The organism is Streptomyces sp. NPDC054834 (genome assembly GCF_053611185.1).
Window position 1 is genome coordinate 12,052 of the sequence record NZ_JBSGZV010000043.1, and the last position, 56,316, is coordinate 68,367.

The 56,316-nt window shown below is 71.5% G+C and carries 53 protein-coding genes, 5 tRNA genes, 1 other RNA gene and 1 pseudogene (1 of these 60 only partly in view); 32 read left to right on the forward strand and 28 right to left on the reverse strand.

Annotated elements, in window-relative coordinates:
* Positions 1-494 precede the first annotated feature (494 nt).
* Positions 495-686 (forward strand): DUF6274 family protein, encoded by a 192-nt coding sequence (locus ACWGJM_RS38015; protein WP_453416323.1) that lies wholly within the window; start codon positions 495-497, stop codon positions 684-686.
* Positions 687-1,095: 409 nt separating this feature from the next.
* Here the strand turns inward: ACWGJM_RS38015 and bldC are convergent, their stop codons facing one another.
* On the reverse strand, positions 1,096-1,302 hold the full coding sequence (bldC, locus tag ACWGJM_RS38020) for a developmental transcriptional regulator BldC (RefSeq protein ID WP_003949541.1): 207 nt from the start codon (positions 1,300-1,302) through the stop codon (positions 1,096-1,098).
* A 540-nt stretch (positions 1,303-1,842) separates the two neighbouring features.
* On the reverse strand, positions 1,843-2,703 hold the full coding sequence (locus ACWGJM_RS38025) for a hypothetical protein (protein WP_453416324.1): 861 nt from the start codon (positions 2,701-2,703) through the stop codon (positions 1,843-1,845).
* A 288-nt stretch (positions 2,704-2,991) separates the two neighbouring features.
* On the opposite strand from ACWGJM_RS38025, the gene ACWGJM_RS38030 reads away from it, so the two are divergent.
* Both ACWGJM_RS38030 and ACWGJM_RS38035 read left to right on the forward strand, forming a co-directional pair.
* Entirely contained in the window at positions 2,992-4,092 is a 1,101-nt protein-coding gene (locus ACWGJM_RS38030; protein ID WP_453416325.1) for a Leu/Phe/Val dehydrogenase, read from the forward strand.
* 273 nt (positions 4,093-4,365) lie between these two features.
* A complete protein-coding gene (locus tag ACWGJM_RS38035) occupies positions 4,366-4,617 on the forward strand; it encodes a DUF3073 domain-containing protein (protein WP_453416326.1) in 252 nt (83 codons plus the stop codon).
* A gap of 81 nt (positions 4,618-4,698) precedes the next feature.
* Here ACWGJM_RS38035 and purM read toward each other — a convergent pair whose 3' ends face one another.
* The 5 genes from purM to ACWGJM_RS38060 form a co-directional block, all read right to left on the reverse strand.
* On the reverse strand, positions 4,699-5,781 hold the full coding sequence (gene purM / locus ACWGJM_RS38040; protein ID WP_453416327.1) for a phosphoribosylformylglycinamidine cyclo-ligase: 1,083 nt from the start codon (positions 5,779-5,781) through the stop codon (positions 4,699-4,701).
* 33 nt (positions 5,782-5,814) lie between these two features.
* Positions 5,815-7,344, reverse strand: a complete 1,530-nt coding sequence (gene purF / locus ACWGJM_RS38045) for an amidophosphoribosyltransferase (RefSeq protein WP_453416328.1) — start codon at positions 7,342-7,344, stop codon at positions 5,815-5,817.
* A 201-nt stretch (positions 7,345-7,545) separates the two neighbouring features.
* Entirely contained in the window at positions 7,546-8,004 is a 459-nt protein-coding gene (locus tag ACWGJM_RS38050) for an META domain-containing protein (protein WP_453416329.1), read from the reverse strand.
* A gap of 198 nt (positions 8,005-8,202) precedes the next feature.
* Entirely contained in the window at positions 8,203-9,018 is an 816-nt protein-coding gene (locus ACWGJM_RS38055; RefSeq protein WP_453416330.1) for a sterol carrier family protein, read from the reverse strand.
* A gap of 10 nt (positions 9,019-9,028) precedes the next feature.
* Positions 9,029-9,670, reverse strand: a complete 642-nt coding sequence (locus ACWGJM_RS38060; protein ID WP_453416331.1) for a TetR/AcrR family transcriptional regulator — start codon at positions 9,668-9,670, stop codon at positions 9,029-9,031.
* A gap of 96 nt (positions 9,671-9,766) precedes the next feature.
* Here ACWGJM_RS38060 and ACWGJM_RS38065 point away from each other — a divergent pair, with 96 nt between their 5' ends.
* Positions 9,767-11,248, forward strand: coding sequence for an MFS transporter (locus ACWGJM_RS38065; protein ID WP_453416332.1), 1,482 nt, complete (start codon positions 9,767-9,769; stop codon positions 11,246-11,248).
* A 16-nt stretch (positions 11,249-11,264) separates the two neighbouring features.
* Here ACWGJM_RS38065 and ACWGJM_RS38070 read toward each other — a convergent pair whose 3' ends face one another.
* The 4 genes from ACWGJM_RS38070 to purS form a co-directional block, all read right to left on the reverse strand.
* A complete protein-coding gene (locus ACWGJM_RS38070; RefSeq protein WP_453416333.1) occupies positions 11,265-11,777 on the reverse strand; it encodes a GNAT family N-acetyltransferase in 513 nt (170 codons plus the stop codon).
* A 126-nt stretch (positions 11,778-11,903) separates the two neighbouring features.
* Positions 11,904-14,180: a phosphoribosylformylglycinamidine synthase subunit PurL gene (gene purL, locus ACWGJM_RS38075; protein ID WP_453416334.1), complete on the reverse strand. Its 2,277-nt coding sequence runs from the start codon at positions 14,178-14,180 to the stop codon at positions 11,904-11,906.
* Positions 14,177-14,881, reverse strand: coding sequence for a phosphoribosylformylglycinamidine synthase subunit PurQ (purQ, locus tag ACWGJM_RS38080; protein ID WP_453416335.1), 705 nt, complete (start codon positions 14,879-14,881; stop codon positions 14,177-14,179). Before purQ ends, purL begins: the two co-directional genes overlap by 4 nt.
* Positions 14,878-15,141 (reverse strand): phosphoribosylformylglycinamidine synthase subunit PurS, encoded by a 264-nt coding sequence (purS, locus tag ACWGJM_RS38085; protein ID WP_217235954.1) that lies wholly within the window; start codon positions 15,139-15,141, stop codon positions 14,878-14,880. Before purS ends, purQ begins: the two co-directional genes overlap by 4 nt.
* Positions 15,142-15,483: 342 nt before the next feature.
* Here purS and ACWGJM_RS38090 point away from each other — a divergent pair, with 342 nt between their 5' ends.
* The 8 genes from ACWGJM_RS38090 to ACWGJM_RS38125 all read left to right on the forward strand — a co-directional run bounded on the left by ACWGJM_RS38090 (position 15,484) and on the right by ACWGJM_RS38125 (position 20,090).
* The gene (locus tag ACWGJM_RS38090; protein WP_453416336.1) at positions 15,484-15,801 is read left to right on the forward strand and encodes a histone-like nucleoid-structuring protein Lsr2; all 318 of its coding nucleotides are present in this window, start codon (positions 15,484-15,486) and stop codon (positions 15,799-15,801) included.
* Between the two features lie 170 nt (positions 15,802-15,971).
* Positions 15,972-16,043 (forward strand) — tRNA-Gly (locus tag ACWGJM_RS38095).
* Between the two features lie 80 nt (positions 16,044-16,123).
* Positions 16,124-16,199 (forward strand) — tRNA-Gly (locus ACWGJM_RS38100).
* Between the two features lie 153 nt (positions 16,200-16,352).
* Entirely contained in the window at positions 16,353-17,327 is a 975-nt protein-coding gene (locus tag ACWGJM_RS38105) for an ABC transporter ATP-binding protein (RefSeq protein ID WP_453416376.1), read from the forward strand.
* Positions 17,324-18,103, forward strand: a complete 780-nt coding sequence (locus ACWGJM_RS38110; protein WP_453416337.1) for an ABC transporter permease — start codon at positions 17,324-17,326, stop codon at positions 18,101-18,103. The genes ACWGJM_RS38105 and ACWGJM_RS38110 overlap by 4 nt, the downstream gene beginning before the upstream one ends.
* Positions 18,085-19,383, forward strand: a complete 1,299-nt coding sequence (locus ACWGJM_RS38115; RefSeq protein ID WP_453416377.1) for a sensor histidine kinase — start codon at positions 18,085-18,087, stop codon at positions 19,381-19,383. Before ACWGJM_RS38110 ends, ACWGJM_RS38115 begins: the two co-directional genes overlap by 19 nt.
* Positions 19,380-19,994: a response regulator transcription factor gene (locus ACWGJM_RS38120; protein ID WP_361799249.1), complete on the forward strand. Its 615-nt coding sequence runs from the start codon at positions 19,380-19,382 to the stop codon at positions 19,992-19,994. Before ACWGJM_RS38115 ends, ACWGJM_RS38120 begins: the two co-directional genes overlap by 4 nt.
* A gap of 23 nt (positions 19,995-20,017) precedes the next feature.
* Positions 20,018-20,090: transfer RNA gene (locus ACWGJM_RS38125), tRNA-Gly, on the forward strand.
* A 43-nt stretch (positions 20,091-20,133) separates the two neighbouring features.
* Here ACWGJM_RS38125 and ACWGJM_RS38130 read toward each other — a convergent pair.
* From ACWGJM_RS38130 to ffs, 6 genes are all read right to left on the reverse strand, one after another.
* Entirely contained in the window at positions 20,134-21,033 is a 900-nt protein-coding gene (locus ACWGJM_RS38130; RefSeq protein WP_453416338.1) for a phosphoribosylaminoimidazolesuccinocarboxamide synthase, read from the reverse strand.
* A 91-nt stretch (positions 21,034-21,124) separates the two neighbouring features.
* Positions 21,125-22,636 carry a N,N-dimethylformamidase beta subunit family domain-containing protein gene (locus ACWGJM_RS38135; protein WP_453416339.1) on the reverse strand — a complete coding sequence of 504 codons (1,512 nt, stop codon included), beginning with the start codon at positions 22,634-22,636 and terminating at the stop codon, positions 21,125-21,127.
* 267 nt (positions 22,637-22,903) lie between these two features.
* The gene (locus ACWGJM_RS38140; RefSeq protein ID WP_453416378.1) at positions 22,904-24,682 is read right to left on the reverse strand and encodes a hypothetical protein; all 1,779 of its coding nucleotides are present in this window, start codon (positions 24,680-24,682) and stop codon (positions 22,904-22,906) included.
* Between the two features lie 285 nt (positions 24,683-24,967).
* Positions 24,968-26,230: a phosphoribosylamine--glycine ligase gene (gene purD / locus ACWGJM_RS38145; RefSeq protein WP_453416340.1), complete on the reverse strand. Its 1,263-nt coding sequence runs from the start codon at positions 26,228-26,230 to the stop codon at positions 24,968-24,970.
* A gap of 130 nt (positions 26,231-26,360) precedes the next feature.
* A complete protein-coding gene (locus ACWGJM_RS38150) occupies positions 26,361-28,637 on the reverse strand; it encodes a DNA polymerase III subunit gamma and tau (RefSeq protein WP_453416341.1) in 2,277 nt (758 codons plus the stop codon).
* 80 nt (positions 28,638-28,717) lie between these two features.
* Positions 28,718-28,816: signal recognition particle sRNA small type (gene ffs, locus ACWGJM_RS38155), an RNA gene on the reverse strand.
* Positions 28,817-28,888: 72 nt separating this feature from the next.
* Here ffs and ACWGJM_RS38160 point away from each other — a divergent pair.
* Positions 28,889-28,976, forward strand: a tRNA-Ser gene (locus ACWGJM_RS38160).
* 439 nt (positions 28,977-29,415) lie between these two features.
* Complete coding sequence (locus ACWGJM_RS38165; protein WP_453416385.1) at positions 29,416-29,556, forward strand: hypothetical protein; 141 nt, start codon at positions 29,416-29,418, stop codon at positions 29,554-29,556.
* A gap of 49 nt (positions 29,557-29,605) precedes the next feature.
* Here the strand turns inward: ACWGJM_RS38165 and ACWGJM_RS38170 are convergent, their stop codons facing one another.
* From ACWGJM_RS38170 to ACWGJM_RS38180, 3 genes are all read right to left on the reverse strand, one after another.
* Positions 29,606-30,568 carry a DMT family transporter gene (locus tag ACWGJM_RS38170; protein WP_453416342.1) on the reverse strand — a complete coding sequence of 321 codons (963 nt, stop codon included), beginning with the start codon at positions 30,566-30,568 and terminating at the stop codon, positions 29,606-29,608.
* Between the two features lie 319 nt (positions 30,569-30,887).
* Complete coding sequence (locus ACWGJM_RS38175) at positions 30,888-32,288, reverse strand: MFS transporter (RefSeq protein WP_453416379.1); 1,401 nt, start codon at positions 32,286-32,288, stop codon at positions 30,888-30,890.
* A 73-nt stretch (positions 32,289-32,361) separates the two neighbouring features.
* The gene (locus tag ACWGJM_RS38180) at positions 32,362-34,242 is read right to left on the reverse strand and encodes a glycoside hydrolase family 15 protein (protein WP_453416343.1); all 1,881 of its coding nucleotides are present in this window, start codon (positions 34,240-34,242) and stop codon (positions 32,362-32,364) included.
* A 499-nt stretch (positions 34,243-34,741) separates the two neighbouring features.
* On the opposite strand from ACWGJM_RS38180, the gene ACWGJM_RS38185 reads away from it, so the two are divergent.
* Entirely contained in the window at positions 34,742-37,450 is a 2,709-nt protein-coding gene (locus ACWGJM_RS38185) for a SpoIIE family protein phosphatase (protein ID WP_453416344.1), read from the forward strand.
* Between the two features lie 36 nt (positions 37,451-37,486).
* Here the strand turns inward: ACWGJM_RS38185 and ACWGJM_RS38190 are convergent, their stop codons facing one another.
* The 5 genes and pseudogenes from ACWGJM_RS38190 to ACWGJM_RS38210 form a co-directional block, all read right to left on the reverse strand.
* Entirely contained in the window at positions 37,487-39,301 is a 1,815-nt protein-coding gene (locus ACWGJM_RS38190; RefSeq protein ID WP_453416380.1) for a copper resistance CopC/CopD family protein, read from the reverse strand.
* Positions 39,302-39,436: 135 nt separating this feature from the next.
* Positions 39,437-40,208 (reverse strand): annotated as a pseudogene (locus tag ACWGJM_RS38195) (SDR family NAD(P)-dependent oxidoreductase).
* Positions 40,205-40,678, reverse strand: a complete 474-nt coding sequence (locus ACWGJM_RS38200; RefSeq protein ID WP_453416381.1) for a cupin domain-containing protein — start codon at positions 40,676-40,678, stop codon at positions 40,205-40,207. The pseudogene ACWGJM_RS38195 and the gene ACWGJM_RS38200 overlap by 4 nt, the downstream one beginning before the upstream one ends.
* A 25-nt stretch (positions 40,679-40,703) precedes the next feature.
* Positions 40,704-41,324 (reverse strand): GNAT family N-acetyltransferase, encoded by a 621-nt coding sequence (locus tag ACWGJM_RS38205; RefSeq protein WP_453416345.1) that lies wholly within the window; start codon positions 41,322-41,324, stop codon positions 40,704-40,706.
* Entirely contained in the window at positions 41,317-43,407 is a 2,091-nt protein-coding gene (locus ACWGJM_RS38210; RefSeq protein ID WP_453416346.1) for a penicillin acylase family protein, read from the reverse strand. The genes ACWGJM_RS38205 and ACWGJM_RS38210 overlap by 8 nt, the downstream gene beginning before the upstream one ends.
* Before the next feature lie 121 nt (positions 43,408-43,528).
* Here ACWGJM_RS38210 and ACWGJM_RS38215 point away from each other — a divergent pair, with 121 nt between their 5' ends.
* The 4 genes from ACWGJM_RS38215 (at position 43,529) to ACWGJM_RS38230 (ending at position 45,769) form a co-directional block, all read left to right on the forward strand.
* Positions 43,529-44,113, forward strand: coding sequence for an HhH-GPD-type base excision DNA repair protein (locus tag ACWGJM_RS38215; RefSeq protein ID WP_453416347.1), 585 nt, complete (start codon positions 43,529-43,531; stop codon positions 44,111-44,113).
* A 440-nt stretch (positions 44,114-44,553) separates the two neighbouring features.
* Positions 44,554-45,228, forward strand: a complete 675-nt coding sequence (locus ACWGJM_RS38220) for an HdeD family acid-resistance protein (protein ID WP_453416348.1) — start codon at positions 44,554-44,556, stop codon at positions 45,226-45,228.
* Entirely contained in the window at positions 45,225-45,587 is a 363-nt protein-coding gene (locus tag ACWGJM_RS38225) for a hypothetical protein (RefSeq protein ID WP_453416349.1), read from the forward strand. Before ACWGJM_RS38220 ends, ACWGJM_RS38225 begins: the two co-directional genes overlap by 4 nt.
* A 56-nt stretch (positions 45,588-45,643) precedes the next feature.
* Positions 45,644-45,769 carry a hypothetical protein gene (locus ACWGJM_RS38230; RefSeq protein ID WP_453416350.1) on the forward strand — a complete coding sequence of 42 codons (126 nt, stop codon included), beginning with the start codon at positions 45,644-45,646 and terminating at the stop codon, positions 45,767-45,769.
* A 36-nt stretch (positions 45,770-45,805) separates the two neighbouring features.
* Here the strand turns inward: ACWGJM_RS38230 and ACWGJM_RS38235 are convergent, their stop codons facing one another.
* The gene (locus tag ACWGJM_RS38235) at positions 45,806-47,374 is read right to left on the reverse strand and encodes a helicase HerA-like domain-containing protein (protein WP_453416351.1); all 1,569 of its coding nucleotides are present in this window, start codon (positions 47,372-47,374) and stop codon (positions 45,806-45,808) included.
* 104 nt (positions 47,375-47,478) lie between these two features.
* Here ACWGJM_RS38235 and ACWGJM_RS38240 point away from each other — a divergent pair, with 104 nt between their 5' ends.
* Both ACWGJM_RS38240 and ACWGJM_RS38245 read left to right on the forward strand, forming a co-directional pair.
* A complete protein-coding gene (locus ACWGJM_RS38240; protein ID WP_003999914.1) occupies positions 47,479-47,775 on the forward strand; it encodes a type II toxin-antitoxin system VapB family antitoxin in 297 nt (98 codons plus the stop codon).
* Between the two features lie 112 nt (positions 47,776-47,887).
* Positions 47,888-48,529: a LytR C-terminal domain-containing protein gene (locus tag ACWGJM_RS38245; RefSeq protein ID WP_453416352.1), complete on the forward strand. Its 642-nt coding sequence runs from the start codon at positions 47,888-47,890 to the stop codon at positions 48,527-48,529.
* A gap of 188 nt (positions 48,530-48,717) precedes the next feature.
* On the opposite strand, the gene upp is transcribed toward ACWGJM_RS38245, so the two are convergent.
* On the reverse strand, positions 48,718-49,353 hold the full coding sequence (gene upp, locus ACWGJM_RS38250; protein ID WP_453416353.1) for a uracil phosphoribosyltransferase: 636 nt from the start codon (positions 49,351-49,353) through the stop codon (positions 48,718-48,720).
* 123 nt (positions 49,354-49,476) lie between these two features.
* Between upp and ACWGJM_RS38255 the strand changes: the two genes are divergently transcribed.
* From ACWGJM_RS38255 to ACWGJM_RS38295, 9 genes are all read left to right on the forward strand, one after another.
* Positions 49,477-49,668, forward strand: coding sequence for a hypothetical protein (locus ACWGJM_RS38255; protein ID WP_453416354.1), 192 nt, complete (start codon positions 49,477-49,479; stop codon positions 49,666-49,668).
* A gap of 308 nt (positions 49,669-49,976) precedes the next feature.
* Positions 49,977-50,507 carry a tRNA adenosine deaminase-associated protein gene (locus tag ACWGJM_RS38260; protein ID WP_453416382.1) on the forward strand — a complete coding sequence of 177 codons (531 nt, stop codon included), beginning with the start codon at positions 49,977-49,979 and terminating at the stop codon, positions 50,505-50,507.
* A gap of 65 nt (positions 50,508-50,572) precedes the next feature.
* Entirely contained in the window at positions 50,573-51,004 is a 432-nt protein-coding gene (gene tadA, locus ACWGJM_RS38265; RefSeq protein WP_453416355.1) for a tRNA adenosine(34) deaminase TadA, read from the forward strand.
* Between the two features lie 102 nt (positions 51,005-51,106).
* A tRNA-Ser gene (locus tag ACWGJM_RS38270) sits at positions 51,107-51,191 on the forward strand.
* Positions 51,192-51,277: 86 nt separating this feature from the next.
* Positions 51,278-51,457 carry a hypothetical protein gene (locus ACWGJM_RS38275; protein ID WP_453416356.1) on the forward strand — a complete coding sequence of 60 codons (180 nt, stop codon included), beginning with the start codon at positions 51,278-51,280 and terminating at the stop codon, positions 51,455-51,457.
* Positions 51,458-51,475: 18 nt separating this feature from the next.
* Complete coding sequence (locus ACWGJM_RS38280; protein WP_453416357.1) at positions 51,476-51,769, forward strand: Dabb family protein; 294 nt, start codon at positions 51,476-51,478, stop codon at positions 51,767-51,769.
* A 183-nt stretch (positions 51,770-51,952) separates the two neighbouring features.
* Positions 51,953-52,780 (forward strand): RNA polymerase sigma factor SigF, encoded by an 828-nt coding sequence (locus tag ACWGJM_RS38285; RefSeq protein ID WP_453416383.1) that lies wholly within the window; start codon positions 51,953-51,955, stop codon positions 52,778-52,780.
* Between the two features lie 338 nt (positions 52,781-53,118).
* On the forward strand, positions 53,119-54,021 hold the full coding sequence (locus tag ACWGJM_RS38290; RefSeq protein ID WP_453416358.1) for an RNA polymerase sigma factor SigF: 903 nt from the start codon (positions 53,119-53,121) through the stop codon (positions 54,019-54,021).
* 560 nt (positions 54,022-54,581) lie between these two features.
* On the forward strand, positions 54,582-54,818 hold the full coding sequence (locus tag ACWGJM_RS38295; RefSeq protein ID WP_453416359.1) for a hypothetical protein: 237 nt from the start codon (positions 54,582-54,584) through the stop codon (positions 54,816-54,818).
* Between the two features lie 51 nt (positions 54,819-54,869).
* Here ACWGJM_RS38295 and ACWGJM_RS38300 read toward each other — a convergent pair whose 3' ends face one another.
* Positions 54,870-55,067, reverse strand: coding sequence for a hypothetical protein (locus ACWGJM_RS38300; protein ID WP_453416360.1), 198 nt, complete (start codon positions 55,065-55,067; stop codon positions 54,870-54,872).
* Between the two features lie 205 nt (positions 55,068-55,272).
* Here ACWGJM_RS38300 and ACWGJM_RS38305 point away from each other — a divergent pair, with 205 nt between their 5' ends.
* Together ACWGJM_RS38305 and ACWGJM_RS38310 are read left to right on the forward strand one after the other, a co-directional pair.
* Entirely contained in the window at positions 55,273-55,758 is a 486-nt protein-coding gene (locus ACWGJM_RS38305) for a MarR family winged helix-turn-helix transcriptional regulator (protein WP_453416361.1), read from the forward strand.
* 20 nt (positions 55,759-55,778) lie between these two features.
* A protein-coding gene (locus ACWGJM_RS38310; protein ID WP_453416362.1) for an MFS transporter crosses the window boundary here: on the forward strand, positions 55,779-56,316 show its 5' end (the start). The gene runs 2,018 nt beyond the window's last position; 538 of the gene's 2,556 nt are visible here — the first part of the coding sequence; the start codon lies at positions 55,779-55,781; the stop codon falls past the right edge of the window.

Here is a 56,316-nt window from a genome sequence, read left to right on the forward strand (position 1 = left end):
GGCGGAGCCGCAATCAACACAGCAAATCCCGTCAGGACCGCCCAGCCGAGCCCGACCCCCCGACAGACACGGGCCCCTCTCCCACCCGCACCCCGTCGGCCCAGAGGCCGCGCCCGCGGCGGAGCCGCAATCAACACAGCAAATCCCGTCAGGACCGCCCAGCCGAGCCCGACCCCCCGACAGACACGGGCCCCTCTCCCACCCGCACCCCGCCGGACACGAGCCCCTCTCGTGCCAGAGGCTCTCGATGCCGGTCCGCATGATCCAGCCCGTCCGGCGTTTGAGGACGAGGCCGTTCAGGCCGAAGCGGGGGTCGTGGGGGCGGCAGCCCCCAGCAGGCGGCCGGCCACACGAGCACCCGCACTGGCAAGCACCGGCCCAGCCGGACCAGACGGCGGAACCGGCGGAGCCACGCGGCGGTCTTGACGGCGTCACATTCCGCCGGTACCCAGAAACCAGGGCTCGGTTCCCCCGAGCGGCCCCGGAGGTGGCGTATGACGGCATCGGCCAGGCACGAGACGCGGGCGCTGCTCAGGGCGCATCTGTCAGCCGCCTCGTCCTACCGGCACCTCACCCGCCACTGCCCGATCTGCCACCACTTGCTGCGCTTGGCGCTGGATTCCGCCCCGCCCGGCGCACAGGGCCCGGACGAGGCCGCCGAGGACGAAAAGCCGTCCAGGGCTTGACTGTTAGCGCACATACGCCAGTGGCAACAAGCACTCTGGCATGTGACGGGTGTCACCGCATGAGTTTCTGGAACCGAGGTATTTACACACCACCTACAACTGGTCAATTTAATATGTGCAATTGCACCAGCCTGGAGACTCGGCCACAGCGGATCCGACAGCGCCCCCCAGAGACCGACAAGCCCGCTCACAGGGACCTGCGGACACCCGGTTCAGCGCACAAAAAAGATCGCGCTGGACCCGGCGGAGTCCAGCGCGATCTACGACGCACCCTGTGTCACTTGCCCAGAAAGTTCTGTTCGGCTTGGGAGAGGGGCCTGTTGGGGCAGGTCCCGCGTCGCTTGGAGCTAGGGTTTCGGGCGCCTTGGCCGGTTGGGGGAACCTGCCGCAGTACCCGTTATTCAGTTGTTCAGGCCTCGCTGCGCTGCTGCGGGATGCCCGCGAGCAGAGCGCGGACCTCGGCCTCGCGGTAGCGGCGGTGCCCGCCGAGCGTACGGATCGACGTGAGCTTGCCGGCCTTCGCCCACCGCGTGACCGTCTTGGGGTCGACACGGAACATGGTGGCGACCTCAGCCGGGGTCAGCAGCGGCTCGGCATCAGGGGTGCGAGCGGTCATGAGCGGCCTCCTCGGGAGAACCGAACCTTCTCGGTTCTTTCCTCTAAATTCTGCACCTTGACCCGCGTTGCCCGAAATGGCGGACGCGAGTCGAGTCGGTTATAGGACGAACGGCTTGTCCTCGGCACTACAACTACACCATCTGTCCAGCCGCGTCGGCCAAACCGATGGAATTGCCCTCCCAGGTGTTCATCAGCGACGGAAGCCGATGGACCATGCCATAGCGGACAGTCACGCCTCTGTGACGATCAGTCACAGGACGATCAGGAGGCACCAGACCCCCCAAAGCAGTGCAATGCTGAGATTCCCCCCACAATCAAGCACAAGTGGACGGAAGGAGCCCTCCCCGGACTCCTTGTCCTATTTTGGCATGAGGGGGGGCAAGTGGCGCAAGAGCGGTGTACGTGCGGTCCATCACCCTTGTGCCGCCCTCGGCGCAAACGCCCGGATCGGGGCCAACATCCCGTCAGGTCACCAAGGTGGCGTTACCGTACGCTGTTCGACGCGGTATCGGCCGTGACGTACGTCACTTACGCCTCGTCAGTTCGCGGAACGCCTGTCCCGAACCGACCGCCAGCGCTCCACGAGCCGCCCGTACGCCTCCCCGGCGGCGGCCCCGTCCCCGCGGCGCAGCGCGTCGATGCCCTCGGCCACGTCGGCCGCCGAGTGGTCGCCCTCCAGCTCGCCGGCGGGCAGCACATGCACCAGGCCGCCGTAGTCCAGCTCCACCAGCGAGCGCGGGTGGAACTCCTCCAGCCAGCGGCCCACGTCCACCAGGCCGTCGATCAGCGGCCCCTCCTCGATGGCGTCCCTCAGCGCGCGCAGCCCGCGCGCCACCCGCCGCCGGGCCTGGACCATGGGTGTGCGGTAGCGCAGCACGGGCGGTTCGGCGCCGGCCGCCCCGGGGTCCCCGGTCCCCTTGGCGTACTCCCGCTCCTCGTCGGAGACCAGGACGAACCAGTTGATCGGCACCTGCCAGGTCGCGGTGCGGATCCAGGGGCGGGCGTCCGGGTTGCGGGCGAGCCAGCGCTCGTGGTCCCGGCCGGCCTGCTGGCGTACGACCGGGGGCAGCGCCGCGTCCAGGACCGGCGGCGGCAGCTCCTCGGCGAGATCGCCGAGCGCCTGCCAGCCGCGCAGCCGGGTCCGCCAGGGGCAGACGCAGACCACGCCGTCGACATCGAGGATGAAGGCGTCGCCGCTCTCGTGCACCGGCACCGGGACCGGCGGGGTGGGCAGCAGGTCGGCCAGGGAGCGACGGAGTTCATCCTGGTAGGAGGGGCGGTCGGGACGCCGGGCGTACCGCGCCCAGTAGCCGCGCTCCGGCTCGGGGAAGGCAGCCAGCGGTTCGTACACGCGCAGGTACGTGGCATAGGGGACGACCACCGAGGACACCTTGGGCACGCCTGCTCCCTCCCCACCGGATTCGGCTCGAAACCCTCGCGGGACGGGCACGGGATCCGCACGAGACGGGCTCGACGCGGACGGGAAAACACTGCAAATCGTGCCACGCCGATACGTGCGCGGAAGGCACCGGAGAGTGATCCTGAACACTGCGCGGATGGCGCGTTGGCACAGGCTCTACGCTCATGCCACAGCCCCGCCACCCTCCCCCACCGCCAAAAGCGTGGGGGGACCCCAAGGGAGCTGGTCTCAGGACCACCGCCGCTACTCGCTTCAGGAGTCACCACAGTGACCGACGTAACCGGCGCACCTGCTGATGTACTGCACACCCTGTTCCACTCGGACCAGGGCGGTCATGAGCAAGTCGTGCTCTGCCAGGACCGCGCCAGCGGACTCAAGGCCGTCATCGCCATCCACTCCACCGCCCTGGGCCCCGCGCTCGGCGGTACGCGCTTCTACCCGTACGCGACCGAGGCGGAGGCCGTCGCCGACGCCCTCAACCTCGCGCGCGGGATGTCGTACAAGAACGCCATGGCCGGTCTCGACCACGGCGGCGGCAAGGCCGTGATCATCGGCGATCCCGAGCGCCACAAGACCGAGGAGCTGCTGCGCGCCTACGGTCGGTTCGTGGCCTCGCTCGGCGGGCGGTACGTCACCGCCTGCGACGTCGGCACGTACGTCGCAGACATGGACGTCGTGGCGCGCGAGTGCCGCTGGACCACGGGCCGCTCGCCGGAGAACGGCGGGGCCGGCGACTCCTCCGTGCTCACCGCCTTCGGCGTCTACCAGGGCATGCGGGCCTCCGCCCAGCACCTGTGGGGCGACCCCTCGCTGCGCGGCCGCAGAGTCGGCATCGCGGGCGTCGGCAAGGTCGGGCACCACCTGGTGCGGCACCTGCGGGACGAGGGTGCCGAGGTCGTGATCACGGATGTGCGCGCGGAGGCCGTGCGGCGCGTCCTGGACCAGTACGCCGCGGGCGTCACCGCCGTCCCGGACACGGAGGCGCTGATCCGTGTCGAGGGCCTCGACATCTACGCCCCCTGCGCGCTCGGCGGGGCACTGAACGACGACACCGTGCCGGTGCTGACCGCCAAGGTGGTGTGCGGCGCCGCCAACAACCAGCTCGCCCACCCGGGCGTGGAGAAGGACCTCGCCGACCGCGGGATCCTCTACGCGCCGGACTACGTGGTGAACGCCGGCGGGGTCATCCAGGTGGCCGACGAGCTGCACGGGTTCGACTTCGACCGGTGCAAGGCGAAGGCGGCGAAGATCTTCGACACCACGCTGGCCATATTCGCACGCGCGAAGGAAGACGGTATTCCGCCGGCCGCCGCGGCCGACCGGATCGCCGAGCAGCGGATGGCCGAAGGCAGGGCTTCGCACAGCTGAGCGGTACCCGTCGGCGGGAACTTGGAGAGAACTCTCACTTCCGTCGGCGGGTCGCCCCCGGATAAGTGGTTAAAATCGCCACTGACCAGCAAGGACGGGGCACCTTGAAGCTCCTGTGCACACGCGCGTGCTGCGGGCGACGTACCGTATGGGCGTGGGCTCAGGTACCGTGGAAGCCCTACGGACCGGCCTCTCCGCGGAGGGTCCGTTCCGGATCATGAACGCGTGTCAGACTCTGGGGCCGTCGAGCCCCGTCACCGAGGGGGTCGAGCCATGGGGCGCGGCCGGGCCAAGGCCAAGCAGACAAAGGTCGCCCGCCAGCTGAAGTACAACAGCGGTGGGACTGACCTGTCACGTCTGGCCAGTGAACTGGGCGCATCGACTTCGAGCCAGCCGCCGAACGGCGAGCCGTTCGAGGACGATGAGCAGGACGAGGACGATCTTTACTCTCGATACGCCGACCTCTATGAGGACGACGACGAGGGTGAGGATCAAGGTCCTTCACAACACCGTCGCGGCGCTTGACCTTGCACTGAGCACTCACCCGGTCGGTGGCACAGCCACCGACCGGGTTCTGTGCTACCCGCAGGTCAGAGGGCGGCGCCTTCAGACTGAATACGTGCCGACCAGCTCGGCGCCGGTCTCCTTGTCGCCGCGGTCGGTGATCTCGCCCGCCACCCAGGCTTCGACCCCGCGGTCGGCCAGCGTCGCGAGGGCGACGTCCGCCGACTCCTCGGGGACGATCGCGATCATGCCCACGCCCATGTTGAGGGTCTTCTCCAGCTCGAGAAGCTCGACGCCGCCGGTCCTGCCGACGAGGTCGAAGACCGGGCCCGGCGTCCAGGTGGAGCGGTCGACGGTCGCGTGCAGTGTGTCCGGGATCACCCGGGCCAGGTTGGCGGCCAGCCCGCCGCCGGTGATGTGGCTGAAGGCGTGCACCTCGGCGGTGCGGGTGAGGGCCAGGCAGTCCAGGGAGTAGATCTTCGTCGGCTCCAGCAGCTCCTCGCCCAGGGTGCGCCCGAACTCCTCGATCCGCGAGTCGAGCGAGAGGCCCGCGGTCTTCAGCAGCACATGGCGGACCAGCGAGTACCCGTTCGAGTGAAGCCCGGAGGACGCCATGGCGATCACCGCGTCACCCTTACGGATGCGATCCGCGCCCAGCAGCCGGTCGGCCTCCACGACGCCCGTACCGGCGCCCGCCACGTCGAAGTCGTCCTCGCCCAGCAGACCCGGGTGCTCGGCCGTCTCGCCGCCCACCAGGGCGCAGCCGGCCAGGACGCAGCCCTCCGCGATGCCCTTGACGATGGCGGCGACCCGCTCGGGGTGGACCTTGCCGACGCAGATGTAGTCGGTCATGAACAGCGGCTCGGCACCGCACACGACGATGTCGTCCATGACCATGGCGACCAGGTCGTGGCCGATGGTGTCGTACACGCCCAGCTGCCGGGCGATGTCGACCTTGGTGCCGACGCCGTCCGTGGCGGAGGCGAGCAGCGGGCGTTCGTAGCGCTTGAGGGCGGAGGCGTCGAAGAGCCCGGCGAAGCCGCCGAGGCCGCCGAGGACCTCGGGGCGCCGGGTCTTCTTCACCCATTCCTTCATGAGCTCCACCGCGCGGTCGCCCGCCTCGATGTCGACGCCCGCGCTCGCGTAGCTGGCGCCGCCCACGGCATTACTGGTCTCGGAAGACATGACCTTGAGAACTTTCGTGTCGTACGACGGGGCTTACGGGCGACGGATCGCGTCGGCGGCGGCCGTGGCCGCCGGACCGGCCGCCAGCTCGGTCTCCAGCAGCTGCTTGCCGAGCAGCTCGGGGTCCGGGAGTTCCATCGGGTACTCGCCGTCGAAGCAGGCGCGGCACAGGTTCGGCTTGGCGATGGTGGTCGCCTCGATCATGCCGTCGAGGGAGATGTACGCCAGCGAGTCGGCGCCCAGCGAGGTGCCGATCTCGTCGATGGTCATGCCGTTGGCGATGAGCTCGGCGCGGGTGGCGAAGTCGATGCCGAAGAAGCAGGGCCACTTCACGGGCGGCGAGGAGATCCGGATGTGGACCTCGGCGGCGCCCGCCTCACGGAGCATCCGGACCAGGGCGCGCTGGGTGTTGCCGCGCACGATGGAGTCGTCGACGACCACCAGGCGCTTGCCCTTGATGACTTCCTTCAGCGGGTTCAGCTTCAGCCGGATGCCCAGCTGGCGGATCGTCTGCGAGGGCTGGATGAAGGTCCGGCCGACGTAGGCGTTCTTCACCAGGCCGCTGCCGAAGGGGATGCCGCTGGCCTCGGCGTAGCCGATGGCCGCCGGGGTGCCGGACTCCGGGGTCGCTATGACCAGGTCGGCCTCGACCGGGGCCTCCTTCGCCAGGCGGCGGCCCATCTCGACGCGCGAGAGGTAGACGTTGCGGCCGGCGATGTCGGTGTCCGGGCGGGCCAGGTACACGTACTCGAAGACACAGCCCTTGGGCTTCGCTTCCGCGAACCGGGAGGTGCGCAGGCCGTTCTCGTCGATGGCGACGAACTCGCCCGGCTCGATCTCCCGGACGAAGCTGGCGCCGGTGATGTCGAGGGCGGCGCTCTCGGAGGCGACGACCCAGCCGCGCTCGAGGCGGCCGAGGACCAGCGGGCGGACGCCCTGCGGGTCGCGGGCCGCGTAGAGGGTGTGCTCGTCCATGAAGACGAGCGAGAAGGCGCCGCGCACCTTCGGCAGGACCGTGTGAGCGGCTTCCTCGATGGTCAGCGGCTTGCCGTCGTCGTCGACCTGGGCCGCGAGGAGCGCGGTGAGCAGGTCGGTGTCATTGGTGGCCGCGACCCGCGTGGAACGCCCGTTGGTGTCCTTGGGCAGGTCGGCGACCATCTCGGCGAGCTGCGCCGTGTTGACCAGGTTGCCGTTGTGGCCGAGCGCGATGGAACCGTGCGCAGTGGCCCGGAACGTCGGCTGGGCGTTCTCCCACACGGAGGCGCCAGTGGTCGAGTAGCGGGCGTGTCCGACCGCGATGTGACCCTGGAGCGAACCGAGCGAGGTCTCGTCGAAGACCTGGGAGACGAGGCCCATGTCCTTGAAGACGAGGATCTGGGAGCCGTTGCTGACCGCGATTCCCGCGGATTCCTGACCCCGGTGCTGGAGGGCGTAGAGCCCGAAGTACGTGAGCTTTGCGACCTCTTCGCCCGGAGCCCAGACACCGAAGACGCCACAAGCGTCCTGGGGGCCCTTCTCACCGGGGAGCAGATCGTGATTGAGTCGACCGTCACCACGTGGCACGCTTCCGAGTGTAGGCGAGGTCGACCACTGGTCCGAATTGGGGATTCGTGCCCGTAACCGGGCAGGCGGTGTCGATCACCTTGGGGCTTTCTACGTTTCCCCTGGTCAGGGCGATGCAACCGCGAGTGGCTCGACTGCCGCACCTGCGGCGAGACGCCGTCGCGGGGCTCTCGTACCCGTACATGAGTGAGCTGTCGCACATCATTCGGGTGTGCCGCGGGTGAGGTGCACGCGGTCGCCGTGACTGTTGGTGACGGTGAGCTTCCCGTCGTCGGTCCTGCCGGTGAGGGTCTGGCCGGCGAGGATCCCGGCGAGGGCGCGCTCGAAGGTCATGCGGGGGCGGTCGCAGGCCATCCGGGTGGTAAGGAGGTCACCGAAGGTGATCCGGTCGCCGTGGACGGTGGCGCGGGCGCTGAACTGGTTGCAGCCGAGGTTTCCGGCCGCCTTGCCGCCCTCGTCGACGCGGAGGCGGGCGGCGGCGGGGGCGCGGTGGGTGGTGCCGTCGACGGTGACGCTGTCGACGTGCCAGTCGACGCCGGTGACCGGTTCCCGGACCACCACCGAGCCGCTGCCCGCCCGTTCGGTGCCGCAGGCCACAGCGAGGGGGACGAAGGCGGCGGCCGCGGTCCGGGTGATGCGCTGCTTCCTGGTCCGGTTCATGACGATTCGACGAGGTTCACACCCGCCCGGTTCCGCGGCGCGCGGCCTCGTTCACGACATCAGCGGCAGCCGGGGTGCCCGGGGGCGCCGGTCCGCGGATCCGCCCGGCGCCCTCACGGCGAGCGCGTCGGCCAGGAGCCGGGCGGTGACGACGCCACGAGATGCACGCGCGCCCGTTTCCCGGGCACGCGGCCCGATTCACGACATCAGTGGCAGCAGGCCCCCGAGGTCCGCCCGCTCCCCGCTCGCGGTGACCCGGGCCTCCGCGAGGGCGTCCTTCCAGGCCAGTCGGCCGGTGGCGAGCCGGATCCAGGTCAGCGGGTCGGTCTCGACGACGTTGGGCGGGGTGCCCCGGGTGTGGCGGGGCCCTTCGACGCACTGCACGACGGCGTACGGCGGTACGCGCACCTCGGTGGAGCCGCCGGGCGCCTTCACGGCGAGCGCGTCGGCGAGGAGCCGGGTGGTGGCGGCGAGCGCCTGACGGTCGTACGGCACCTCGAGGCCGGGCACGGCGGCGTTCAGGTCGTCGGTGTGGACGACGAGTTCCACGGCGCGGGTGACGAGGTAGTCGGCGAGCGGCAGGGCGCCCGCGTTGGTCTTGAGCAGCCGGGTCCCGGGGTGGGTGTCGAGCTGCTCGGCGAGAGCGCGGGCGATGCCGTCGAGGTAGGTGTCGAGGTCGGGGTGCTGCCCGGCGAGCCGCCGGGTGAACTCGTCGATGGCCGAGGAGCTGGCGGAGGTCGCGAACGGCCATTCGAGGAGGGCGGCGTGGGCGGCGTGGGCGGCGTCCTGCCTGGACGGCTCCGGCAGGGCGAGGGAACGCTCGACGGCCGTGAGTGCCATCCCCATGTGCGCGACCAGTTCCCGTACGGTCCACTCGCCGAGCCGGGTGGGGAGCGCGAGCTGCCCGGGCGTGAGCCCGCGGACGGCTTCCCTGACGTGGGCGAGCTGGCCGAAGACCGCCGAACGGGTCTTGGCGGGGTCGTACGTCCGGGTGCGCTTCTTGGCCGTGGGCATGACGGGGAGCCTATTGCTTCACGGCGTATCCGCTCAGGCCGTTCTCGATCAGGCCGAAGGCGAGCCGGGCGCGTTCGGCCGCGTCGGCGGCGACCTGGTCGGGGCTCTCGCCCTCGGCGACACGGCGGTGGTGCTCCTCGACGAGGGCGTTGCGTGCCGCGCTGAGGGTGGCGGCGGCGATCGTGGCGCACATCAGGTCGCCGGTCTCGGCGGCCAGCAGGTCGGCCAGCTCCCGGGTGCCCTTCTGGGAGGCGACGAAGGCGCGTTCCATCAGGACCGGGGTCTCCACGACGAGTTGGCGGACCTGGCGGGCGAAGGGCTCGGGGTTCAGCCCGACCGAGGGGTCACGCTCCTCGACCATCTCCAGGAACTGCCGGCGCACGGCGTCCGCGGCGGACTCGCCGGGCTTCCGCTCGCGCACCGCGCGGGCCGCGTCGCCGAAGTGCTCCTCCATGGGCCGGAAGACCAGGTCCTCCTTGGTGCCGAAGTAGTTGAAAACGGTCATCTTCGAGACTTCGGCGGCGTCGGCGATCTCCTGGACGGAGACATTGTCGAACCCCCGTTCGGCAAACAGGTCGACCGCCACCCGGTAGATCCGCCGGGCCGTCTGCATCTTCTTCCGGTCGCGCAGCCCCATCACCTGATCAGCCATGACGCAACTGTACCAAGCCGAAATTTAGGCCTGGATGATACTTAATCTTGGATGAAACATTGACCGAGTACATAAGCTTGGGGCATGGTGCTGCCCATGACCGGAACCCAGCGCAAGATCGGCATGTTCGTCTGCCTCGTCACGATCGTCCTGGCCGTCCTGGACATGCAGATCGTGTCCGCGGCCACCGTCCCGATCGTCCGGGACCTCGACCCCCGCCACGGCATCGACAGGATTCCCTGGCTGGTCAGCGCCTTCTCACTGGCGTCGGCCGTGATGCTCCCGCTGTACGGCAGGCTGTGCGACGTGCTCGGCGCCAAGCGGGTCTTCCTCGGCGCCATCGGCACCTTCCTGCTCGGCTCGGCGCTGTGCGGAGCCGCCCAGTCCATCGGCTGGCTGATCGCGGCCCGGGCGGTGCAGGGCCTGGGCGCGGGCGGCCTGATGAGCGTGACGATGGTCGTGATGGCCCACCTCAAGGAGCCCGGCACGAAGAAGGACAGCAAGGGCGCCGGGATGGGCGGAATCGTCGCCGGCGGCGGCATGGCGATAGGGCCCTGGATCGGCGGGGTGCTCTCCGACCACGCGAGCTGGCGCTGGATCTTCTACATCAACCTGCCGCTCGGCCTCGCCGTCCTGACCGTCGGCGCGCTCGTCCTGAAACTGCCCCGGCACACGCTCAGCCGCTCGATCGACTTCCCCGGTGCCGCCCTCGCCGCCGCCTTCTCCACCGCGCTGCTGCTGGTCACCCAGTGGGGCGGCAAGCAGTACGCCTGGTCCTCACCGCAGATCCTCGGCCTCGCCCTCGCCGCCACGGCCGCGCTCGGCCTGTTCCTGTGGCGCCAGGTCACGGCGGCCGAGCCGATCCTGCCGCTGTCCATGTTCCGCGTCCCGGAGCTGCGCTGGGGCTTCGCCATCCAGGGGCTGGTCGGCGCGGGCATGGCCGGGGCCATGTACTACGTGCTGGTCTACCTCCAGGTCGCACGCGGCATCGCGAGCTCCTCGGCCGGGCTCTACCTGCTGCCCATGGCGGCCGGCATGGGAATCGTCGGCGTGGTCGTCGGCAGGCTCACCGAACGCGGCCGGCCCGAGCGGACCTTCGTCGTGGGCGGCACGGCCGTCACCGCGATCGCCTTCCTCCTGCTGTCCACGACCGGCACCGGCACCCCCCTGTGGACGATCCGCGCCGAACTCCTCCTCTTCGGCATCGGCTTCGGCCAGCTCATCGGCCAGCTCATCCAGCTGGTCCAGGACGCGGCCCCCCGACACCAGCTGGGCGTCGCCACCACCGGCATCCGCTTCTTCCAGACCCTAGGCACCGCCCTCGGCGCCGCCCTCTTCGGCACCCTCCTCACCCGCCTGTACGACGGGCCCGGCGACATCGGCGCCCTGGCCTCGCTGCGAGGCCCGGCACGGGCGGCGGGCGTGGCGGCGTACGTCGACGCGATGGACGCGGTGTTCCTGTGCGGGGCGGGCGTGATGGGCCTGTCCGTGGCCCTGGCACTGCTACTGCCGAAGCACCGGCCGGCGCAGGCCCCGGGGAACGGACCGGCGCGCGCGGCGGACCCGGTCCGGGTCTGACCGGCGCCAGGAGCTGTCAGGAGGCGAGGTCGGAGCTCGGGGTGATCACCCAGTGGTTGCTGCGGATGACCCGGTCGGCGAAGTCGACGTCGGTTTCGCCGAGGAGGCGGAAGCCGAGGGATCTGCAGATGCCGTTCGAGGGGCCGTTGCTCGTCGCCGGGAAGGCGTGGATGTCTCCCCAGCGGTCCTCGTCCCGGGCCTGTTCCAGGAGGGCGCGGGTGGCGAGCTTGGCGAAGCCACGGCCCTGGAACTCGGGCAGGACCATCCAACCGATCTCCGACATCGACTCCTCGCCGGAGTCGTGCGACCAGATGCACACATTGCCCGCGACGGTTTCGGGGGCGCCGGGATCCGGGACGATCATCTTGATCCAGGAGGTGTCGGTCATCGCCGCCTCGGCATCCCTGCGCACCTTGTCCTTCATGCCCTCGCTGGGCAACGGCCCGCCGAGATCCTTCATCATCACGGGGTCGCAGCGCATCCGGACATACGCTTCCACGTCGTCCGCGGTGACGTCACGCAACAGCATCGCCGGTCTCCGTCCTCGGGGTCACTGAAGAGTGACACTGTTTCATCGTTCGCGGTCCACGAGGCGACAGAGCACAAGAAACGGCCCCACCTGTCGAAACAGGTGGGGCCGTCCAGCAAGCCGCGCTTACGCCAGCAGCGCCGGGATGGTCCCCTCGTGGGCCTCGCGCAGTTCGGCGAGGGAGAGGGTGAACTCTCCCTGGATCTCCACCACTGCATTTGCATCAGACGCAGTACCGTCCACGACACCGACGCGGGTGGCCGGCAGGCCCCGGGCGCCGCACATGTCGTTGAAGCGGACCTCCTCCGAACGCGGCACGGCGACGATCGCGCGGCCCGCGGACTCGGAGAAGAGGAAGGTGAAAGCGTCCAGACCGTCGGGGACGATCAGCCGGGCGCCCTTGCCGCCGAGCAGCGCCGACTCCACGACCGCCTGGATCAGACCGCCGTCGGACAGGTCGTGCGCGGAGTCGATCATGCCGTCGCGGGAGGCGGAGATCAGGATCTCGGCGAGCAGCCGCTCGCGCTCCAGGTCGACCTTCGGGGGCAGACCACCGAGGTGGTCGTGGATCACCTGCGACCAGGCGGACCCGCCGAACTCCTCACGCGTGTCGCCGAGGAGGTAGAGCAGCTGGCCCTCCTCCTGGAAGGCGACCGGCGTGCGGCGCGCGACATCGTCGATCACGCCGAGGACCGCGACCACCGGCGTCGGGTGGATGGCCGCCTCGCCCGTCTGGTTGTAGAGCGAGACGTTGCCGCCGGTCACCGGCGTGCCGAGCTGCTGGCAGCCGTCGGCGAGACCGCGTACGGCCTCCGCGAACTGCCACATGACCGCCGGGTCCTCGGGCGAGCCGAAGTTCAGGCAGTCGGACACCGCCAGCGGCTTGGCGCCGGTGGTGGCGACATTGCGGTACGCCTCCGCGAGGGCCAGCTGCGCGCCCGCGTACGGGTCGAGCTTGGCGTACCGGCCGTTGCCGTCGGTGGCGATAGCCACGCCGAGGCCGGTCTCCTCGTCGACGCGGATCATGCCGGAGTCCTCGGGCTGGGCGAGGACGGTGTTGCCCTGCACGAAGTGGTCGTACTGCGAGGTGATCCATTTCTTCGACGCCTGGTTCGGCGACCCGACCAGCTTGAGGACCTGGTCCTTCAGCTCCTCGGAAGTCGCCGGCCGCGGAAGCTTGTTCGCGTCGTCGGCCTGGAGCTCGTCCTGCCAGGACGGGCGGGCGTACGGGCGCTCGTAGACCGGTCCCTCGTGCGCGACCGTGCGCGGGTCGACGTCGACGATCTTGCCGCCGTGCCAGTAGATCTCGAGGCGGTCGCCGTCGGTCACCTCACCGATGACGGTGGCGATGACGTCCCACTTCTCGCAGATCTCCAGGAACCGGTCGACCTTCTCCGGCTCCACCACCGCGCACATGCGTTCCTGCGACTCGCTCATGAGGATCTCCTCGGGCGAGAGCGTGGAGTCGCGCAGCGGTACGTCGTCCAGCGTGACGCGCATGCCGCCGGAGCCGTTGGAGGCCAGCTCGGACGTGGCGCAGGACAGGCCGGCCGCGCCGAGGTCCTGGATGCCGACGACCAGCTTCTCCTTGAAGGCCTCCAGGGTGCACTCGATGAGGAGCTTCTCCTGGAAGGGGTCGCCGACCTGGACGGCCGGGCGCTTGGAAGGCTTCGCGTCGTCGAAGGTCTCGGACGCCAGGATCGACGCGCCGCCGATGCCGTCGCCGCCGGTCCGGGCCCCGTACAGGATGACCTTGTTGCCGGCGCCGGACGCCTTCGCGAGGTGGATGTCCTCGTGCCGCATCACGCCGATGGCACCGGCGTTGACCAGCGGGTTGCCCTGGTAGCAGGCGTCGAAGACGACCTCGCCGCCGATGTTGGGCAGGCCCAGGCAGTTGCCGTAGCCGCCGATGCCCGCGACGACACCGGGGAGGACGCGCTTGGTGTCCGGGTGGTCGGCCGCGCCGAAGCGCAGCGGGTCGACCACGGCGACCGGGCGCGCGCCCATCGCGATGATGTCGCGCACGATGCCGCCGACACCCGTGGCCGCGCCCTGGTAGGGCTCGACGTAGGAGGGGTGGTTGTGCGACTCGACCTTGAAGGTGACCGCGTAGCCCTGGCCGACGTCGACGACACCGGCGTTCTCGCCGATGCCGACGAGGAGGGCGTCGGACTCGGGGGCCTTCTCGCCGAACTGGCGGAGGTGGACCTTGGAGGACTTGTACGAGCAGTGCTCGGACCACATGACGGAGTACATCGCGAGTTCCGCACCCGTGGGCCGGCGGCCCAGGATCTCCACGACCCGCTCGTACTCGTCCTTCTTCAGGCCGAGTTCGGCCCAGGGCAGCTCGACGTCGGGGGTCGCGGCCGCGTGCTCGACCGTGTCCAGAGGCGTCCGGCTCATGCGTTGACCAGCTTCTTGAGGATCGAGGTGAAGAAGGGGAGGCCGTCGGTACGGCCGGACCCGATGAGGGGCTCGACGGCGTGCTCCGGGTGCGGCATCAGGCCGACGACGTTCCCGGCCTCGTTGGTGATGCCGGCGATGTCCCGGAGCGAACCGTTCGGGTTGCCGTATCCATCAGCGGCTTCGCCGCGGGCCACGTACCGGAACGCGACCCGCCCCTCGGCCTCCAGCTTGTCGAGCGTGTACTCGTCGGCGACGTACCGGCCGTCCATGTTCTTCAGCGGAATGTTGATCTCCTGGCCCGCGCGGTAGTCGCTGGTCCAGGAGGTCTCCGCGTTCTCCACCCGCAGCTTCTGGTCGCGGCAGATGAAGTGGAGGTGGTCGTTGCCGAGCATCGCGCCCGGGAGCAGGTGGGCCTCAGTGAGGATCTGGAAGCCGTTGCAGATGCCGAGGACCGGCAGACCGGCCTTCGCCTGTTCGATGAGGGGCTCCATCACCGGCGAGAAGCGGGCGATGGCGCCGGCGCGCAGATAGTCGCCGTAGGAGAAACCTCCGCACAGCACCACGGCGTCGACCTGCTTGAGGTCCTTGTCCTTGTGCCAGAGAGCGACCGGTTCGGCACCCGCGAGACGGATCGCCCGCTGGGTGTCCCGGTCGTCGAGGCTTCCCGGGAAAGTGACGACGCCAATACGAGCGGTCACTTCGCGGCCTCCGCGACTTCCTCCACCTTGACGGTGAAGTCCTCGATCACGGTGTTGGCGAGGAAGGATTCGGCAAGATCGTGAATGCGGGCGAGCGTGGCCTCGTCGACCGGCCCGTCAACTTCCAGTTCGAATCGCTTTCCCTGACGTACGTCGGAGATGCCTTCGAAACCCAGTCGCGGCAGTGCGCGCTGCACCGCCTGGCCCTGGGGGTCGAGGATCTCCGGCTTGAGCATGACGTCGACTACGACGCGTGCCACTGGCACTCCCGGTGTGTGGTGCTGAGCAGGTTCCTTCAGACTACCCGCACAAAATTTCTACGCGGGTAGAGTTGTAGGAACCTACGTGAGGGCCATCACGATCCGGTGTCGGACCGCGACCGGCGCGAAAAGTTCTGGGAAAGTTCCGGGATCCACCCGTGGCCCCTATTGCGCTCGGACACGCGGACGGATTTAGTCGGGCTTCACTTTGCAATGCCGGGCACTGTACAAATGAATTGGCAATAGTCGATACTTTGCCCAATAACAGGCGGACAGTCGACATCTCCCGGGCGTCTTGGCACGTCATCACCGGCGAGGTGTCGCACGAAGGGACCGATATTCGTGGCGCAGAAGGTCGTGGTCACTCTCTTTGACGACATCGACGGCTCGGAAGCGGCGGAAACGATCGCCTTCGGACTCGACGGCAAGTCGTACGAGATCGACCTGAACCAGGTCAATGCCAAGAAACTGCGTAAGGCTCTTGAGCCCTACGTGACGGCCGGCCGCAAGCGGTCGAAGTCGGGCAAGGCGTACCGCCAGACGGAGGTCGCCCCCGATCCCGCGGCGGTCCGCGCCTGGGCCCAGGCGAACAAGATGGACGTACCCGCGCGCGGCCGTATCCCCAAGAGGGTCTACGAGGCGTTCAGCGCGGCACAGTGACGCCCGCGAGGGGTGAGCTCCCAGGGTCCGTCAGCGGGCCCTGGGAGCAGCCGAGTTGCGCGGGAGGCGACCCCTGGGAGCAGCCGACTTGCGCAACCCCCCTGCTGATCAGCTAATGTTCGGAGCACGCCGAGGGGCGGGGCCGAAAGGCCGGAGCCCACGGAGTACATGCGGGTGTAGTTCAGTAGTAGAACATCCCCCTTCCAGGGGGAAGGCGCAGTGTGCAATTCCTGTCACCCGCTCTGCACCGCCGGTCCTGAGAAGCTTGTGGATCAGGTAGGCTGGTGCTCGCACCGATCGGTGGGAGCCGGTCGGGAGCAGTGCGGACGTAGCTCAGTTGGTAGAGCGCAACCTTGCCAAGGTTGAGGTCGCGAGTTCGAGCCTCGTCGTCCGCTCCAGAGAAGCCCCGGTCATCATGACCGGGGTTTTTTTCGTATACCGCGAACGCGGACCCGGCGCCGTCTGACATTTGTCATGCCGAGTGATGACACCGCGCACTGCTGCCCGGCCCCGGCTGCCGGGACGCTGAATCCATGGACCACATGGACCACATGAACAGCGACGAACACGAGCACGTGATCGAGGTCACCGACCTCCGGCGCGTGTACGGGGACGGGTTCGAGGCGGTGCGCGGAATCAGCTTCTCCGTGTCCCGCGGGGAGGTTTTCGCACTGCTCGGCACCAACGGCGCCGGCAAGACCTCGACGGTCGAACTCCTGGAGGGGCTCGCGGCACCGGCCGGGGGCCGGGTGCGTGTGCTCGGCCACGACCCCTACCTGGAGCGGGCCGCCGTCCGCCCACGCACCGGCGTGATGCTCCAGGAGGGCGGCTTCCCCTCCGAACTGACGGTCGCCGAGACCGCGCGGATGTGGGCGGGGTGCACGAGCGGGGCCCGGCCCGAGGGGGAGGCACTGGGCCTGGTGGGGCTGGCCGGCAAGGCCGGGGTGCGGGTGAAGCAGCTGTCCGGGGGTGAACGGCGGCGGCTGGACCTCGCGCTCGCCCTGCTCGGCCGGCCGGAGGTCCTGTTCCTGGACGAGCCGACGACCGGCCTGGACGTCGAAGGGCGCCGGGACACCTGGGAGTTGGTGCGGGCGCTGCGCGACACCGGCACCACCGTGCTGCTGACCACCCACTACCTGGAGGAGGCCGAGGGCCTCGCCGACCGGCTCGCGATCCTGCACGAGGGGCGCGTCGCGGTCGCCGGGACCCCCGCCGAGGTGACCGCCGGCCAGCCCTCGCGGCTCTCCTTCGACCTGCCCGAGGGCTACTTCCTCGGGGACCTGCCCCCACTCGCCGAGCTGGGGGTGTGCGGACACGAGGTGGCCGGCAGGTCCGTACGGCTGCGCACGCACGAACTCCAGCGCACGGCGACCGGACTGCTGGTGTGGGCCGAGCGGGCCGGAGTGGAACTGCGCCGGCTGGATGTGCGGTCGGCCTCGCTGGAGGAGGCGTTCCTGGGGATCGCGCGGATGGGGGTCCCCCCGCTCGAGCGAAGCCGGGAGTGGGGGAAGGAGGCGGCGGCATGAGCAGCCTGGCCCTCTCTCCCGTCGCCCGGCGGTTGCGTGCCCTGGCCCGCGCCGAACTCGCCCTGCTCGGCCGCAACCGGGGGGCGGTGACCACCGCGCTGCTCGTGCCGCTCGCGGTGCCGTTCAGCGTGGGGCCGGCGATCGACCAGATGGACCTCAAGGCCGAAGGACTGACCGCCGGCACGGTGATGCTGACCGCCGCGATCGGCTTCTCCTTCCTCTTCGCCGTGTACACCTCCCTGGTGAGCGCCTTCGTCGCCCGCCGCGAGGAACTGGTCCTCAAACGGCTGCGCACCGGCGAACTCGGCGACGCCGAGATCCTCACCGGCACCGCCCTGCCCGCGGTCGGCCTCGGCCTCGCCCAGTCGCTGCTGCTGGCCGCGGCCTGCACGGTGCTCCTGGACACCGGGGCGCCCGAGGCGCCGTATCTGACCGTCCTGGGGCTGCTGCTGGGCCTGGTGCTGTCCGCCGCGCTCGCGGCCCTCACCGCCTCCTTCACCAGGACCGCCGAGAGCGCCCAGGTGACCGCGCTGCCGCTGGTGTTCGTCTCCATGATGGGCTCGGGCATCGCGATCCCGACGGAGGTCATGCCGGACCGCCTCACCTCCGTCTGCGAACTCCTGCCGCTGTCCCCGGCGGTCCGGCTGGTCCGCGCCGGCTGGACCGGCGAGCTGAGCGCGTACGAGGCACTGGGTGCCCTGGCGACCACGCTGGCCTGGACCGTCGTGGCGGTGTTTGCTGTAGGGCGGTGGTTCCGCTGGGAACCGCGGCGGTGACCTACGGGGGGCAGGGCATGGCGGACACGGGCAGGCCCGCCGGCTGGTGGCGGCGCAAGAGCACGCCGGAGAAGGTCGAGACCTACACCCGCTGGTCGTTCCACCTCTTCGGCGTGATCGAGGTCGCGGCGATCGGGCTGCCGGTGTTCGGGCAGGTGCACGGGGGCATCGCGGTCTGGCTGATGGCCATGGTCACCGTCCACGCGGTGACGGGCTGCGTAACCGCCTCCCGGGCGCTGGACTGGACCCGCGGCCGGCGCGGCCGGCCGATACGGCTGTTGTGGGCACTCGCCGCACTCACCTTCGTGCTCGCGAACATCGCTCTCGGCCTGAGGAAGTACCAGCCCGGGGGCCCGGGCATGGACACCGCCGTCGGCACGGTCTTCGCGGGCATCCTGACCTTCGGCGCGGGCACCATGGCGCTGGGTGTCCGCAAGCGGCGGCGTGTGTTCGCGTCCGTGTTCGGATCCGTGTTCGGCGCGAGCACGGCGTCGTTGCCGTTCGGTGCGCCCTTGGCCGAAGTGCTGGTCACGACGTTCGTAGTGCTCATCGGCGCCGGATCCCTCGCCACCACCTGCCTCTTCTCCGTCTGGCTGCTCGACTGCGTCTACGAACTCGACGCCGCCCGCGAGACCCGGGCCCGGCTCGCGGTCGCCGAGGAACGGCTGCGGTTCGGGCGGGACCTGCACGACGTCCTGGGACGGAACCTGTCCGTCATCTCGCTGAAGAGCGAACTGGCCGTGCAACTGTCCCGGCGCGGGCGGCCGGAGGCGGTGGAACAGATGATCGAGGTGCAGCGCATCGCGCAGGAGTCCCAGCGGGAGGTGCGGGAGGTCGTACGGGGCTACCGGGAAGCCGACCTCGGCGTGGAACTCCTCGGCGCCCAGGGCGTGTTGACGGCGGCCGGGATCGACTGCGAGGTCACCGGGGACGCCGACGGGCTGCCCTCCGAGGTGCAGTCCGCGCTCGGCTGGGTGGTGCGGGAGGCGACGACGAACGTGCTGCGGCACGGGGACGCGGGGCGGTGCACGGTGGGACTGCGGGTAGCGGAGGGGTCTGTGGTGCTGACGGTCGAGAATGACGGGTTCGCCGGCCCCGGCGGAAGCGGCGGGGCCGCCCGCCCCGGCGGAAGCGGCGGCTCGGGGCTCGCCGGGCTGCGGGAACGGCTGGCGGCGGTCGACGGGGCGTTGGAGGCGGGGCCGGTCGGGGCGGACGGGTACAGGTTGGTCGCAGAGGTGCCCTTGGCTCGTGTGACCGGTGTGAGTGAGGTCGCGTCATGAGCACTCCGGTACGCCTGTTGCTCGCCGACGACGAGCATCTGATCCGGGGCGCGCTGGCCGCGCTGCTCGCGCTGGAGGACGACCTGCTGGTCGTCGCGGAGGCGGCCACCGGCCCGGAGGCGCTGGCGATGGCGCGGGCCCACGCACCCGATGTGGCGGTCCTGGACCTCCAGATGCCGGGCGCCGACGGTGTGAAGGTCGCCACAGCCCTGCGTGCCGAACTGCCCGGCTGCCAGGTGCTGATCGTCACCGGTCACGGGCGGCCCGGACATCTGAAAAGGGCCCTTGCGGCGGGTGTGCGCGGATTCGTTCCGAAGACGGTCAGTGCGCAGCGGCTCGCGGAGATCATCCGTACCGTGCACGCCGGGAACCGTTATGTCGACCCGGAGTTGGCCGCCGACGCGATCTCCGCCGGGGACTCGCCGCTGACCGCGCGGGAGGCGGAGGTGCTGGAGCTGGCCGCGGACGGGGCGCCGGTCGCGGAGATCGCCGAGCGGGCCGCGCTGTCGCCGGGGACCGTGCGGAACTACCTCTCCTCGGCCGCGACGAAGCTCGGGGCGGAGAACCGGCATACCGCTGTGCGTCTCGCTCGGGAGCGAGGTTGGGTATAGTTGCTCTCGCGCCACGGCGCAATGCGGACGTAGCTCAGTTGGTAGAGCGCAACCTTGCCAAGGTTGAGGTCGCGAGTTCGAGCCTCGTCGTCCGCTCTGATCAAGCCCCCCGGTTTCCGCCGGGGGGCTTCTTCGTGTTCTACGACCAGCTGACGCCCGTCAGACGCTCGTACGCCTCCACGTACTTCGCCCGGGTCGCCTCCACGACCTGCTGCGGCAGCGCGGGCGGGAGCTGCTCGCTCCTGCGGTCCCAGCCGGACTCGGCGGAGGTCAGCCAGTCACGGACGAACTGCTTGTCGTACGAGGGCTGCGCGCGGCCCGGCTGCCACTGGTCGGCCGGCCAGAAACGGGAGGAGTCCGGGGTGAGGACCTCGTCGGCGAGGACGAGCGTGTCGCCGTCGAAGCCGAACTCGAACTTGGTGTCGGCCAGGATGATCCCGCGGTCACGGGCGATGTCCCGGCCGCGGGTGTAGACGGCGAGGGTGGCCTGGCGCAGCCGGGCGGCGGTGTCGGCGCCGACCTGGCGGGCGACCTCCTCGTAGGAGACGTTCTCGTCGTGCTCGCCCACCTCGGCCTTGGTGGCGGGGGTGAAGATCGGGGCGGGCAGCTCGGAGCCGTCGACGAGGCCTTCGGGGAGGGCGAGGCCGCAGACCGTACGGGACTCCTGGTACTCGGCGAGGCCCGAGCCGGTGAGGTAGCCGCGGGCCACGCACTCGACCGGGATCATCTTCAGGGACTTGCAGACCAGGGTGCGGCCCCGCCAGTCGGCGGGGGCCCCGGCCGGCAGCTCGGTGCTGATCACATGGTTGGGGACCAGGTCGCGCAGCTGGTCGAACCACCACAAGGAGAGCTGGGTGAGGACCCGGCCCTTGTCGGGGATCTCGGTCGGCAGCACCCAGTCGTAGGCGGAGATGCGGTCGCTGGCGACCATCACGAGGTCCCCCGCCTCGTTCTGGTACAGCTCGCGCACCTTGCCGGTGTGCAGATGCACCAGACCCGGAACCTGGATCGGTTCGGGCTTTTCGACGAATCCGGACACGGTTCCTCCCCGTGGTTCTGTCCAATGACTTGATTGTCCCGTATGGGACAGGGGTCGAGGACGGCGGGTCGGTCGTGATCGCGCGGGGCGGTCAGTCGCGCTTGCAGATACGGTCCAGCAGATTGGCGGTGGCGCGCTGGATACGGGGGTCCGTGTGGCCGGGGCGGTCCAGGGCCGGGGACCAGGCGAAGGTGCCGGCGGCGAACACCAGGGCGCCGGAGGGGGCGCGGTAGAGGGAGGTCTCCTGGTGGCGCAGGACGCCTTCGCTGTCGGTGTACGGGGAGTGGGAGAGCAGGATGCGCTCCTCGTGCTCGGGGAGCGGGGTGCGCGGGAAGTAGCGGTCGGCCTCGCCTGCGACCATGCCCGCGATCTCGTCGCCCTCGTGTGCGCCCGTCGCCTCCCACAGCCAGTGCTTGGCGTTGCGCACGACCAAGGGATGCGGCTCGGGGACCCGGCCCGCGTACTGGATGCCGACCAGCTGCTGCTCGGGGCGGTCGATCTCGCGCCAGAGCACGGGCTTGCCCGGGCCCTTGCGTTTGCGGCAGGTCAGCAGGCGGTCGGGGACGCCGGAGGGGGACGGGCCGAGCTCGACCTGCCAGTACATGGTGTTGGCGGAGAGGAAGACCAGGGAGGTGCCGTTCTCCCGGGCCAGCTCCGCCGTGCGGCGCATCTGCGTCGACCAGTACTCGTCGTGGCCGGGGAAGACCAGCCCCCGGTAGCGGGTGGGGTCGACTCGGCCGGCGTGCAGGTCGCGGGCGTCGGCGTAGGCGATGTCGTAGCCGTAGCGCTCGGCCCAGCGGATGAAGTCGTAGGCGTGACCGACGTGCAGGGGCAGGCCCGCGCCCGCGTACGGGCGGTCGAAGGAGACCGTGGTCGCGGCGTCGGCCTCGCCCAGCAGGCGGCCCTTCTCGTCCCAGGCGTGGTAGAGGCTGGCGCCGGTGTGGCCGTCCTCCGGGTAGAGGTTGTAGGCCTGCCAGGTGATGTCGGGCAGCAGCAGGAGCAGGTCCGCCGGATGGTTGTCCCGGACGGTGAACGGCACGTGGGAGCGGTAGCCGTCGGCCGTGGTGAGCACCGCGACGTACGCCCCGATCGTCCAGTACGACGGCACCTGTAGGCGCCAGGAGAGCCACCAGTGGTGGCAGGAGACCGTGCGGTCGGCGGTCAGCGGCGGGGACTGGACGATGCCGGAGAGGCGGGGGCTGGTGGTGATCTTCGCCGCGCCGTCGCCGCCGTAGTGGCCGATGCGGTAGATGTCCACGCTGAACTGCTGGGGCGGGTCGACGGTGATGTGGAAGTCGACGGCCTCGCCGGGCGCGACCGCTCCGGTGGAGGTGAAGCCCTTGATCTGGCGGTGCACGTCGTCGGCGGAGCGCGGACCGCCGCCGGAGGTGCGGGGGGCCGGGACGCGCGGGGTGTCCCGGCCGGTGCGGGTCGTCTGCGTGTGCTGCTGGGTGGTGTCCACGTACCAGGGGACGACGTGTCCGGTGTCGTCGAAGTACGTCTCGCTGCCACGCAGCCAGGGGACAGGGCCCTGCCCGAAGGGGTCCGTGACGGCGTGCGCGAGTGCTCCCGACTCCCAGCGGCGGATGTGGTCCGAGGCCATGGCCACTCCCCTCCCTCGTGCCCCCGTGACTCGTCTGTGCGACTTGTACTCGTGCGGCTTGTGTTGTGCGACTCGGTCTGCGTGCCTGCGAGCCTGCGTGCCTACGTGCTCTGTGCCTGTGCGCCCGTGCGCTCGCGTGCCTGTCGTATGTCGTATGCGCTTGCCATGCGCGTGGTCGGTCCCAGCACATCACATTCAGCACGCGTACGGTCACTATTCGTTGCGAATTGACCTGAACTGGAAGTGCCTGCTCCGGTACAGCGGTCGTCAGACGAGGCGTACCGGCTTCTCCGGACGTATCCCCGACTCCACCAGCCAGGCCCGCAGCGGGCTGGGGTCCCCCTCCTCGATCAGGCTGAGCACCCGGGAGGAGAGGTCGGAGGCTCTTTCGCCGTTGACGAGAAGCAACGGGCCGTCGAGCCAGTCCATCCCCGGGCTCGCGCCGGCCGTGTCGACCGCGGCGCAGCACACCATCGCCGTGACGTGATCGGCGAGCAGGTCGCGGTCGGCGCGCGGGGGCTGGAGCGGGAACAGGGGGAGCGCGCCGTCGTCCCAGAAGGCGGCGGCGGGGCTCTGGCCCGCGGCGCCCGGACCGGCCGCGGCTGCCGGGCCCGACCCGGCGGACTCCTCACGGGCCACCTCGGCACTGAGCCTGGCGGCGAGCATGGCGCTGCGCTCGTTCAGGGGGTCGGCGTCGGCGGGCTCGTGGCCGGATTCGGCGGCCTCGGCACCCGGAGGCGGCTGCCCGCCCGGGTCGGCCTGCGCGTCCCCGCCGGCCGGCGGGGACGCGAGGTGGTCCAGTACCCGGGACAGGGTCGGGCCGTAGGCCGCTGTGGGGGCGGGGGCGGGGCGGACGCCCAGGGAGTCCAGGACCCGGTGGAGGCGGGCCGCGTCGGTGCGCCAGGTGCGGTCGACGACCTCCTCCGGGTACTCCTGCCAGCCGACCGGCGACCAGTGCGGGCAGGGCTCGGCGGGGCCGCCGTGGAAGAGGCGGGCGGCGAGCAGGGAGGCGGCCTCGTCCACCGCGCCGGGCTCCTCGAGCAGATCGCAGGCGGGACGCTCGCCCAGCCGGGAGGCGAAGCCCTCGGCCAGCCGGTCGCGCCGGGACAGTTCGGTGAGTGCCGCGACGACGCCCGCGTCCAGCCGGGACGGCCAGCGGCCCATCCGCCAGGCGGGCAGCGCGACCCGGGTCAGCAGCCGGTCCCAGCCCGCGTACGCCAGCCCCACCTGCTCCTGGGCGACGATCCGCAGCCCGTAATCCACAGCCTGTGCACGCTCGGCGGCCGCCGCCGCGACCCCGCGCTCCATCAGGGCCGCGTGCTCCCGGCAGCCCCGCAGCAGCAGCCGGGCCACCCAGCCGAGGCCCGCGCACGCTCCCCGGGTCAGCGGGCAGCGACCGGGCGTCGAGGCCACGGCCACCGCCGCGTCCAGCCCCCGTACGAAGCGCCGGGCCGCCGCTATGTCCGGTTGCGCGGAGGGCCCCGTACCGGCGACGACCGGGGCGAGGACCGCCCGTAGCTCACCGACCCGCATCCACCACAGGAACGGGGAGCCGATGACGAGGACGGGCGCGGCGGGCGTACGGCGATGGCGCCGCCCCGGCCCCGCTATCTCGTCGCCGGACTCGCGCGGCGGCGGGCCGTGGGCCGGGTGCGTACGGTCCTCCAGCCAGCTGTCGCAGTCCGGCGTGAGCGCTATCGCGGACGGCACGGGCACGTCGAGGCGGTCGGCGAGGTCGCGCACCATGCGGTACAGGTCCGGCGCGGAGTCCTCGGCGATCGGCACCGTGGGGGTCACCGCGGGCCTGGCGCGGGCGACGACGAGGCCGATGCCCACGGCGGCCAGCAGCACCACCAGCGCCAGCGCGCCCACGACCCAGCGGGCGACGTCCCAGCCCCGGCCGACGAGATGGCCGCTGGTACCTCCCGCCAGCAGGATCACGGCGACCGCCGCGGGGAGTACGGCGACGGCCAGCGCCCGGCCGCGCACCCGCAGCACGGCGAGGGCCCGGGAACGCGCGGCCTGTGCGCCCGCCTCCATACCCATACCGGTCACGACCGGACCTCACCCCCTCCGTGCTGTCCTCGCGCTGTCCTGGCGTTGGTCACTCCCCCACTGTGGCACCCACCACTGACATCGCAATGCCGGTGGGCCAAGTGCCGGAAAGCTTGCGCCGCACCCTAGTTGGGGCCTGCGGCCCCGTCAGCCGGATGGGGCATCGGTCACTCGATGGAATGGCCTTGGTCAGAGGTGTACGACGCACAGCAAGGATCGGGCCCCGGATTCGCATCCGGGGCCCGGGTCTCCACAAGGGGCTTACGACCGGCGGTTTTACGCGCCCGCCGCGTCCAGAGCCGCCTTCGCCGCGATGTCCGTGCGGTGCTGGGATCCGTCGAGGCGGATCCGGGCGACGGCGGTGTACGCCCGGTCGCGCGCCTCGGTCAGGTCCTTGCCGGTGGCTGTGACGGACAGCACACGTCCGCCGGCGCTCAGGACGGTGTCGCCGTCGCGCCTGGTGCCGGCGTGCAGGACGTAGGCGTGGGGGGCGTCCACGGTCGCCACGTCGTCGAGGCCGGTGATCGGGTCACCGGTGCGCGGGGTGCCGGGGTAGTTGTGCGAGGCCACGACCACGGTGACGGCCGCGTCGTCGCTCCAGCGCAGCGGCTCCAGGTCGGTCAGGGTGCCGTTCGCGGCGGCGAGCAGGACTCCGGCCAGCGGGGTCTTCAGACGGGCCAGCACGACCTGGGTCTCCGGGTCGCCGAAGCGGGCGTTGAACTCGATGACCCGTACGCCCCGGCTGGTGATCGCGAGACCGGCGTAGAGAAGGCCGGAAAACGGCGTGCCCCGGCGGCGCATCTCGTCGACGGTCGGCTGGAGGACGGTTTCGAGCACCTCCTCGACCAGCTTCGGGTCGGCCCAGGGCAGCGGGGAGTACGCGCCCATGCCGCCGGTGTTCGGGCCCTCGTCGCCGTCCAGCGCCCGCTTGAAGTCCTGGGCGGGCTGAAGCGGGACCACCGTCCGGCCGTCGGTGATCGCGAAGAGCGAGACCTCCGGGCCGTCGAGGAACTCCTCGATGACGACGCGCTCGCAGCCGGCCGCGTGGGCCTTCGCGGCGTCGATGTCGGAGGTGACCACGACGCCCTTGCCGGCGGCCAGCCCGTCGTCCTTCACCACGTACGGGGCGCCGAAGGCGTCGAGGGCCTCGGCGACCTCGTCGGCGCTCGTGCACACGTACGAGCGGGCGGTCGGTACGCCGCCCGCCGCCATCACGTCCTTGGCGAAGGCCTTGGACCCCTCGAGCTGCGCGGCCTCCTGGGAGGGGCCGAACACCGCGGTGCCCGCCGCGCGCACGGCGTCGGCGACCCCGGCGACCAGCGGGGCCTCCGGGCCCACCACCACCAGGTCGGCGCCCAGCTCGGTGGCCAGCGCGGACACGGCCTTGCCGTCGAGCGCGTCGACCTGGCGCAGCTCGGCGACCTCGGCGATGCCGGCGTTGCCGGGGGCGCAGTACAGCGCGGTGACGTCGGGGTCGAGGGACAGGGAGCGGCACAGGGCGTGTTCGCGGGCGCCGCTACCGATGACGAGGACCTTCACGGGGTCAGCCTATCCGGCGTTCCTCATAAGAGCCGGGGGGTGGGGAGCTTGTGCGTTCCTACGAGGGGCGCGAGGGGCACGAAGGACGCCACACACGAAGGACGTCACGGCGGACGCGGGCCCCGAAGAGCTACTCGTTGGTGAACTCCTCCACCACCGTCGCCCCCAGCTCCCGCACGATGAGTTCATGGCCGGAGAGGGCCGACTCGTCGAGGTCGGGGTCGTCGTCCTCGGGGATGTCGTCCTCGGGGGAGACCGGGGCCGGCTCGGGGGCGGAGGCCTGGCGGGGGGCGGAGGCCGGGGCGGCGGGGGCCGAAGACCCGGCCTGCGGCGCGGACGGGGCAGACGCGGACGGCTGGGGAGCGGCCGGGCGCTGCGGGGAGGCGCTCGCGGTGCCGGGGCCGCCGTAGCCGCCACCGGCGCCGCCGCCTCCGCCGTACCCGGAGGGGCCGGATCCGCCGAAGCCGCCGCCCCCGCCGCCCGACGGGGGTGCCGAGCCACCGGAGGGGTCGACGACGGCCTCGATCTTCCACTGCACGTTGAACTGCTCGGCCAGCGCCTGCCGCAGCACGTCCTCGCTGCCGCTGCTCGCGAAGTTGTCGCGGGCACCCGCGTTGACGAAGCCGAGTTGCAGGGTGGTGCCGTCGAAGCCGACGACCTGGGCGTTCTGGCTGAGCAGGATCCAGGTGAAGCGGCGGCGGTTCTTGACCACCTCCAGGATGTTCGGCCAGAGCATGCGTGGGTCGAGGCCACCGGTGGCGGCGGGGGCCTGGTGCGCGGGCGCGGGCTGGGCGGGGGTGGGCTGGGCGGCGGCAGGGGCAGGGGGTGCCGTGGGTGTGGACGGCTGTCCGCCGCCGGCCGGGGCAGCCGTGGGCCAGCCGCCGGGCCGTCGGCCGCCGCCGGCGGGCTTGGCGGTGGGCCAGGCGCCGGGGGCCGGAGCGGTCGCCGAAGCAGGGGTCGGGGTGGGTTCGGGGGCCTGCGGGGAAGCGGGGGGCGCGGGGGAAGGGGCGGGCGCGGGCGCCGGGGAGGGGGCGGGCTCGGGCACGGTGGCGGCAGGCGCGCCATTGCCGCCGGTACCGCGCACGGCAGCGCGGGCCGCCGCGACCCCGCCACCGGGCGGCACCTGCACACCACCGCTGGCACCACCACTGCCACTGCCACCGCTACCGCCACCACCCGCGTGGGCGTGACCTTCGGGACCGGGGACGTACCCCACGGCGGGCGCGCCCGCGGGCCCCGCGGAGAAGTTGACCCCCCGCTCCAGACGGTCGAGGCGGGCCATGACGGAGCGCTCGTCGCCGTAAGCGGCGGGCAGCATCACGCGCGCGCAGATGAGTTCGAGCTGGAGACGCGGCGAGGTGGCCCCGCGCATCTCGGTCAGGCCCTCGTTGACGAGGTCGGCGGCGCGGCTGAGCTCGGCGGCGCCGAAGGTGCCGGCCTGGGCCTGCATCCGCTCCAGGACGTCGGCGGGGGCGTCGATGAGCCCCTTCTCCACGGCGTCCGGAACCGCGGCCAGGATCACCAGGTCCCGCAGCCGCTCCAGCAGGTCGGCGACGAACCGCCGGGGGTCGTTGCCGCCCTCGATGACCCGGTCGACGACCTCGAAGGCGGCGGCGCCGTCCCCGGTGGCGAAGGCCTCGACAACGGAGTCGAGCAGCGACCCGTCGGTGTACCCGAGCAGCGAGGTGGACATGGCATACGTCACACCCTGCTCCCCCGCGCCGGCGAGCAGCTGGTCCATCACGGACATGGAGTCACGCACGGAGCCCGCGCCGGCCCGCACGACGAGCGGAAGCACACCCTCCTCGACGGGGATGTTCTCCTTCCCGCACACCTCTGCGAGGTAGTCCCGGAGCGTCCCGGGGGGCACGAGCCGGAACGGATAGTGGTGGGTCCGCGACCGGATCGTCCCGATGACCTTCTCGGGCTCGGTGGTGGCGAAGATGAACTTCAGATGCTCCGGGGGCTCCTCGACGACCTTCAGCAGAGCGTTGAACCCGGCCGGCGTGACCATGTGGGCCTCGTCGATGATGTAGATCTTGTACCGGCTGCTCGCGGGCCCGAAGAAGGCCTTCTCGCGCAGCTCACGGGCATCGTCGACACCACCGTGGGAAGCGGCGTCGATCTCGATGACGTCGATCGACCCCGGCCCGTTCCTGGCAAGGTCACGGCACGACTGGCACTCCCCGCACGGGGTCGGCGTCGGCCCCTTCTCACAGTTCAGGCAGCGGGCCAGGATCCGCGCGCTGGTCGTCTTGCCACAGCCGCGCGGACCGCTGAACAGGTACGCGTGATTGACCCGGTTGTTCCGCAGCGCCTGCTGCAGCGGGTCGGTGACATGCTCCTGCCCGATGACCTCGGTGAAGGACTCCGGCCGGTAGCGGCGGTACAGCGCGAGAGACGACACGCTTACGAGGTTATAGGCGCCCACCGACAACGGGCCCCGCCCGAGCCCCTGGCCCCCATCGGCCCCGGCCCCCGGCCCACAACGCAAGCGCCCCCCACGCACCCGCCAGAGCCAACCTACCCTTGCTGCCTTCCGGCCCTGGGGGAGTTCAGTCAGATAGCGCCGCGTGAGGGGCTCCGCACAGAGTACCCGATGCCGGCCTGCGGGAACGAGTTCGCGAGCACCCTCCTCGGTCATGTAATGTTTCCGGCGGAGGATTCGCCTAGAGGCCTAGGGCGCACGCTTGGAAAGCGTGTTGGGGGCAACCCCTCACGAGTTCGAATCTCGTATCCTCCGCCAGTGCCTCACCGGGCACGATGTCGAAGGGCCCCACCGTTCGCGGTGGGGCCCTTCGACGTTGTCCGTCTCAGTTTCCGGTCGCGGCGGTGTGGCGAGCGTCATGGAGGCGGCCGTCTCGTACACCCGCATCCCGGAGAAGCCTCCAGGTCGTTCGTACAGTGGCGCGCTCCACCCGGACGCCATGAACCACGGCCGCTCCACGGTGTGTGGGTCAACGGCGGGTTCTCGGCGGGTAGCCCGTCCGCGCGTGGTCAGCACCAGCCGACCGCCGGTGGCGCCCTGGTCTCCGTTCTGGTCTCATTCACCCCCGTCCGGCACCGTCCGTCACCCGCCCGATGCCCCGCTCCGCCACCGGTGAGGACACCCCGGAGCGCCGCCGAACCCCGAGACGAACTCCCTGCTTGGCCGCCTCGTCGGCTTCCAGCTGTACTCGGTGGACATGATCACGCCTGGATGGTCTGGCGGCCCGGCGAAGACGCCGGTACCGCTGGTGGCGGTCTCCCGTAACGGGATCAGCTGTTCCGGTCTTCAGGCGGCGTACGGCCCCGAGCAACTGCTCACCGCCCGGCGCAGGGCGTGAGCAGGACCGGCTCCTGATGTCGCCGGGGCCTTCGGCGTGTTCCGCGTCGCTATCGAGCCCGGCGGGTGGGGAGGGTCAGGAGGACCAGGCCCAGGCCGAGGACGGTGAGCCCGCACCAGGAGGCGGCCGGGAGGCGTTCGCCGAGGACGGTGACGCCCAGGACCGCTGCGACGGCGGGCTCGGCCAGGGTCAGTGACGTCGCCACCGACGCGGCAGTGCGGCGCAGCCCGTACCCGAAGAGCCGGTAGGCCAGACAGACGGTGAACAGGGCGAGGTACACCGCCACGGTCGCACCGCGGGCGGTGGTGAGCCAGTGCGCGTCGACGGACAGCACGAGCGGCAGGACGAGCAGCCCGGCCGCGCCGAACAGCACGCCCATCACGGCGCCGGAAGGGTGTCCGTCCGTGATGAGCGTGCCCCCGATCAGCGAGTAGGCGGCGTACGACAGTCCGGCGCAGGCGGCGAGCACGACGCCTGGCAGGTCCATCGGCGTGGCATGGCCGGTGAGCTCGGGGCCCAGTACCAGGAGGGTGCAGCCGAGCACGGCGGCCGCGGTCGCGCCGGTCCAGCGTGCGGTCGGCCGGGCCTGCCCGGTGGCCCAGGACAGGAGTCCGGCGAAGACCGGCGCGCTGCCCAGCGCGATCACGGTGGCCACCGCCACCCCGGTCCGGGCCACGGCCGGGTAGAAGGTGACCGGATACCCGGCCACCGCGAGCGCCCCCAGGACGAGCAGCCACCGCTCGCGCCCTGTGCAGGCGGCGGGCAGGGAACGGGCGCTTCGGGAGGTGAGGAACAGCAGGATGCCGCCGAGGACGAGGCCGGCGCAGCCGATGGCCGCCGCCGGTGCGCCGGCCGGGGCCAGGGTGCTCGCCGTCCCGGTGGTACCCCACAGCACGGCCGAGGTCAGGATGGGTGCGGGTCCGCCGAGGAGGCCGGCGCGGGAAGGGCGCGGGCCGATGGCGTCCGGGCGCGCGGGAGTACGGGGGGTGAGGGGAGAGGTGCGGTTCGGCACAGTCGTGAACTTCCGTCATCGAATTCGTCTGGGACTCGATCCGAAACGGGCGCACGACAGGAGCCCCTGACCGGAGTGCCGGTCGACGGGGGCCGGGGATCAAACCGCCGGTGTCTGCGCCCGGTCAGCCGCAGAGAGGCGGCAGGACGACGTGCCAGTACGTGTTCACCCCGCGATGGTACCCAACGGGTACGCGGCCCCTTCGGCGGTCACGGCGTGCCGGTGAGGTGGGCCATCACCTCGCGCCCCGCCCCGTGGCACTGACCCCGCGGGCCGACACCGGCGCGTGGAGCCCGCAGGCCTGACCAGGGGCTGCCCCTCAGGAGTCCATGTCCCGGGTCCTCCGCCGGCCTGGTGGGCCGGACCGTGACAGCGGTCCGGCCCCCTGGTGCGTCTGCGGTCGCCGTGCGGGCCGTGGGAGGAGGGCCGCGGCGCCGAGGCCGCCGAGGCCGATGACCGCCAGGGTGCTCATGGCGGCCGCGTAGGCGCCGCTGGTGAGGCCGGAGACCAGGATGGTGCCGGCGATCGCCGTGCCGAACGAGGAGCCGAGGTTGGAGACGCTGCGGGACAGGCCGGAGATCTCGCCCTGCTGCTCCTCGGGGAAGCTCGACTGGACGACGTTGACCGACGGGGTGAGCATCACGCCGAGGCCGAGCCCGATCAGGAGGAGTCCGGGGACGAAGGCCCAGGCGGTGGTGAAGCTGCCGGCCAGGGCGATGAGCACCGCGATGCCCGCCACGGACACGAGGAAGCCGGTCATGACGAGCGTGCGCTGGGGGCGCCGCTCCGCGAGGCGTTGGGCGGACAGGGAAGTGGCCAGCAGTCCGAGCGTGGCCGCGGTGAAGACGACCCCGGTCTGGATGGCGTCGTAGTGACGTACGACCTGGAGGTAGGCCGCCACCGTGAACGAGGTGCCCATCAGCAACAGCCATTGGACGTTCTGGGTGATGAGCCCGAGGTTGGACGTGCGGTCGCGGAACAGGCCGAGCGACAGCAAGGGCTCCCTGCCGGACTGTTCCCTGGCGCGCACCCAGCGGAAGAACCACATCAGTACGAGGGCCCCGAGGACCAGCAGGCCGATCATCAGCCAGATGTTGTTGTCGGCGGCCAGGATGCCCATCACGACGAGGACGAGCCCAGCGGCGGAGAGTACGGCCCCGCCGGTGTCGAAGGAGCGGGCCGGGTCGGGCGGCAGGGGATCGTCGATGTGCCGGCTGAGCCAGACGATCACGGCGATGACGAGGGCCTGGAACACGAAGGCCGCGCGCCAGCTGATCGCCGTGGTGATCAGTCCGCCGATCAGCGGCCCGGCGGCGGCCCCGACGCCGCCCAGCGCCATGATGATCCCGAATGCGCGGGCCCGGGACGTGACGTCCGGGTGGAGCAGGGTCGTGAGGATGTAGACGGGCGGGATGAGCAGGGCGGTGCCGACGCCTTCGAGGATCGAGTTCCCGAGGATCAGCACACCGAGTCCCGGCGCGGCGGCGCTGAGCAGGGCGCCGATCGCGTAGACGACGAGGCCGGTCAGGAAGCAGCGCTTGCGGCCGTAGCGGTCGGTCAGTTTGCCGCCCGGGATCATCAGCGCGGCCATGACCAGCAGGAAGACCGTGATGGCCACCTGCACGCCCTGGACCGTGGTGTCCAGGTCCTTGCTGATGTCGTTGATCATCACGTTCATGTTGGAGCCGGCGAAGCTACAGATGAACTGCGCAAGCGCCAGAGCGGCGAGAACCCGACTCTGCCCGCCCGAAGCCCCGCCCGAAGCCCCGCCTGACGACCGCGCGCCGACCGGTTCAGCCACCTGTACCGCCCCCGCTCTCGGTGGGCACCGTCAGGCCATGGGTGGCCGGGTGTCCGTGGTCGCCGGTTCCCGGCCTGTTCTCGGCCTTCCCCAGCTCCTCGTCCAGCGCCATCGCCGCGATGACGAGCGAGAGATGCGTGAACGCCTGCGGGAAGTTCCCCAGTTGCTCCCCCGACGGCCCGATCTCCTCGGCGAACAGGCCTACATGGTTGGCGTAGGTGAGCATCTTGTCGAAGGCGTGCCGGGCCTGGTTCAGCCGGCCGGTGCGGGCCAGCGCCTCGACGTGGAAGAAGCTGCACAGACCGTCCGGAGACGCCGTGGGGTCGTAACGGTAGACCAGGCTGTCGCTGACCAGTTCCTCCTCCATGGCGTCGAGCGTGCTGAGCCAGTCCGGGTCGCGCGGGGAGAGGAAGCCGACCCGGGGCATGAGGAGCAGCGAGGCATCGAGCACGTCGGTGTCGTAGTGCTGCACGAAGGCCTGCCGCTTCTCGTGCCATCCGTGCTCGACGATCTGGTCGAACACCCTGTTCCTGACCTCGGTCCAGCGCTCGACGTCGGCCGGCCGGGAGAACTCGACGGCCGCGTGGACGCCGCGGTCGAACGCCACCCAGGTCATCAGCCGGCTGTAGGTGAAGTTCTGCCGGCCGCCACGGGTCTCCCATATGCCCTCGTCGGCCCGGTCCCAGTGGTCGGCGAGCCAGTCCAGGACACCGCGCAGCGCCTTCCAGCCGCGGATCGCGCCCATGTCGCCGCCCACGACCAGGGCGTCGGCGGCCTCGCCGTAGATGTCGAGCTGGAGCTGGCCGGCCGCCGCGTTGCCCGCCCGTACCGGACGTGAGCCCAGGTAGCCCTCCAGGTGATCGAGGGTCTCCTCGGTCAGGTGCGGGTCGCCGTCGACGCGGTACATGATCTGCAACGGGTCGCCCGAGGCGGTGCCTCCGGCCTCGATGCGGTCGCGGAGCCAGCGGCGGAAGGCGTGCGCCTCGGACTCGAAACCCAGGTCGATCAGAGCCCTGACGGAGAGTGCGGCGTCGCGGACCCAGGTGTACCGGTAGTCCCAGTTGCGCTCTCCGCCGACCTGCTCGGGCAGTCCCATGGTGGCCGCGGCGATCGGCGCTCCCGAGGGGGCGTACGTGAGCAGCTTGAGCGTGATCGCCGAACGGTTCACGATGTCCTGCCAGCGGCCCCGGTACGTACACGAACGCAGCCAGGACAGCCAGAAGCCGCGGCACGCCTCCACCTCCTCGGCGATGCCGTCGAGGGAAGGCGGGGGCGGGGCGGAGCCGCCGCTCACCGTGCTCGTCAGCACGACGGCGGCCGCCTGGCCGGCCGAGAGGGTGAAACGGGCGGTGATGTCGTCGTCGTCCGGGCGGAGCGGGACGCCGGTGGTGGACTGGAGATGCAGGTCGGTGCCCGGTCCGTGGAAGACCACGGAGTGGTCGTCGTGCCGCGTGAGCGTGTGCGGGGCACGTCCGTAGTCGAAGCGCGGGCGACACGTGAGGGTGAAGGGCAGGCTGCCCCGGACGACCCGGGCGACCCTGATGAGGGTGTGCCGGTCCGTGGGCTTCGAGGAGTCGACGGGTGCCATGAAGTCGGCGATCTCGCCGACACCGCCGGGCGCCATGAACCGGGTGACCAGGATGGCGGTGTCCGACAGGTACAGCTGGCGGACCGTCATTCCGTTGCCGTCCGGGAGCTCCGCGGCGAGACGGCAGTGGCCTCCTCGCTCACTGTCCAGCAGCGAGGCGAAGACGCTGGGCGAGTCGAAGCGGGGCGTGCACCACCAGTCGATCGTGCCGCCGGACGACACGAGGGCCGCGGTCTGAAGATCGCCGACCATGCCGTGCTCCGCGATGGGCGGGTACCGGTTCACGAGACCTCCTGGGCGATGACGCACCGATGACGCACGTCCGCGCTCGGGCGGACCCCGCCGCGACCGCGCAGGCCAAGCGTCAGGCGCCGCCGGGTCGGCGACCTCACCCATCGCGGGTGAAACCGGACCGATCTCGCCATCGACGCGCGCCTCGGACGGCCGACGGGTAGGCGGCTGCCTCGCGATGTTCTTCATGGCTCCGCTGATCGGGGGCATCCTCGCCGCCTGCAACAGGTGAGACACGGCTGACCGCAGTCGCGCGGCTCTGACTGGCTCCGCGGAGGCCGGTCCGCCCGACCGCTCTTTGTTTTCTGGCCGCTCCTCATTCCGGCCGCTCTTCATTCCGGTTGCTCTTCGTTCCGGTCGCCCGGTGAGGGGCGCCCGCCGGTGTTATGAAGGGTGCATGAGGGTATTTTCCGGGCGTGCTCGGAGCCCTACCGGGCCGGTGGGCGTCGGACGGTCGCGTGAGCGGCGTGTTTCGCTGCTCGATCCGCGCACGATGGCCGGACGGGTGTTCCTGCTCCAGGTCGGGATCGTGGTGCTGCTGGTGCTGGCCGCGGTGGTGGCCGTGGTGCTCCAGGCGGCGCGGGACGCGGTCACGCAAGGGCGGCGGGAGTCGGTCATCGCGGCCCAGTCGTTCGCGAGTGCGCCCGGCATGGTGCAGGCGCTGCACGGCCCGCATCCGTCCGCGGTGCTCCAGCCGCGGGCCGAGGAGGCGCGGAAGCGGGCGGGCGTGGACTTCGTGGTCGTCCTGAACACACGGGGGATCCGGTACACGTACCCCTATCCGCGGGAGATCGGGAAGAAGTTCGTCGGGAACATCGAGCCCGCGCTGCACGGTCGTACCGTCGTCGAACAGGCCGGGGGACCACCCCTGCCGGCGGGCCGGGGGACGGCCGTGCAGGCGACCGTGCCGGTGACCGACGCGCGCGGCAGGGTCGTCGGACTGGTGTCCGCCGGGATCACGGTCAAGAACGTCCTGCGGATGTGGATACCGCAGGTGCCGATCGCTTTCGGCGCCGGTGCGTTGGCGCTGGCGCTGGCCGGAACCGGGACGACGCTGGTGGCCCGGAGCCTGCTGCGGCAGACGCGTGGGCTGGCTCCCGCCGAGCTCGCGGGGATGTACGACCACCATGAAGCGGTGCTGCACGCGGTCCGCGAAGGCGTACTGATCACCGACGCCGAAGGGTGCCTGGTGCTGGCCAACGACGAGGCGGCGCGGCTGCTGGGGCTGCCGCCGGAGGCACAGGGGCGAAAGGTGGACCAGCTGGGGCTGCCGGTGCCGCTCGAACGCCTGCTGACGGCGCCGGAAACGGTCACCGATGAGGTGTTCTTCGTGGGCGACCGGCTGCTGGCGGTCAACAAGCGGCCCACGTTCCCGCGCGCGGGCCCGGGCGGCAGCGTGGTGACGCTGCGGGACACCACGGAGCTCGCGGCGATCACGGGGCGGGCCGAGGTCGCGCGGGAGCGGCTGGATCTGCTGTACGAGGCGGGGGTGAGGATCGGGACGACGCTGGACGTGGAGCGTACGGCCCGGGAGCTGGCGCAGGTCGCGGTGCCACGGTTCGCCGACCTCGTCACGGTGGAGCTGCTGGACGCGGTACTGCGCGGCTGGGAGCCGACGGCCGAGGGGTGGCGGCATCTGCGGCGCGTGGCGATCGCCGGCGATCACCGGACGATACCGGTGTACGAGCTGGGCGAAGTGATCACGTTCTCGGCCGCGACCCCGCAGATGCGGACGCTGCGGGAGGGCCGGGGCGTGCTGGAGACCGACCTGCGGCAGGCGCCCGACTGGCAGGAGCAGGACCCGGACCGCGCCCGCAAGGCGCTTCAGAGCGGTCTGCGTTCGCTGGTGACCGTGCCGCTGCGGGCGAGGGGCGTGTCGCTGGGTGTGGCGAACTTCTACCGGACGGCGGACTCCTCGGCCTTCGACCCGGACGATCTGTCCTTCGCGGAGGAGCTGGCCGCGCGGGCGGCGGTGGCCATCGACAACGCCCGCAGGTTCGCCCGGGAGCACGCGATGGCGGTGACGCTTCAGCGCAGTCTGCTGCCCCGCGGGCAGCCGGAGCAGGACGCGCTGGAGGTGGCCTGGCGGTATCTGCCGGCCGAGGAGGGGGTGGGCGGGGACTGGTTCGACGTCATCCCGCTGCCGGGTGCGCGCGTGGCGCTGGTGATGGGCGATGTGGTCGGCCGGGGGCTGCGCGCGGCCGCGACGATGGGGCGGCTGCGCACGGCGGTGCACAACTTCGCCGCGCTGGACCTGCCGGTCGACGAGGTGCTCGGGAGCCTGGACGAGCTGGTCGTGCGCATGGACAACGAGGAGGGCACCGGCGCGGAGGGCCAAGAGGGGGTGGGAGTGTCGGGGGCGACCTGCCTGTACGCGATCTACGACCCGGTGTCGGGGACGTGCACGGTGGCCCGGGCGGGGCATCCCGACCCGGTGGTGGTGCGTCCGGACGGTACGGTCGTCTGTCCCGAGGTACCGGCCTCGGCCCCGCTCGGTCTGTGCGGCTATCCCTTCGAGACCGCCGAACTGCACCTGCCGGAGGATTCCCAGCTGGTGCTGTACACCAACGGCCTGGTGGAGGACCGCGGCCGCGACATCGACGTCGGGCTGGCGAGGCTGCGCCGGGCGTTGGGCGGCGCCGGGGGACGCGCCCCGGAGGAGACCTGCCAGGCGGTGATCGACGCGGTGAAGCCGGCCCACCGCAGCGACGACATCGCGCTGCTGGCGGCCCGTACCCGGCTGTTCCCGGCCTCCCGCGTGGCCGAGTGGGACGTGCCGCAGGACCCGGCGGAGGTGCCCTGGGTACGGGGCGAGTGCAGGCGGAAACTGCGGGAGTGGGGACTGGACGAGGCCGGGTTCACCACGGAGCTGATCGTGAGCGAGCTGGTCACGAACGCGATCCGGTACGGATCACCGCCGGTCCGGGTGCGGCTGCTCTACGGGCGCTCTCTGATCTGCGAGGTGTCGGACGGCAGCAGCACCTCACCCCGGCTGCGGCGGGCGGCGACCACCGACGAGGGCGGGCGGGGACTGTTCCTCGTGGCCCAGTTCGCGCAGCGGTGGGGGACGCGGTACACCGCCCGCGGCAAGGTCATCTGGGCGGAACAGGACGTCCACGGCGGAGCCCCCGGGATGGCGGCGCCCACGCCGGTGGACGTCCTCCTCGAACAGTTCGGCGACCCCGCCGACTCCGCCCTGTGAGCCGGGACGGCGCCCCGGCGGCCGGCCGGGGCATGCCTAACGCGTGATCCGTACCGTCTTCGACTCGGTCACCTGGTCCAGGTCCGACACCCGTACCGTCACCTTCATCGTCCAGGTGCCGGGAATGGGCACGTTGAGGGAGTCGGAGGCCCAGTAGCCGCCGCGGTCGGTGACCTTGGTGTCGAGCGGGCCGATCTTCTGGGCGGGCAGGGTCAGGGAGATGCGGAGTTCGGGGACGCTGGACAGGCCGCCGTCGGGGCCGTAGACCACCGCCTCGACGGAGTTGCGGCCGACCTTGCCGGGCTCGAGGGTGATCTGCACCTTCCCGTGGCGGCCCTGGCCGACGTCGAAGGGGACCATGGTGACGGAGGCGGTCGGGATACCGACGGCCGCCGACGCCGAGCCGTCCGCCGCGGCCGCGGCCTCCGCCCGGGCGGGCAGGGTGCCCGTGAGGACCGTGGTGATCCCCAGCACGGCGACGGCGACGGCCACCTCGGCCAGGGCCGAGCGGCGCAGGGCCCGGTGGACGTCGGGCGAGGAGGACGAAGAAGGCGAGGCGGGCTTGGGCCGGGCGGCCGGGGAGGACTCGTCACCCGGCTCCGCGGCGGGCTCCGCCTCCGGCAGGGCCGGCCGCGCCCCGACCGGCTCCGGCACCCGTTCCCGTACGGCCCCGCTCACCTCGACGGCCGCCAGCCGTGCCGTCCACTGCCGTGACAAGCCCGCCATCACCAACAGCACGGTCACCGCGGCCAGTTTGGCGACCAGGAGCCGGCCGTACGAGGTGTCGGCGAGCGCCTGCCAGGAGCCGAGGCCGCGCCAGGACTGGTAGACGCCGGTGACGGCCAGGACGGTCACCGAGGCGAAGGCGAGACGGGAGAAGCGGGTCACCGTGTCCGTCGGCACGGTGACGGGTTCGGCCGTCCGGCTGAGAAGGGTGAGCAGCGCGGCCAGTCCGCCGAGCCACACCGCCATCGCCAGCAGGTGCAGCACGGAGGAGGTGATCGCCACCGGCACCTGGATGCCGGCCGAGGCGTGTTCGGCGGCCGCCCAGGTCAGCGCGAGGCCGACGGCGAGCGCGGCGCCGGCCGCGAGCGCGGGACGGCCGGGCGGGGCGGCCCGGCGGCGCAGGAGCAGCAGGAGGGCGCCCGCGACGAGCAGCAGGGCCAGGCGGATGAGCAGGAGCAGGCCCGGGCGGCCGGTCGCGGTGCGGGCCAGCGCGGACATGTCGAAGGCGGTCGCCGGTGAGGTGCCCTCCTCGTACGGGGCGCGCAGCACCAGCAGGACGACGGTGGCCGCGACCAGCGTCCACCAGCCGGTCCTGACCGCCTTGCGCAGCGGGGTGAAGTCGGGCGGGCGGCAGACCGCGGCGAACGCCGACGTGCCGATGAGCAGGGCCGCGGCCATGTACGCCGCGTACCGCCCGATGTTGTAGAGGCTGCCGGTGGCGGGGTCCTCGGTCTGTCCGGGGTCCACCAGCGCGGCGGTCGGGGAGGGTTTGCCGATGGAGAAGGTGAAGGCGCCGGACACCGGGTGGCTGTCGGCCGAGACGACCCGCCAGGCCACGGTGAAGGTGCCCTCGCCGAGCTTGGCGGGCAGGGTGACCCGGGCGGTGTCGGATCGGCCGGGGGCGTGCTGGGCCTCGCCGGTGGAGACCTGGTGGTTGGAGGGGTCGTACACCCGGAAGGAGTCGTCGAGCAGGGCGACGGACTCGGTGAAGGTCAGGGTGACCTGTCGGGGCGCGGACTTGAGGACGGTTCCGTCGGCGGGGTCGGTGCTGCGGACGGCTGCGTGCGCCGAGGCGGGACCGGCTCCGCCGAGGAGGAGCAGGACCAGCATGGTGCCCAGCAGCACCAGCCCCCGAACTCGCCGCTTCCCGCCATGCGCGACACCGCCTCGTGCGTCTGGTCCTCGTACTTCGCCCACGTCACCGCTCCGTCTTCGGACTCGCGTACTTCCCTGTATGTACGCGGCGGACAACCGTTGTGCTCACCACGTGGGGCGCGCCGACACCCCGCCGTCCACCACCAGGTCGTGGCCGGTGATCCAGGAGGCGAGCGGGGAGGCGAGGAAGACGCCCGATGTCCTCGGGCCGGCCCAGCCGGCCGGTGGGCACCGCCTGTTGCCGGCGCCGTACGCCTTCCGGCCAGGCCTCGGCCAGGCCCGCGCGGTCGATCAGACCGGGCGAGACGGTGTTGACGCGGATGCCGTGCGGGCCGTACTCCAGGGCGGCGGCGCGGGCGTGCGTCACGACGGCCGTTTTGGAGGCGCTGTGGTGGGCGTGGCCGGGGGCCGGGTGGGCGGCCTTGATGGAGGCGATGTGGGTGACGCTGCCGCCGCCGCACTCCCGCATCACCTCGGCGGCGGCCTGGGTGCAGGCGAAGACGCCGGCGAGGTTGGTGTCCACGACCGCCCGCCACTCGGCGGCCGGCATGCCGGGCAGCGGCCGGACCGGCTGGACGTCCGCGTTGTCGACCAGCGCGGTCAGCCGCCCGCCACCCCATGCGGCGGCCTTGCGGACCAGTTGGTGGCAGGCGTCCTCGTCGGTGAGGTCGGCCTGGAGGACGACCGAACGGTTGCCCAGGTCCTCGATGGCCGCGGCGAGTTCCCGGGCGGGCTCGAGCGCCGTACGGCTGGGGGTGCCCCCGGTGGGGGAGCACGGCGACCGCCGCGCCCTCCTCGCGAAGCGCAGCGCGATCCCCCGGCCGATGCCGCCGCCGGCGCCCGTGACCAGCGCGATCTGTCCCTGAAGCAGGCTCATGGGCGGCACAGTTGCGCGATCCGGTCCGCCTCGGACGGATAACGCGCGGTGAGGTCCGCCGCGTTCCCGTGTTCGTAGCCCGCGTAGGTGAATCCGGGTGCCATCGTGCAGCCGAAGAAGGACCAGGCGCCGCCCGGCGCCACCCGCGCGCCCATCCAGGTGCCCGCGGGCACGGTGAGCTGCGGGTGCTGCCCGGCGAGGACGCCGGGTCCCAGCACGGGGCTCGCCGATGTCCCGTCGGGGGCGAGGAGCAGCAGGTGGAGCGGGTCGCCGAGGTAGAAGTGCCAGACCTCGTCGGTGGGCAGGCGGTGCAGGGCCGAGTGGTCGTCCGCGGTGAGCAGGGCGACGATCGCCGTGCCCTCGGGCCGGCCGTCGGCCCGCTCCGGCCCTGCCCAGGTCTGCCGGAACAGCCCGCCCTCGCGCGGTATCGGCTCCAGTCCGTAGCGGGCGACCAGGAAGGCGGGCGTCACCGGTCCGTGGGGGTTCGCCGGCCCGTCATGAGTCACCGTCATCCGGGCAGGCTACCTCCCTGGTCAGGAACGCCAGTTGGGCGCGCTTCTCCGGCAGGTACACGTCCGGGATGTCGATCTCCGGCAGTACGACGGCCTCGCCCGCCTCGAAGCCCTGCTTGAGGAAGCGGGCGATCGCCTTCTCGTTGCGCACGTCGGGGTCGACCACGATCCGCCGCCGGTCCGGGCCGCGCAGAGCGTACGAGGTGGCGGCGGTCAGCAGGTGTGACGACCAGCCGGTGCGCGCGGCGCCGGGTCCCGCGGGCGCGAGCAGCAGGTGGAGGCCGATGTCGCCGGGGCGGACGTCGTAGCACTCGCCGACCCGGTCGGCCTCCGGTTCGTACGTCTGGAGGAGCCCGGCCGGGGCGCCGTCCTTGAGGAGGAGGAAGGCATGGTGGGTGTCGAGCGTGTCCATGTGGGCGTAGAGCTCGGCGACCTGGTCCCGTGTCAGGCCCGTCATGCCCCAGAAGACGGCCCGCTCCTCGCTCACCCAGGCATGGACCGTCCCGGCGTCGGCGTGCGGGTCGAGGGGCAGGATGCGGACGGTGCCGAAGCCGTCGGTCACCTGCTCGTGGACGGCCTCGCGGGTGGCGTACGGGTCAGACATCGGTCTCCTTCGTGAGCTGGTCGAAGTCGGTGACGACGGGGACGAGGTCTCCGGCGAGCCACAGGGGGAGCTGGTCGTGGCGGTGGGGCGAGCCGGGCACGCCCGAGGCGCCGAAGGGGACCACCCAGCGGCTGTCCTCGCGCCGGGCCAGGTCCCACACGTAGCGGGCGGCCGGGCCGCGCGCGCTCAGGTCGGAGAGGCCGGGCACGGCGGAGGTGCACAGCACGCAGTCGTGGTCGCCGGACAGCCCCGGTGCGTCGTACGACGTCGTCGGCAGCGCCCGCCAGGGGGCGAGGCGGTGGCTGTCACCCCAGGTGCCGGTGGGCTCCGCGGCGGCGACCTCCTCCACGGCCGCGCGGACGGCGGCGGGGCGGTCGATGCCGTACAGGTCCTCGGCGGTCAGCAGGTGTTCGAGGGCGAAGCCGATGCGCGGGAGGAGGGCGAGCCAGGGGAGGAGGACCTCGGGGTAGGCGGGCGGTTCGGTCAGGGCGGCGAACGCGGGGTGGGCGGCGAGCCGGCGTGCGACCGCGCCGCGCACCGCCGCGTAGGCCGCCGCGTCCGTGCCGGCCGCGTCCATGCCGCGGTCCCAGGCGAGGAGGCGGTCGCGCAGCCCGGCGGCCTCGGTGGACAGGCCGTCCAGCGCCGCGAGGTGCTCCAGCAGGGGGGCGGCGGAGGCGAGGTGGGTGTCCATGTGGATCGCGGGCATGTCGCCGGGCGACCACCGGTCCCTCTCCCGCAGCAGGGCGGTGATGCGGTCGGCGCGGTGCGGCGGGGCGAACTCCACGCCGAGCGGGGTCGCGGGGCCGCGCTGGTTGGCCATCACCGCGATGCCGTCGGTGAGCCCGGCGCGGGGCGTCTCGTGCCGGCCCCGCCACTCGTGGCCGGGCTCCCAGGCGGGCACCAGCCGGACGCGGTTGGCCTCCGCCCTGATGGGCACACTGCCCGCGACCCGGTGCAGCAGGCCGCCCTCGGTGTCGGCGGCCTGTACGACGTTGACGGGCTCGGTCCAGGCGTCCAGCGCGCGGTCCACGTCGGCGACCCGGCGGGCGCGCAGGAGGGGCAGGAGGGCGCTGAAGCCGAGGTCCCCGGTCACCCGGGGCGGGTGGCGGAGGGCGAGGGCGGTGGGCGTTCCGAGGAGGTCGGCGGCGGGGTCGTGTCCGTCGAGGCCCTCCGGTCCGCCGGCGATCACCGGCCCCCGCTCCGTCTCGATCACCTCGACCTCGACCGGCTCCTCCCCCGCGACTCGGACGGTCTCCGTGTGCCGGTGGGCGCGGCGCCAGGTGCCGTCGGGGCCGAGCGCCTCCACCCCGGCACCGGTGCGCCGCAGCCGCTCCCGGTAGAGGTCCTGGTAGTCGGCCATCGCGTTGGTGATGGCCCAGGCGACGGTGCCGGTGTGGCCGAAGTGGGCGATGCCGGGGACACCGGGGACGGCGAGGCCCACGACGTCGAACTCCGGGCAGGACAGGTGGATCTGCTGGTAGACGCCCGGGTCCTCGATGAAGCGGTGCGGGTCGCCCGCGATGAGGGCATGGCCGGTGGTGGTCCGTTCGCCGGCGAGCAGCCAGCCGTTGCTGCCGGAGGTGCCGGGGCCGTCGGTGGCGAACAGGCCGACCGCCTCCGGGCCCAGGTGGTGTACGGCCTGCTCGCGCCAGAGCTTGGCCGGGAAGCCCGCGAAGAGGATGTGGGTGGACAGCCAGACGCCGAGCGGGGTCCAGGGCTCCCAGTGGCCGGGGGTGAGGGCGGTGCGGGCGAACTCCGGGACGTCGGTGCGGGCCAGCCCCTCGTTGACGCCGTCGACGTACGCCCGCAGCCAGTTGGCCGTCTCGGGGTCATGTCTCTCCAGGGCCGTGAAGCAGCGTTCGGCCGTGTCGGCGAGGCGGGCCCGTCTGACGAAGACGTCCCAGGCGAGGGCCTGCGCGCCGAGGAAGGAGGCCGAGGTGCCCTGCGTCCGGTGCCGCTCGACCTCCAGCTGCCAGGCCCGGTCGCGGGCGGTGACGCGGCCCTGGGCGCGGGCGAGTTCGCGTGCGCTGTCGGCGCGCAGGTGCGGAATTCCCCAGGCGTCGCGGTAGGTCCCGGTGATCACCCGTGGGCCCCATTTCCCTTTAGGTTAGCCTTCCCTAACTTATCTGCCGAGATCGTACGCGATGCGGGGCCCGCATCGAGGTGGGCGGCGTCGCGGGGCGCTTCGAGGGATGATCGGGGTCATGGACGTCACCCTGCACCTCGCCCAGGACCCCGAGGCCGACGAGCTCCTCGGGCGGTCCCCGCTCGCCGCGCTGACCGGGATGCTGCTGGACCAGCAGGTCCCGATGGAGTGGGCGTTCAAGGGGCCGTCGACCATCGCCCGGCGCATGGGCGCCGACGACCTCGACGCGCACGACATCGCGGCCCAGGACCCGGAGGCCTTCGCGGCCCTGCTGTCGGAGAAGCCGGCCGTGCACCGCTACCCCGGGTCCATGGCCAAGCGGATCCAGCAGCTGTGCCAGTACCTCGTCGAGCACTACGACGGCAACGCCGAGCTGGTCTGGAAAGGCGTCGACGACGGGCGGGAACTGCTGCGGCGGCTCCAGGACCTGCCGGGGTTCGGCAAGCAGAAGGCGCAGATCTTCCTGGCCCTGCTGGGCAAGCAGCTCGGCGTCCAGCCCAAGGGCTGGCGCGAGGCCGCGGGCGCCTACGGCGAACCGAAGTCCTTCCGCTCCGTCGCCGACATCACCGGCCCGGAATCCCTGACCAAGGTCCGCGCCCACAAACAGGAGATGAAGGCAGCGGCGAAGGCCTCCGGCAAGTAGGCGGGACGGCTGCAAGCGCCCTCGGCGGTCCGGCCTGCGCCGACACGCAGCCCCGTGGGGGTGCAGGGGCGCAGCCCCGTGAGGTGCAGGGGCGCAGCCCCGTGGAGGTGCAGGGGCGCAGCCCCGGCGGGGCACAGGAGCGCAGCCCCGTGGAGGTACAGCGGCGCAGCCCCGGCGGGGTATAGCGGCGCAGCCCCGGCGGGGTATAGCGGCGCAGCCCCGGCGGGGTCGAAGGGGCGGAGCCCCCTGGAGGACGGGAAGGGTAGGGGCGGCGGGGGCGAAAACCCGGCACCGCACGCAGCGCCGCGGGCCGCAACGTGCCCCCGCCCGGGCGAGGGCCAGATCAGGCGGCGCCCCGCCGCAGCATGCCGGAAACCCGGGCTCATCCGTGCGGCCCCGCTCGGATGGCGGGGCGGTCTCGGGCGGGCCGAGCATGGAGTATGACCGAGTCACCGAGCAGTGATCCCACCTGGGGCCGGGAGTTCGACGACCGGGCCGCGCACGCGCACACGGCCGGCCGGGCCGCGGGCGGGCACGAGCCGGAGCCGCCGTTCGAGGGGCCGTTGCACACCCTGTCCCGCGCCGCCTGGCAAGTCGTGCTCATCACCGGCATCGCGTCGCTGGTCCTGGGGATCCTGGTGCTGATCTGGCCGGGCCCCTCCCTGCTCGCCGCCGGTGTGCTCTTCGGGATCTACCTGCTGATCAGCGGCGTCTTCCAGCTGGCCGCCGCGTTCGGCACGCACAAGGCGACCTCGCTGCGCATGCTGGCCTTCATCAGCGGCGCCCTGTCGATCCTGCTGGGCCTGTTCTGCTTCCGCGGACCGATGCAGTCGATCCTGCTGCTCGCCCTGTGGATCGGCATCGGCTGGCTGATCCGCGGGATCACCCAGACCCTGGCCGCCGCCCACGACAGCACCGTGCCCGCCCGCGGCTGGCAGATCTTCCTGGGGATCGTCACGTTCGTCGCCGGGATCGTGCTGATCGTCTCGCCCTTCCGGTCGGTCGTCGTGCTCACCCTCTTCGCCGGCTGGTGGCTGGTCGTGGTCGGCATCGTCGAGATCGTCACCTCGATCGGCATCCGGAGCCGGGCCAAGCAGATCCCGGTCACCGTGTGAAGCGCCCAGGGCGCCAGGCCCTGTGGGCCGCCCGCCGCCACCCGCGCGGCCGCGCCTGGCTGCGGGTGCTCGTGCTGCTGCTGGCGCTGTCGGTGCCGGGCACGCAGACGCAGGCGGCCCCGGTGCCGTCCGCGCCGCCCGGATTGTCCGTGTCATCGGGCGAAACCGTCGAGTACGACCTCCTCGAGCCGGCCCTGCGGCCTCCCCCCTGCTCCGTACACCGGGCCGGCGTACCGCTGCGCCCCGCGCCCCTTCCCGACCCGGCCCCCGGTCGTACGCGGAGCCACCGCCCCCTCCCGGCGCCGCGCCGGCCCCCGCACACCTCACACACCCTGCGCTCCGTGGTCCTGCGCTGCTGACGGGCCCCGCCCCGAACGCCCAGTAAGCCGCCCAGTACGACGCAAGGAACACAGGTATGCCCACAGACCCCTACGCGGTCCTGCGCGCCCTGCTGCGCGCCGAGGCCGTCCGCAACACGGCCAGACCGGACGTGAAGAGACCCCAGCCTCAGGACCCGCCCGAGAAGCACCGGAACCGCTGACGCACCGGAACCGCTGACGCACCGGCGGGGGCGGGCCTACCGCCTCCGCCGTGCCGTGCCGAACAGGGAGCGGGTGATCTCACGGCCGATCTGGGTGCCCACCGACCGGGCCAAGGACTTGAACACGCCGCTCCCGACGACCTGTTCCACGAGGGACGGCTCCTCCCTGGGAGCCCTCCCGGGCGCACCCGCGCTCTCCTTCTCCCGCCCGGCCGCGAGCCTCTCATACGCCGACTCGCGGTCCACAGCCTGTGCATAACGGTGATGCAGCGCGGACGACCGCACCGCGTCGTCGAGGGCCGCCGCGTCGACCGGGCTCATCGACGATTCCGGCGCACACAACCGGGTGGCGGCCACCGGAGTCGGGGCGCCCTTCTCGCTGAGGACGGTCACCACGGCCTCCCCGGTGCCGAGGCCGGTGAGGAGCTCCTCCAGGTCGTACGCGGAGTCGGGGAACGTCTTCACCGTGGCCCTGAGGGCCTTCTGGTCGTCCGGGGTGAAGGCCCGGAGCGCGTGCTGGACGCGGTTGCCGAGCTGGCCGAGGACGTCGGACGGTACGTCCTTCGGTGTCTGGGTGACGAAGAAGACGCCGATCCCTTTCGAGCGAATGAGACGAACGGTCTGCGTGATCGACTCCAGGAACGCCTTGGAGGCGTCGTCGAACAGCAGATGCGCCTCGTCGAAGAAGAAGACCAGCTTCGGCTTGTCGACGTCGCCGGCCTCCGGAAGGTCGTGGAAAAGGTCGGCCAGCAGCCACATCAGGAAGGCGGAGAACAGCCGCGGCTCCTCCTGCACGGCGGCCAGTTCGAGGACGGAGACGACGCCCCGCCCGTCCTCGGCCGTGCGCAGGAACTCCCCGGTGTCGAACTCCGGCTCCCCGAAGAAGTCCGCCGTCCCCCGCGCCTCGAAGGCGGTCAGGGAGCGCAGGATCACCCCGGCCGTGGCGGTGGACAGCCCGCCGACGGCCTTCAGTTCGGCCCTGCCCTCCTCGGAGGTGAGGAAGGCGACGACCGCCCTGAGGTCCTTGAGGTCGATCAGTTCCAGGCCCTTGGTGTCGGCGTAGCGGAAGATCAGGTCGAGGGACTGCTCCTGGGTCCGGTTGAGCTGGAGCACCTTGGACAGCAGCACCGGGCCGAAGCCGGTGACGGTGGCCCGCACCGGGATGCCGTGGCCGAGGCCGCCGAGGGCGAAGTACTCCACCGGGAAGGCGGTCGGCGTCCACCGCTGGTGCACCTCGGCGGAGCGGGAGCGGACCTTGTCGTTCGACACGCCCGGCGCCGAGATCCCGGACAGATCGCCCTTGACGTCCGCCAGGAAGACCGGCACGCCCTGCGCCGACAGCTGTTCGGCGACCAGTTGGAGCGTCCTCGTCTTGCCGGTGCCGGTGGCGCCCGCCACCAGGCCGTGACGGTTCAGCATGGTCAGGGGGACGCGGATCCGGGCGTCCGGGAAGGAGTCTCCGTCCCACAGCAGGGCACCGAGGTCGAGGGCCGGACCGGTGAAGGCGTAACCCGAGGCGATCCGCAGGGCCTCGGCGGGAAGGGCCCGGTCACCGGCGGGGGCCTCGGGAGGGGTGGCGGGCCGCACGGTCTCACTGTCACTCATCGCAGCCCCCTGTTCCCGGTATGACCGGAATGCGGCGTCTTTTCCAGCGTCGCACTGCGTCGCCTAGGCTGCGCCCGGAACGTCAGGACCGGTAGGCTTTCCGTGTGATCTTCAAGCGCATCGGAAACGGCCGGCCGTACCCCGACCACGGCCGGGAAAGCACCCGGCAGTGGGCGGACGTCGCGCCGCGCCCGGTCCGCCTCGATCAGCTCGTGACGACCAAGGGCCAGCTCGACCTGGAGACCCTTCTCGCCGAGGACTCGACCTTCTACGGCGACCTCTTCGCGCACGTCGTGAAGTGGCAGGGCGACCTGTACCTGGAGGACGGCCTGCACCGCGCGGTCCGCGCGGCGCTCCAGCAGCGTCAGGTCCTGCACGCGCGCGTGCTCGAACTCGACTGATCACCCGGATTTACTCGCCTTTTCGGGTGTTGTTGACCCTTTCGGGTTCTGCCGACCGGCGTCGAATGATCATCTAGTAGGCATCGCCGCCCGAGCGCACTACGCTGCGCTCATGAGCATGCTGACTCCTCCCGGCATGGGCGGCGAGTACCGGATCACGGGAGGCAAGTACCCGCGGATGCGCCCTCCCCGCCGGCGCGGCAGGCTCGTCTTCCTGACGGTCGCCTGCGTCACCGCACTCGGGGTCGCCGGCTGGGGCACCGTGCAGCTCATCGACGTGTTCACCGGCGGCGGGGACAAGGACACCGTGTCCGGCGCCAAGGCGGAATGCCCGGCCAGCACGAAGGTGAGCCCGGCCGCGCGCACCGAGCCGCTGCCGGAGCCCGCGAAGATCACCGTCAACGTCTACAACGCCACGGCCCGCACCGGCCTGGCCAAGCACACCGCGGACGAGCTGAAGAAGCGCGGCTTCCGCATCGGCGACGTGGGCAACGCGACCAAGCAGTACGACAAGAAGGTCAAGGGCACCGGGATGCTCCTCGGCCCCGCCTCGGCCCTGAACACCTCGCTGCCGGTCGTCGCCGCCCAGCTCGCCGGCGCCGAACGGCGCACCGACGCCACCCGTAAGGGCGACGCCGTCGACCTGATCATCGGCAACGGGTTCAAGGACCTCAGCAAGCGGGCGGACGCCGACAAGGCCGTGGCCGAACTGACCGCGCCCGCGGCGTCCGCCGTGAAGAAGAAGGACTGCTAGGGCGCATTCCCGTCGTCGCCCGACGGGCGGCCCCGCGGCGTCTGGTGCGTGCTCTCGCCGGGCCGGGCGGAAGTCCTCGTACTGGACCGTACTTGGGCTTCCGCCCGGTGCGGCGAGTGGGGGTGCCCCCTCTGGGGGAGCGTGCCGGGCGCGCGGGCAGACGGGAATTCGACGACAGGCCCTGAGGCCTACTCGGCCGCCCCGTACAGCCGGTCGCCCGCGTCTCCCAGGCCGGGGACGATGTAGCCGTGCGCGTTGAGGTGGTCGTCGACGGCGGCCGTCACGACGGTCACCGGGGTGCCCGCCAGCTCGCGCTCCATGACCTCGACGCCCTCCGGCGCGGCGAGCAGCACCACGGCGGTCACGTCGTCGGCGCCGCGCTTGATCAGCTCGTGGATCGCCGCGACCAGCGTGCCGCCGGTGGCCAGCATCGGGTCCAGGACGTACACCTGGCGGCCTGAGAGGTCCTCCGGCATGCGCGTGGCGTACGTGGAGGCCTGGAGGGTCTCCTCGTTGCGGATCATGCCCAGGAAGCCCACCTCGGCGGTCGGCAGCAGCCGCATCATGCCGTCCAGCATGCCGAGGCCGGCGCGCAGGATCGGCACGACCAGCGGGCGCGGGCGGGCGAGTTTCACTCCGGTGGTGGCGGCGACCGGGGTCTCGATGTCGACCGCTTCGGTGCGCACGTCCCGCGTGGCCTCGTAGGCGAGCAGGGTGACCAGTTCGTCGGCCAGCCGGCGGAAGGTCGGGGAGTCGGTGCGCTGGTCGCGCAGCGTGGTGAGCTTGTGGGCGACCAGGGGGTGGTCGACGACGTGGAGACGCATGCCCATAACAGTAACCGCGCCGACCCGCACCTCGCGCTGGCATCAAACCGCCCGTCCGGGGAAAGTGGAGGGACGGACTGGGGTGGTGTGACTGTGCCTGACCTGCCAGAGAACCAATCCGACATGCCCGAGGACACCGCCGGGACGGGGCACCGCGTGCCGCCGCCGGAGACGGATACCGAACGCCGGCGCCGCCGGGCCCGGTTTCTGCGCGAGCTCGCCGAGGCCCGGGAGTTGCGCGACCGTGTCCAGCCCCGCCGGGCGAAGGCGGCCAGACTCCGACACGCCATGCGCATGCGCACGTTCCGCTGGTAGCCGGTAGGAAGATCCGTCTTTCCCGGGGTGTTCCCGGTAATGCCGCGCGTGGACTGCGGGAAAAGCCGCGTACGATCCGCACGTGGCGGCAACGAGTGCGCTGGTGATTCCGTCGCGGACACGCGGAGGCCTCTGCGCGTCCGTGCGAGCAGAACTGCCGGACACAGGGAGCCGAAGACGTCCCCTGGACGCCTTGTTTCTGCCACGATTCCGAGTGGGTGGGGCTCGGAGCCTGAGCTCTCTCCGCCCAAGAACCTCCGCCGGGGGGACCCCCAACCGGCACACCTATGACCAGTGGGAGAGTCACGGTGTACTTCGCCGCACTGCTCGCGCGCACCGAAGACGGGTGGGAAGCGAGCGACACAGAGCTCGACGATGTGGAAACCCTGTCGGATCTGGCCGACCTGGCACGGGAGGCCAATCCCGATGACGACACGGTGCTCGTCCTGATCGAGCAGGAGGACGCCTGGTTCGGCGTCGTCCGCGTGGACGGCGAGGACGACCCTCGCATCTACGTCTCGGACGCCGCCGCCGCTGCCCGCAGTGCGTACGGCGAGCTGCTGCTCACGGACGAACTGCTCGGCCGCGAGCCCGGCTCCGACGGTCCCGACCTGGACGCCCTGGACCTCGACGGCACCGAGGACGGCGAGTCCGAGGACGATGACGACGAGGGCGGCACCTCCGCCGACGCGGTGCCGCACAGCCCGGTGGGCGACAACGAGATCCTCGACGACCTGGGCATCGGCGAGAAGGAGTTGCGTGCCCTGGACGCGGAGGACGCGCTGAGTACGATCGCCGAGGCCCTGGGCGCCTCGGAGGTGCTGGAGACCGTCCGCTGACCGCCCCGGACGGGACGCCGTGGGGCAGGACACCGGACCCGATACGCGACCGCTGGCGGGCCGCGATGCGGCTCGCCCTGGACGAGGCCCGTACGGCCGTCCGGGGCGGAGACGTTCCCGTCGGCGCCGTCGTGCTGTCCACGGACGGTACGACGGTGCTCGCGACCGGACACAACGAGCGCGAGGCCACCGGCGACCCCACGGCCCACGCCGAGATGATCGCCCTCAGGCGGGCCGCCGCCAAGCTGGGCGAGTGGCGGCTGAGCGGCTGCACCCTCGTGGTCACCCTGGAGCCCTGCACGATGTGCGCGGGCGCGCTCGTGCAGTCCCGCGTGGACCGGGTGGTGTACGGCGCCCGTGACGACAAGGCGGGCGCGGCCGGTTCCCTCTGGGACCTCGTCCGCGACCGGCGGCTCAACCACCGCCCCGAGGTCGTCGGGGGTGTGCTGGCCGAGGAGTGCTCCCGGCTCCTCACCGATTTCTTCCGGGAACGCTGAAGCCAGGCGTTTGGAGCCGGGCGTTTGCTGAAGCCAGGCGTTTCCGGGTGGGCCCGGAAACGGATTTCAGCGCATGGCCCACCGTGCTGTAAGGTCTCCCTCGGTAGCGTGTCCGAGCGGCCGAAGGAGCTCGCCTCGAAAGCGAGTGTGGCGCAAGTCACCGAGGGTTCAAATCCCTCCGCTACCGCCGTAAAAGGGCCCCGTCCATTGGATGGGGCCCTTTGTGCGATTATCAACAGCGCTCGGGGCAGTCAGCGACAGGGGGAGGCCGCGGTGGCGGTGAACGCCAAGAAGATCGCCATGTACGTGCTCGTGGTCTTCGCGCTGTACGTGATCATCACAGACCCGGCCAAGGCCGCGGACTACGTCCAGATAGGCTTCGAGGGCATATCGGACGCCGCCAAGGCCATAGGCGACTTCATGACCTGGGTGGCCAACGGGGCGAAGAGCTAGCGGAAAGAGCTGGAGCCCATGATCCGCCACCTGGTCCTGTTCAAGCTCAACGAGGGCGTCGGGCGCGACGATCCGCGGGTCGTGGCGGGCGAGGAGGCCTTCCGCGCCCTGGACGGCGAGATCCCCGAGATCCGCCACTGGGAGCTGGGCTGGAACACCAGCGACCGGCCCATCGCGTACGACTTCGCCATCAACTCCGCCTTCGACGACCCGGACGCGCTGCGCCACTACGCCGAGCACCCGAAGCACCAGGCCGGCGTCGCCCTGTGGCGGGAGTTCGCCACGTGGGTGATCGCCGACTACGAGTTCTGAGCCTCCAGGGTCCAAGCAGCCCTTCGGCCCCCGCCGGGACGGCGGGGGCCGCACTGCTTCTTACGGATGGTTTTCGTCATGAATTGCGTTCAACACGGCGTTATGGGGTGCTTGCGCACCGTGCGCATGTCTTGTGATGCTATGACCGCTTTTGGCGGATGATTGACCGATGAAGAGGTGGCGTTGACCGTGTCGGCCAGTACTGCGCCACCCCAGGAGGAGGCCCCCGCCCCCGCCCCCGAGAAGCGCCGCGGTGCCGACACCCGCGCCCTCACCCAGGTGCTCTTCGCCGAGCTCAAGGACCTGACACCGGGCACCCCGGAGCACGACCGGGTGCGCGGGGCGCTGATCGAGGCGAACCTCCCGCTCGTGCGCTACGCGGCCGCCCGCTTCCGCTCCCGCAACGAGCCCATGGAGGACGTGGTCCAGGTCGGCACCATCGGCCTGATCAACGCCATCGACCGCTTCGACCCGGACCGTGGCGTGCAGTTCCCGACCTTCGCGATGCCCACGGTCGTCGGGGAGATCAAACGATACTTCCGGGACAACGTCCGCACCGTCCACGTACCGCGCCGGCTGCACGAGCTGTGGGTACAGGTCAACAGCGCGACCGAGGACCTGACCACGGCCCTGGGCCGCACCCCCACCACCGCCGAGATCGCCGAGCGGCTGCGCATCAACGAGGACGAGGTGCTGTCCTGCATCGAGGCCGGACGCTCCTATCACGCGACCTCGCTGGAGGCCGCCCAGGAGGGCGACGGGATGCCGGGGCTGCTCGACCGCATCGGCTACGAGGACCCGGCCCTGGACGGGGTCGAGCACCGCGACCTCGTACGCCACCTCCTGGTCCAGCTCCCCGAGAGGGAACAGCGAATTCTGCTCCTGCGGTACTACAGCAATCTCACCCAGTCTCAGATCAGCGCGGAACTCGGCGTCTCCCAGATGCACGTCTCCCGCCTCCTCGCGCGCAGCTTCCAGCGACTGCGTTCCGCGAACCGAATCGAGGCATAAGCCGGGGCACGAAGGGGCGCAGGGGCGCACCGGAGTGGGGCACGGGCTCATCCGGGGCGTCACGGATAAGACTCGCAAGCAGGATCGAGGCATAACCGGCGCGAGCGAATCACCCACCGGGGCACTTCCCGACAGTTGTGCCCCGAAAAACCGTCAGACCCCTTCTTTCCAGGGCCGATTCGCTTCCCGTGTGTCGACATGTCACTACAGCGTGTTGCCGACATGTGACATTCTGCGGGAAGCGCGTTTGCCGTGGCTCCGGCTCCGGTATTCAGGTGAGGGCTGCGTTCCTTCGTGGGAGCGCCGCCGCGACCGTCCCGCGACCCAAAGGGGGTGGCATGTCCGCAGAACAGGGCAGCTCGAAGGTGCTCACGCCCACGCTGAGCGAGGCAGCGCCCAAGGAGCTCGATGCGCTCGACGTCCTCGACGACGTCACGCCCCTCGAGCCCGCTTCGGCCCCGGCCGTTCCGACCACGGAGGCCATCGACACCCGCACCCTGTCCCGCTCCCTGTTCCTGCGGCTGGCCGCGCTCGGCGAGGACAGCCCCGAGCGTGCCTACGTCCGGGACACGCTGATCGAGCTCAACCTCCCCCTCGTCCGGTACGCGGCCGCCCGCTTCCGCAGCCGCAACGAACCGATGGAGGACATCGTCCAGGTCGGCACCATCGGCCTGATCAAGGCGATCGACCGCTTCGACTGCGAGCGGGGCGTGGAGTTCCCGACCTTCGCGATGCCTACGGTCGTCGGCGAGATCAAGCGGTTCTTCCGCGACACCTCCTGGTCCGTCCGCGTCCCGCGCCGCCTCCAGGAGCTGCGGCTGGCCCTCACCAAGGCCAGCGACGAGCTCTCCCAGAAGCTGGACCGCTCCCCGACGGTGACCGAACTCGCCGCCGTCCTGGGCGTCTCCGAGGAGGACGTGGTCGACGGCCTGGCGGTCGGCAACGCCTACACGGCGTCCTCGCTGGACTCCCCCGCCCCCGAGGACGACGGCGGCGAGGGCTCCCTGGCCGACCGGCTCGGCTACGAGGACACCGCCCTGGAGGGCGTGGAGTACCGGGAGTCCCTGAAGCCGCTGCTGGCCAAACTCCCGCCCCGGGAGCGGCGGATCATCATGCTGCGCTTCTTCGCCAACATGACCCAGTCCCAGATCGGCGAGGAGGTCGGCATCTCCCAGATGCACGTCTCCCGGCTGCTGACCCGCACCCTGGCCCAGCTCAGGGACGGCCTCATCTCCGACTGACCCTTCCTGTTTGACGGGGCGTCAGCCACTATGGCTCGATGCCTCGAGCGACGGGATCGACAGAGTCCGGTTCGACTCATGGCCGCCGGTGCGCCGTTGTCACGGCAGCGTCGGCGGCCGTCGTCTGCCTGGGCGCGGCCCTGACCGCGTGCGGAAGCGGCGGCGGCGAGGGTTACGTCGCGGTCGGCCCGGTGGACGGCTCGCCGAGCGGGGCCGCGGTGGGCCCCACGGATGCGGTGACCCTGGTGCCCCTCGACGGCCCCACGAGGGGTGGCGGCGAGAGCGCCGGCCGGGGTGGCCACGCTCCTCCGGCGAGCGGCGCGGCACCAGGGAGCCGTTCCGAAGAGTCCGCGTCCGGCCGGAGCTCCCGCCCGGCTTCATCGGGAGTCGCCGAGCCCCCTGAGCCCGGCCGTACGACTCCCGAGCCGTCGTCTCCGACGTCGGAATCGCCCTCTCCCACGCCGGCTCCCGGCCGCACCACGGCTCCCGGCCCCGCCGCCCTCACCTGGGGCGAGCCCGCGCGGGAGGCCACGGAGAAGCGGTGGTGCGAGGACGTGACCATGAGCTTCCACAACTCCGGCGGCACGGCGGTGCGTTCGGGCACGCTGACCTTCGGCACGCACGTCGTCGACGCGCTCGGCATCGACTGGGCGACGGTCGAGTCGACCGAGGACCTGCCGGCGCCGATCCGCGCCGGGGCACGGAAGGACCACACCTGGACTGTATGCGTCGACGCATGGCGGGTGCCGCTGGGCATGCACGTCGAGACGCGCGACGTGGACGTGGAGTGGAAGTAGCTGAGTGGAAGCAGTGGGGTGGAAGTAGTGGAGTCGAAGTAGTCGGAGCGGTTACATGAGCGCGAGCCAGGCGACCGCCGCCACGATCGCGATCGCCGCGACGACACCGACGATCAGACCGATGCGGGGGCCGGACGAGGCGGCCGCCTGCTGCTGCCGGCCCTGGGGGGCCTCGTCGACGAACGCGCGGAACATCTGGGTGCTGCCGGCGGGGTCGTAGTTGCCCTGGGGGCCCTGGGTGTTAGCCATGGCCCGAGACCCTAGCGAATCCGGCAGTGCGGCCCAAGTGGGGGGCAGGGCGGGCGGAGATGCACCCCGGAGCCCCACCCACCTGTGTATTTACGATCACGATACTTGCCTTTGCCCAATCTTTGTCCGCGCCACCCCAGGCTTATTTGCCTTCAGCAACCAAACAAGTCTATGGTTGCCCCAAGCAACGAATACGGGAGGTGTGATGGCGCAGCAGGCGCAGTTCGAGGAACTGGCGCGTCAGCTCAGCGCCTTCGGCGCCGTGAAACGGGACCTGGGGCGGATCCTGCCGTCCGACTGCCCGGCCGGTTCCGCCGGCGTGCTGACGCTGCTCAGCCGTCATGGGGACATGCGCATGAGCAAGCTCGCCGAGCTGCTCGCCGTGGACATGTCGGTGACCAGTCGGCACGTGACGCATGTCGCCGAGCGGGGCTGGATCGAACGGGCACCCGACCCGGCGGACAAGCGCTCGCGCATCCTGCGGCTCACCCCTGCGGGCGAGGCCAAGGTCTGCGAGCTGTCCCGGCGCAGCACCGAGCTGCTGGCCGAGCGGCTGAGCGACTGGACCGACGAGGAGGTCGGCCAGTTGATCCGGCTCATGACGCGGCTCAGGGCGAGCTTCGGCGACTGCCGGACCACCCATACCCGGGCCACCGCACCCGTAATCGAAACCACCCGTACACCCGCATAAGACGTAAGAAAAGGAAGCCCATGGCAACGACCACACCAGCCGGTGTGCGGGCTCACGCCAAGCACGGGGGAGGCGCGGCCGCCGACGCCCCGATGACGCACCGGCAGATCATGGAGGCACTCTCCGGGCTGCTGCTCGGCATGTTCGTGGCGATCCTGTCGTCCACGATCGTCTCCAACGCCCTGCCGCACATCATCGGCGACCTCGGCGGCGGCCAGTCCGCCTACACCTGGGTGGTCACCGCGGCCCTGCTGTCGATGACCGCGGCCACTCCCCTGTGGGGCAAGCTCGCCGACCTGTACAGCAAGAAGGCGCTCGTCCAGATAGCCCTGGTCATCTACGTCCTGGGTTCGGCCGCCGCCGGTCTGTCGCAGAACGCCGGCATGCTGATCGCCTGCCGTGTCGTGCAGGGCATCGGCGTCGGCGGTCTGTCCGCCCTGGCGCAGATCGTCATGGCGGCGATGATCTCCCCGCGTGAGCGCGGCCGTTACTCCGGCTACCTCGGTGCCACCTTCGCCGTCGCCACCGTCGGCGGCCCGCTGCTCGGCGGTGTCATCA

Coding starts and splice junctions, on each gene's coding strand:
- ACWGJM_RS38015 (WP_453416323.1), top strand. CDS start 495: ATGACGGCATCGGCCAGGCACGAGACGCGGGCGCTGCTCAGGGCGCAT.
- bldC (WP_003949541.1), bottom strand. CDS start 1,302: ATGACCGCTCGCACCCCTGATGCCGAGCCGCTGCTGACCCCGGCTGAG.
- ACWGJM_RS38035 (WP_453416326.1), top strand. CDS start 4,366: ATGGGGCGCGGCCGGGCCAAGGCCAAGCAGACAAAGGTCGCCCGCCAG.
- purM (WP_453416327.1), bottom strand. CDS start 5,781: ATGTCTTCCGAGACCAGTAATGCCGTGGGCGGCGCCAGCTACGCGAGC.
- ACWGJM_RS38050 (WP_453416329.1), bottom strand. CDS start 8,004: ATGAACCGGACCAGGAAGCAGCGCATCACCCGGACCGCGGCCGCCGCC.
- ACWGJM_RS38055 (WP_453416330.1), bottom strand. CDS start 9,018: ATGCCCACGGCCAAGAAGCGCACCCGGACGTACGACCCCGCCAAGACC.
- ACWGJM_RS38060 (WP_453416331.1), bottom strand. CDS start 9,670: ATGGCTGATCAGGTGATGGGGCTGCGCGACCGGAAGAAGATGCAGACG.
- ACWGJM_RS38065 (WP_453416332.1), top strand. CDS start 9,767: ATGACCGGAACCCAGCGCAAGATCGGCATGTTCGTCTGCCTCGTCACG.
- ACWGJM_RS38070 (WP_453416333.1), bottom strand. CDS start 11,777: ATGCTGTTGCGTGACGTCACCGCGGACGACGTGGAAGCGTATGTCCGG.
- purL (WP_453416334.1), bottom strand. CDS start 14,180: ATGAGCCGGACGCCTCTGGACACGGTCGAGCACGCGGCCGCGACCCCC.
- ACWGJM_RS38105 (WP_453416376.1), top strand. CDS start 16,353: ATGAACAGCGACGAACACGAGCACGTGATCGAGGTCACCGACCTCCGG.
- ACWGJM_RS38110 (WP_453416337.1), top strand. CDS start 17,324: ATGAGCAGCCTGGCCCTCTCTCCCGTCGCCCGGCGGTTGCGTGCCCTG.
- ACWGJM_RS38120 (WP_361799249.1), top strand. CDS start 19,380: ATGAGCACTCCGGTACGCCTGTTGCTCGCCGACGACGAGCATCTGATC.
- ACWGJM_RS38135 (WP_453416339.1), bottom strand. CDS start 22,636: ATGGCCTCGGACCACATCCGCCGCTGGGAGTCGGGAGCACTCGCGCAC.
- ACWGJM_RS38140 (WP_453416378.1), bottom strand. CDS start 24,682: ATGGGTATGGAGGCGGGCGCACAGGCCGCGCGTTCCCGGGCCCTCGCC.
- ACWGJM_RS38165 (WP_453416385.1), top strand. CDS start 29,416: ATGATCACGCCTGGATGGTCTGGCGGCCCGGCGAAGACGCCGGTACCG.
- ACWGJM_RS38185 (WP_453416344.1), top strand. CDS start 34,742: ATGGCCGGACGGGTGTTCCTGCTCCAGGTCGGGATCGTGGTGCTGCTG.
- ACWGJM_RS38205 (WP_453416345.1), bottom strand. CDS start 41,324: ATGTCTGACCCGTACGCCACCCGCGAGGCCGTCCACGAGCAGGTGACC.
- ACWGJM_RS38215 (WP_453416347.1), top strand. CDS start 43,529: ATGGACGTCACCCTGCACCTCGCCCAGGACCCCGAGGCCGACGAGCTC.
- ACWGJM_RS38220 (WP_453416348.1), top strand. CDS start 44,554: ATGACCGAGTCACCGAGCAGTGATCCCACCTGGGGCCGGGAGTTCGAC.
- ACWGJM_RS38230 (WP_453416350.1), top strand. CDS start 45,644: ATGCCCACAGACCCCTACGCGGTCCTGCGCGCCCTGCTGCGCGCCGAG.
- ACWGJM_RS38235 (WP_453416351.1), bottom strand. CDS start 47,374: ATGAGTGACAGTGAGACCGTGCGGCCCGCCACCCCTCCCGAGGCCCCC.
- ACWGJM_RS38245 (WP_453416352.1), top strand. CDS start 47,888: ATGAGCATGCTGACTCCTCCCGGCATGGGCGGCGAGTACCGGATCACG.
- upp (WP_453416353.1), bottom strand. CDS start 49,353: ATGCGTCTCCACGTCGTCGACCACCCCCTGGTCGCCCACAAGCTCACC.
- ACWGJM_RS38255 (WP_453416354.1), top strand. CDS start 49,477: ATGCCCGAGGACACCGCCGGGACGGGGCACCGCGTGCCGCCGCCGGAG.
- tadA (WP_453416355.1), top strand. CDS start 50,573: ATGCGGCTCGCCCTGGACGAGGCCCGTACGGCCGTCCGGGGCGGAGAC.
- ACWGJM_RS38280 (WP_453416357.1), top strand. CDS start 51,476: ATGATCCGCCACCTGGTCCTGTTCAAGCTCAACGAGGGCGTCGGGCGC.
- ACWGJM_RS38290 (WP_453416358.1), top strand. CDS start 53,119: ATGTCCGCAGAACAGGGCAGCTCGAAGGTGCTCACGCCCACGCTGAGC.
- ACWGJM_RS38295 (WP_453416359.1), top strand. CDS start 54,582: ATGAGCTTCCACAACTCCGGCGGCACGGCGGTGCGTTCGGGCACGCTG.
- ACWGJM_RS38300 (WP_453416360.1), bottom strand. CDS start 55,067: ATGGCTAACACCCAGGGCCCCCAGGGCAACTACGACCCCGCCGGCAGC.
- ACWGJM_RS38305 (WP_453416361.1), top strand. CDS start 55,273: ATGGCGCAGCAGGCGCAGTTCGAGGAACTGGCGCGTCAGCTCAGCGCC.